Source organism: Streptomyces sp. NPDC058307 (genome assembly GCF_042880295.1).
Lineage (GTDB): Bacteria > Actinomycetota > Actinomycetes > Streptomycetales > Streptomycetaceae > Streptomyces.
In genome coordinates this window covers 45,801-102,927 of record NZ_JBHVYZ010000019.1, presented here as the reverse complement: position 1 = coordinate 102,927, position 57,127 = coordinate 45,801, and the positions used below count along the sequence as shown (strand labels likewise).

At 67.9% G+C, this 57,127-nt stretch carries 52 protein-coding genes and 1 pseudogene (1 of these 53 running past the window's edge); 25 read left to right on the top strand and 28 right to left on the bottom strand.

Annotated features, from left to right (window positions below):
* From gyrB to dnaA, 6 genes are all read right to left on the bottom strand, one after another.
* Positions 1–691, bottom strand: the beginning of a protein-coding gene (gene gyrB / locus ACFVYN_RS16635; protein ID WP_389998504.1) for a DNA topoisomerase (ATP-hydrolyzing) subunit B. It extends 1,358 nt beyond the left edge of the window; 691 of the gene's 2,049 nt are visible here — the first part of the coding sequence; it begins with the start codon at positions 689–691; the stop codon falls past the left edge of the window.
* A 396-nt stretch (positions 692–1,087) separates the two neighbouring features.
* Positions 1,088–1,633 carry a DUF721 domain-containing protein gene (locus tag ACFVYN_RS16630; RefSeq protein WP_389998501.1) on the bottom strand — a complete coding sequence of 182 codons (546 nt, stop codon included), beginning with the start codon at positions 1,631–1,633 and terminating at the stop codon, positions 1,088–1,090.
* Positions 1,630–2,751, bottom strand: coding sequence for a DNA replication/repair protein RecF (recF, locus tag ACFVYN_RS16625; protein WP_389998498.1), 1,122 nt, complete (start codon positions 2,749–2,751; stop codon positions 1,630–1,632). The genes ACFVYN_RS16630 and recF overlap by 4 nt, the downstream gene beginning before the upstream one ends.
* Positions 2,752–2,803: 52 nt before the next feature.
* A complete protein-coding gene (gene gnd / locus ACFVYN_RS16620) occupies positions 2,804–3,679 on the bottom strand; it encodes a phosphogluconate dehydrogenase (NAD(+)-dependent, decarboxylating) (protein WP_389998496.1) in 876 nt (291 codons plus the stop codon).
* Positions 3,680–3,806: 127 nt separating this feature from the next.
* Positions 3,807–4,937 carry a DNA polymerase III subunit beta gene (dnaN, locus tag ACFVYN_RS16615; protein WP_031036280.1) on the bottom strand — a complete coding sequence of 377 codons (1,131 nt, stop codon included), beginning with the start codon at positions 4,935–4,937 and terminating at the stop codon, positions 3,807–3,809.
* Between the two features lie 892 nt (positions 4,938–5,829).
* Positions 5,830–7,788: a chromosomal replication initiator protein DnaA gene (gene dnaA, locus ACFVYN_RS16610; protein WP_389998493.1), complete on the bottom strand. Its 1,959-nt coding sequence runs from the start codon at positions 7,786–7,788 to the stop codon at positions 5,830–5,832.
* A gap of 383 nt (positions 7,789–8,171) precedes the next feature.
* Between dnaA and rpmH the strand changes: the two genes are divergently transcribed.
* The 9 genes from rpmH to ACFVYN_RS16565 all read left to right on the top strand — a co-directional run bounded on the left by rpmH (position 8,172) and on the right by ACFVYN_RS16565 (position 15,082).
* Entirely contained in the window at positions 8,172–8,309 is a 138-nt protein-coding gene (rpmH, locus tag ACFVYN_RS16605; RefSeq protein ID WP_005482975.1) for a 50S ribosomal protein L34, read from the top strand.
* A 21-nt stretch (positions 8,310–8,330) separates the two neighbouring features.
* A complete protein-coding gene (gene rnpA / locus ACFVYN_RS16600; RefSeq protein WP_389998490.1) occupies positions 8,331–8,702 on the top strand; it encodes a ribonuclease P protein component in 372 nt (123 codons plus the stop codon).
* Positions 8,699–9,049 carry a membrane protein insertion efficiency factor YidD gene (gene yidD / locus ACFVYN_RS16595; RefSeq protein ID WP_031036269.1) on the top strand — a complete coding sequence of 117 codons (351 nt, stop codon included), beginning with the start codon at positions 8,699–8,701 and terminating at the stop codon, positions 9,047–9,049. The genes rnpA and yidD overlap by 4 nt, the downstream gene beginning before the upstream one ends.
* Before the next feature lie 3 nt (positions 9,050–9,052).
* A complete protein-coding gene (gene yidC / locus ACFVYN_RS16590) occupies positions 9,053–10,339 on the top strand; it encodes a membrane protein insertase YidC (RefSeq protein WP_389998487.1) in 1,287 nt (428 codons plus the stop codon).
* Between the two features lie 15 nt (positions 10,340–10,354).
* Complete coding sequence (locus tag ACFVYN_RS16585) at positions 10,355–10,867, top strand: protein jag (protein ID WP_389998484.1); 513 nt, start codon at positions 10,355–10,357, stop codon at positions 10,865–10,867.
* Positions 10,868–10,985: 118 nt separating this feature from the next.
* On the top strand, positions 10,986–11,702 hold the full coding sequence (rsmG, locus tag ACFVYN_RS16580; RefSeq protein WP_389998481.1) for a 16S rRNA (guanine(527)-N(7))-methyltransferase RsmG: 717 nt from the start codon (positions 10,986–10,988) through the stop codon (positions 11,700–11,702).
* A gap of 265 nt (positions 11,703–11,967) precedes the next feature.
* A complete protein-coding gene (locus ACFVYN_RS16575; RefSeq protein WP_389998567.1) occupies positions 11,968–13,041 on the top strand; it encodes a ParA family protein in 1,074 nt (357 codons plus the stop codon).
* On the top strand, positions 13,038–14,138 hold the full coding sequence (locus ACFVYN_RS16570; RefSeq protein ID WP_389998478.1) for a ParB/RepB/Spo0J family partition protein: 1,101 nt from the start codon (positions 13,038–13,040) through the stop codon (positions 14,136–14,138). Before ACFVYN_RS16575 ends, ACFVYN_RS16570 begins: the two co-directional genes overlap by 4 nt.
* A 326-nt stretch (positions 14,139–14,464) precedes the next feature.
* The gene (locus ACFVYN_RS16565; protein ID WP_352387191.1) at positions 14,465–15,082 is read left to right on the top strand and encodes a GNAT family N-acetyltransferase; all 618 of its coding nucleotides are present in this window, start codon (positions 14,465–14,467) and stop codon (positions 15,080–15,082) included.
* 55 nt (positions 15,083–15,137) lie between these two features.
* On the opposite strand, the gene trxA is transcribed toward ACFVYN_RS16565, so the two are convergent.
* From trxA to ACFVYN_RS16530, 7 genes are all read right to left on the bottom strand, one after another.
* Complete coding sequence (gene trxA / locus ACFVYN_RS16560; protein ID WP_266829638.1) at positions 15,138–15,470, bottom strand: thioredoxin; 333 nt, start codon at positions 15,468–15,470, stop codon at positions 15,138–15,140.
* Positions 15,471–15,514: 44 nt separating this feature from the next.
* A complete protein-coding gene (gene trxB, locus ACFVYN_RS16555; protein WP_389998474.1) occupies positions 15,515–16,483 on the bottom strand; it encodes a thioredoxin-disulfide reductase in 969 nt (322 codons plus the stop codon).
* 168 nt (positions 16,484–16,651) lie between these two features.
* Positions 16,652–17,548 carry an anti-sigma factor family protein gene (locus ACFVYN_RS16550; protein WP_389998472.1) on the bottom strand — a complete coding sequence of 299 codons (897 nt, stop codon included), beginning with the start codon at positions 17,546–17,548 and terminating at the stop codon, positions 16,652–16,654.
* Positions 17,545–18,270 carry an RNA polymerase sigma factor SigM gene (sigM, locus tag ACFVYN_RS16545; protein WP_389998469.1) on the bottom strand — a complete coding sequence of 242 codons (726 nt, stop codon included), beginning with the start codon at positions 18,268–18,270 and terminating at the stop codon, positions 17,545–17,547. Before sigM ends, ACFVYN_RS16550 begins: the two co-directional genes overlap by 4 nt.
* Positions 18,271–18,288: 18 nt before the next feature.
* Positions 18,289–19,977, bottom strand: coding sequence for a protein kinase family protein (locus tag ACFVYN_RS16540; RefSeq protein WP_389998466.1), 1,689 nt, complete (start codon positions 19,975–19,977; stop codon positions 18,289–18,291).
* A 120-nt stretch (positions 19,978–20,097) separates the two neighbouring features.
* Positions 20,098–22,359, bottom strand: coding sequence for a murein biosynthesis integral membrane protein MurJ (murJ, locus tag ACFVYN_RS16535; RefSeq protein ID WP_389998463.1), 2,262 nt, complete (start codon positions 22,357–22,359; stop codon positions 20,098–20,100).
* A gap of 44 nt (positions 22,360–22,403) precedes the next feature.
* Positions 22,404–24,773 carry a DUF6049 family protein gene (locus tag ACFVYN_RS16530; protein WP_389998461.1) on the bottom strand — a complete coding sequence of 790 codons (2,370 nt, stop codon included), beginning with the start codon at positions 24,771–24,773 and terminating at the stop codon, positions 22,404–22,406.
* A 254-nt stretch (positions 24,774–25,027) separates the two neighbouring features.
* Here ACFVYN_RS16530 and ACFVYN_RS16525 point away from each other — a divergent pair, with 254 nt between their 5' ends.
* Positions 25,028–26,494: a CCA tRNA nucleotidyltransferase gene (locus tag ACFVYN_RS16525; protein ID WP_389998459.1), complete on the top strand. Its 1,467-nt coding sequence runs from the start codon at positions 25,028–25,030 to the stop codon at positions 26,492–26,494.
* Positions 26,495–26,576: 82 nt separating this feature from the next.
* Here ACFVYN_RS16525 and ACFVYN_RS16520 read toward each other — a convergent pair whose 3' ends face one another.
* From ACFVYN_RS16520 to ACFVYN_RS16510, 3 genes are all read right to left on the bottom strand, one after another.
* On the bottom strand, positions 26,577–27,851 hold the full coding sequence (locus tag ACFVYN_RS16520; RefSeq protein WP_389998456.1) for an MFS transporter: 1,275 nt from the start codon (positions 27,849–27,851) through the stop codon (positions 26,577–26,579).
* 88 nt (positions 27,852–27,939) lie between these two features.
* The gene (locus tag ACFVYN_RS16515; RefSeq protein ID WP_389998453.1) at positions 27,940–29,022 is read right to left on the bottom strand and encodes an inositol-3-phosphate synthase; all 1,083 of its coding nucleotides are present in this window, start codon (positions 29,020–29,022) and stop codon (positions 27,940–27,942) included.
* 44 nt (positions 29,023–29,066) lie between these two features.
* Entirely contained in the window at positions 29,067–29,747 is a 681-nt protein-coding gene (locus ACFVYN_RS16510) for a PadR family transcriptional regulator (RefSeq protein WP_389998450.1), read from the bottom strand.
* 351 nt (positions 29,748–30,098) lie between these two features.
* Between ACFVYN_RS16510 and ACFVYN_RS16505 the strand changes: the two genes are divergently transcribed.
* Together ACFVYN_RS16505 and ACFVYN_RS16500 are read left to right on the top strand one after the other, a co-directional pair.
* Complete coding sequence (locus ACFVYN_RS16505) at positions 30,099–32,786, top strand: transglycosylase domain-containing protein (protein ID WP_389998447.1); 2,688 nt, start codon at positions 30,099–30,101, stop codon at positions 32,784–32,786.
* A gap of 116 nt (positions 32,787–32,902) precedes the next feature.
* On the top strand, positions 32,903–34,411 hold the full coding sequence (locus ACFVYN_RS16500) for a glycosyltransferase family 87 protein (protein ID WP_389998444.1): 1,509 nt from the start codon (positions 32,903–32,905) through the stop codon (positions 34,409–34,411).
* 102 nt (positions 34,412–34,513) lie between these two features.
* Here the strand turns inward: ACFVYN_RS16500 and ACFVYN_RS16495 are convergent, their stop codons facing one another.
* The 3 genes from ACFVYN_RS16495 to ACFVYN_RS16485 form a co-directional block, all read right to left on the bottom strand.
* Positions 34,514–35,545 (bottom strand): alanine racemase, encoded by a 1,032-nt coding sequence (locus tag ACFVYN_RS16495; protein ID WP_389998441.1) that lies wholly within the window; start codon positions 35,543–35,545, stop codon positions 34,514–34,516.
* Positions 35,546–35,619: 74 nt separating this feature from the next.
* Entirely contained in the window at positions 35,620–36,741 is a 1,122-nt protein-coding gene (gene femX, locus ACFVYN_RS16490; RefSeq protein WP_389998439.1) for a peptidoglycan bridge formation glycyltransferase FemX, read from the bottom strand.
* A gap of 180 nt (positions 36,742–36,921) precedes the next feature.
* Positions 36,922–37,236 carry a hypothetical protein gene (locus ACFVYN_RS16485; RefSeq protein ID WP_352387166.1) on the bottom strand — a complete coding sequence of 105 codons (315 nt, stop codon included), beginning with the start codon at positions 37,234–37,236 and terminating at the stop codon, positions 36,922–36,924.
* Between the two features lie 264 nt (positions 37,237–37,500).
* On the opposite strand from ACFVYN_RS16485, the gene rpsF reads away from it, so the two are divergent.
* The 4 genes from rpsF to rplI all read left to right on the top strand — a co-directional run bounded on the left by rpsF (position 37,501) and on the right by rplI (position 39,231).
* Positions 37,501–37,791, top strand: a complete 291-nt coding sequence (gene rpsF, locus ACFVYN_RS16480; protein WP_007383258.1) for a 30S ribosomal protein S6 — start codon at positions 37,501–37,503, stop codon at positions 37,789–37,791.
* A 75-nt stretch (positions 37,792–37,866) separates the two neighbouring features.
* Positions 37,867–38,472: a single-stranded DNA-binding protein gene (locus ACFVYN_RS16475; protein ID WP_389998436.1), complete on the top strand. Its 606-nt coding sequence runs from the start codon at positions 37,867–37,869 to the stop codon at positions 38,470–38,472.
* Between the two features lie 57 nt (positions 38,473–38,529).
* Positions 38,530–38,766 (top strand): 30S ribosomal protein S18, encoded by a 237-nt coding sequence (rpsR, locus tag ACFVYN_RS16470; RefSeq protein WP_003949403.1) that lies wholly within the window; start codon positions 38,530–38,532, stop codon positions 38,764–38,766.
* Between the two features lie 18 nt (positions 38,767–38,784).
* Entirely contained in the window at positions 38,785–39,231 is a 447-nt protein-coding gene (rplI, locus tag ACFVYN_RS16465) for a 50S ribosomal protein L9 (RefSeq protein ID WP_020134131.1), read from the top strand.
* A gap of 138 nt (positions 39,232–39,369) precedes the next feature.
* On the opposite strand, the gene ACFVYN_RS16460 is transcribed toward rplI, so the two are convergent.
* Entirely contained in the window at positions 39,370–40,707 is a 1,338-nt protein-coding gene (locus ACFVYN_RS16460; protein ID WP_389998434.1) for an MATE family efflux transporter, read from the bottom strand.
* Between the two features lie 460 nt (positions 40,708–41,167).
* Here ACFVYN_RS16460 and dnaB point away from each other — a divergent pair, with 460 nt between their 5' ends.
* Both dnaB and ACFVYN_RS16450 read left to right on the top strand, forming a co-directional pair.
* Positions 41,168–42,646: a replicative DNA helicase gene (gene dnaB, locus ACFVYN_RS16455; protein WP_037707244.1), complete on the top strand. Its 1,479-nt coding sequence runs from the start codon at positions 41,168–41,170 to the stop codon at positions 42,644–42,646.
* Between the two features lie 341 nt (positions 42,647–42,987).
* A complete protein-coding gene (locus ACFVYN_RS16450) occupies positions 42,988–44,373 on the top strand; it encodes a serine hydrolase domain-containing protein (RefSeq protein ID WP_389998431.1) in 1,386 nt (461 codons plus the stop codon).
* 89 nt (positions 44,374–44,462) lie between these two features.
* Here the strand turns inward: ACFVYN_RS16450 and ACFVYN_RS16445 are convergent, their stop codons facing one another.
* Positions 44,463–44,915 carry a GNAT family N-acetyltransferase gene (locus ACFVYN_RS16445; RefSeq protein ID WP_389998428.1) on the bottom strand — a complete coding sequence of 151 codons (453 nt, stop codon included), beginning with the start codon at positions 44,913–44,915 and terminating at the stop codon, positions 44,463–44,465.
* 81 nt (positions 44,916–44,996) lie between these two features.
* Positions 44,997–45,139, bottom strand: a pseudogene (locus tag ACFVYN_RS16440) (MarR family transcriptional regulator); the annotation flags it as partial.
* A 145-nt stretch (positions 45,140–45,284) separates the two neighbouring features.
* Here ACFVYN_RS16440 and ACFVYN_RS16435 point away from each other — a divergent pair.
* Positions 45,285–46,493, top strand: coding sequence for an MFS transporter (locus ACFVYN_RS16435; RefSeq protein WP_389998425.1), 1,209 nt, complete (start codon positions 45,285–45,287; stop codon positions 46,491–46,493).
* An 82-nt stretch (positions 46,494–46,575) separates the two neighbouring features.
* Here ACFVYN_RS16435 and ACFVYN_RS16430 read toward each other — a convergent pair whose 3' ends face one another.
* Positions 46,576–47,442, bottom strand: coding sequence for a GNAT family N-acetyltransferase (locus ACFVYN_RS16430; RefSeq protein ID WP_389998422.1), 867 nt, complete (start codon positions 47,440–47,442; stop codon positions 46,576–46,578).
* Between the two features lie 208 nt (positions 47,443–47,650).
* On the opposite strand from ACFVYN_RS16430, the gene ACFVYN_RS16425 reads away from it, so the two are divergent.
* Both ACFVYN_RS16425 and ACFVYN_RS16420 read left to right on the top strand, forming a co-directional pair.
* A complete protein-coding gene (locus ACFVYN_RS16425; RefSeq protein WP_389998419.1) occupies positions 47,651–48,283 on the top strand; it encodes an HAD family hydrolase in 633 nt (210 codons plus the stop codon).
* A 216-nt stretch (positions 48,284–48,499) separates the two neighbouring features.
* Entirely contained in the window at positions 48,500–49,954 is a 1,455-nt protein-coding gene (locus ACFVYN_RS16420; RefSeq protein WP_389998416.1) for a globin domain-containing protein, read from the top strand.
* Between the two features lie 12 nt (positions 49,955–49,966).
* On the opposite strand, the gene ACFVYN_RS16415 is transcribed toward ACFVYN_RS16420, so the two are convergent.
* The 5 genes from ACFVYN_RS16415 to ACFVYN_RS16395 all read right to left on the bottom strand — a co-directional run bounded on the left by ACFVYN_RS16415 (position 49,967) and on the right by ACFVYN_RS16395 (position 53,707).
* Entirely contained in the window at positions 49,967–50,449 is a 483-nt protein-coding gene (locus ACFVYN_RS16415) for an NUDIX domain-containing protein (RefSeq protein WP_389998413.1), read from the bottom strand.
* A gap of 88 nt (positions 50,450–50,537) precedes the next feature.
* Positions 50,538–51,458 (bottom strand): LysR family transcriptional regulator, encoded by a 921-nt coding sequence (locus tag ACFVYN_RS16410; RefSeq protein WP_389998410.1) that lies wholly within the window; start codon positions 51,456–51,458, stop codon positions 50,538–50,540.
* 237 nt (positions 51,459–51,695) lie between these two features.
* Positions 51,696–52,835, bottom strand: a complete 1,140-nt coding sequence (locus ACFVYN_RS16405) for a cystathionine gamma-lyase (protein ID WP_389998407.1) — start codon at positions 52,833–52,835, stop codon at positions 51,696–51,698.
* Positions 52,832–53,323 carry a low molecular weight protein-tyrosine-phosphatase gene (locus ACFVYN_RS16400; protein WP_389998404.1) on the bottom strand — a complete coding sequence of 164 codons (492 nt, stop codon included), beginning with the start codon at positions 53,321–53,323 and terminating at the stop codon, positions 52,832–52,834. Before ACFVYN_RS16400 ends, ACFVYN_RS16405 begins: the two co-directional genes overlap by 4 nt.
* Positions 53,324–53,329: 6 nt before the next feature.
* Positions 53,330–53,707: a phage holin family protein gene (locus ACFVYN_RS16395; RefSeq protein WP_389998401.1), complete on the bottom strand. Its 378-nt coding sequence runs from the start codon at positions 53,705–53,707 to the stop codon at positions 53,330–53,332.
* A 57-nt stretch (positions 53,708–53,764) separates the two neighbouring features.
* Between ACFVYN_RS16395 and ACFVYN_RS16390 the strand changes: the two genes are divergently transcribed.
* The 4 genes from ACFVYN_RS16390 (at position 53,765) to ACFVYN_RS16375 (ending at position 56,272) form a co-directional block, all read left to right on the top strand.
* On the top strand, positions 53,765–54,082 hold the full coding sequence (locus ACFVYN_RS16390; protein ID WP_389998398.1) for a cupin domain-containing protein: 318 nt from the start codon (positions 53,765–53,767) through the stop codon (positions 54,080–54,082).
* Between the two features lie 158 nt (positions 54,083–54,240).
* A complete protein-coding gene (locus ACFVYN_RS16385) occupies positions 54,241–54,453 on the top strand; it encodes a DUF5326 family protein (protein ID WP_389998395.1) in 213 nt (70 codons plus the stop codon).
* A gap of 546 nt (positions 54,454–54,999) precedes the next feature.
* A complete protein-coding gene (locus tag ACFVYN_RS16380; RefSeq protein ID WP_389998565.1) occupies positions 55,000–55,737 on the top strand; it encodes an IclR family transcriptional regulator in 738 nt (245 codons plus the stop codon).
* 97 nt (positions 55,738–55,834) lie between these two features.
* Positions 55,835–56,272, top strand: a complete 438-nt coding sequence (locus ACFVYN_RS16375; RefSeq protein ID WP_389998392.1) for an SsgA family sporulation/cell division regulator — start codon at positions 55,835–55,837, stop codon at positions 56,270–56,272.
* Positions 56,273–57,127: the final 855 nt, after the last annotated feature.

The window sequence follows — 57,127 nt, the reverse complement described above, 5'->3', positions numbered from 1 at the left end:
GCTCGTCGGTGAGGTTGATCCGCAGGCCCTTGTTGAGGAACGCCATCTCCTGGAAGCGCCGCGAGAGCGTCTCGAAGGAGTACTCGGTGGTCTCGAAGATGTCCGGGTCGGCCCAGAAGGTGACCGTGGTGCCGTGCTCGTCCGTGGCCTCGTGCTGGGCCAGCGGAGCCGTCGGGACACCCAGCTTGTAGTCCTGCGTCCAGCGGTAGCCGTCTGTCTTGATCTCGACGGACACCTTGGTCGACAGGGCGTTCACGACGGAGACACCCACGCCGTGCAGACCACCGGAGACCGCGTAGCCGCCGCCACCGAACTTGCCGCCCGCGTGCAGCACGGTCAGCACGACCTCGACGGCCGGTTTGCCCTCGGAGGCGACGATGCCCACCGGGATACCGCGGCCGTTGTCGACGACGCGTACACCGCCGTCGGCGAGGATCGTCACGTCGATGGTGTCCGCGTGGCCGGCCAGCGCCTCGTCGACGGAGTTGTCGACGACCTCCTGCACCAGGTGGTGCAGGCCGCGCTCGCCGGTCGAGCCGATGTACATACCGGGTCGCTTGCGGACCGCGTCCAGACCCTCGAGGACGGTGATGGCGCTGGCGTCGTACGAGGCGGTTACCTCGCCGTTCGACGAGGTCGCCTCGGCGTCGGTGGACGGAATGTTCTCGTTGGGGTTGCCGGAATCGGCCACGAAGCGCCCTTTCTGGCACAGCACGAGCCGGGCTCGTCGGCGGGTTGCCGGAGCGGCTACGGCATGTTGCGTTGGTAAGCCTTGATCAGCGTTGCTCAGCTTCTCCCGGGCGGTCCCCACGTTCGGGGCGGGATCGGCTTCCAGTCTACCGGTAGCGCCGACAGTGATGAGGGTTTGCCGGTACCTGAGTCCGCATGTGCCGCCCTGAACCGGCGTCTTCCGGGTCCCCATATACGGAGCGGGGCTCCAAGAGGCTCACGGAGGCACTCAGCGCTTCGGGCCGTCAACCCTCGGCTACTTGGGAGTCAGGTCGGAATTCGCAACCGCGCGCAGTGCTACGACAAAGGCGTCGGCGGCACCTTGAAGGCACCGCCGACGCCCTTGATGTGATGTCTGTCACCCGTAGGTGTCCCCGGGTCCCGTGCTGCCGGGAGCGCGCAGCGGGCCGTAGCGACGGGGTGGCCCACCGGGGCCGTTCACCTTGATCAGGTTCACGGCGCCGTGCCCGAGATCCTCGTTGAGACGGGCCACCAGCTGCGGGGCGAGCAGCCGCAGGTTCGTCGCCCAGGCCGTCGAGTCGCAGCGCACCACCAGGACCCGCTCGTCCTCGTCGTACTTCTCCGGCACACAGTGCTTGGCCAGGTCCTCGCCCACGATCTGCGGCCAGCGCCCCATCACCCCGCCCACCGCGGCCGGCGTCTCCCAGCCGCGCTCGGTGATCAAGCGGTTGATGGCGGCGCCGAAGGCCATGGGGTCGCGTCCGTCGGCGCGCGCGCCGGAGCGCAGACCGCCCCCGCGCCGCACCTGCCGCTTCTGCTGCGCCGCGTCCCCACGCGCGCGTGCCTGTTCCTTCGCGGCCCGCAGCGCCACCCGCGCGAGGTCGACGCCGGAGGGCTCGGCACCCGGCTCGGGCTTCTCGGCAGGGAGTTGTTTGTCGGTCATGCGCGCTCCACCGTCCCCTCGGACACGGTGTACCGCGTCCCCGTCAGCACATGCGGCACGTCGTCGTCGACCGCCGCCGTCACCAGGACCTGCTCACCGGGCGCGACCAGCTCGGCCAGACGCTCACGGCGACGGGTGTCCAGCTCGGCGAACACGTCGTCGAGGATCAGCACGGGCTCGTTTCCCTCGGCCCTGAGCAGGTCGTACGACGCGAGGCGCAGCGCCAGCGCGAACGACCAGGACTCGCCGTGCGAGGCGTACCCCTTGGCGGGCAGCTGCCCCAGCTTGAGATTCACATCGTCCCGATGCGGCCCCACGAGGGTCACACCCCGCTCGATCTCCTGCTTGCGCACCTCGGCGAGCGCCGCCATGAGCTGCTCGTGAAGAGCCTCACGCGTGTGTGCCTCGCCCGGCGCGGACGGCTTGTACTCCAGGGCGACCGGGCCGCCACCGGGTGCCAGTTGCTCGTACGCCTTGTCTGCCAGCGGCTGCAGCGCGGCGATCAGGTCGAGGCGCTGGGCCAGCAACTCGGCGCCCACGCGCGCGAGGTGCTGGTCCCACACGTCGAGGGTGGACAGGTCCATCGAGCGGCCGCCGTGCCGCCTCGCGAGCGCGGCCGACTTCAGCAGGGTGTTGCGCTGCTTGAGGACCCGCTCGTAGTCGGAGCGGACGCCGGCCATGCGCGGGGAGCGCGCGGTGATCAGCTCGTCCAGGAAGCGGCGCCGCTCGCCCGGGTCGCCCTTCACCAGCGCGAGATCCTCCGGCGCGAACAGCACCGTGCGCACGATCCCGAGCACATCACGCGGCCTGACCTGCGAGGACCTGTTGATGCGGGCCCGGTTCGCCTTGCCGGGGTTCAGCTCCAGCTCGACCAGCTGCTGCCGCTCGCCCTGCCGGACCTGCGCCCGGACGATCGCACGGTCGGCGCCCATGCGGACCAGGGGGGCGTCGGAGGCGACCCGGTGACTGCCGAGGGTGGCGAGGTAGCCGATCGCCTCGACCAGGTTCGTCTTGCCCTGCCCGTTGGGGCCCACGAACGCGGTGACGCCCGGGTCGAGCGGAACTTCGACCCGGGCGTACGAGCGGAAGTCGGCCAGCGACAGATGCGTGACGTGCATGGTCGGTCGCCGACCTCCCCCAGCTTGTGGACTGTGTGAACAGCCCTGTGGACTACTTCGTCTCGACCGCGTGGCCGCCGAACTGGTTGCGCAGCGCCGCGATCATCTTCATCTGCGGCGAGTCGTCCTGGCGGGACGCGAACCGCGCGAACAGGGACGCGGTGATCGCCGGCAGCGGCACCGCGTGGTCGATGGCCGCCTCCACGGTCCAGCGGCCCTCACCGGAGTCCTGCGCGTAGCCCTTGAGCTTGTCCAGGTGCTCGTCGTCGTCGAGGGCGTTGACCGCGAGGTCCAGCAGCCAGGAACGGATGACCGTGCCCTCCTGCCAGGAGCGGAAGACCTCCCGGACGTCGGTCACGGAATCGACCTTCTCCAGGAGCTCCCAGCCCTCGGCGTAGGCCTGCATCATCGCGTACTCGATGCCGTTGTGGACCATCTTCGCGAAGTGGCCGGCGCCCACCTTGCCCGCGTGCACCGCACCGGCGTCGCCCTCGGGCTTGAGGGCGTCGAAGACCGGCTGCACCTTGGCGACGTTCTCCGCGTCGCCGCCGTACATCAGCGCATAGCCGTTCTCCAGGCCCCACACACCGCCCGAGACGCCGCAGTCGACGAAGCCGATGCCCTTGGCGGCCAGCTCCCCGGCGTGCTTCTCGTCGTCCGTCCAGCGGGAGTTCCCGCCGTCCACCACGACGTCACCGGGCTCCAGGAGCTCGGCCAGCTCGTCGACGGTCGCCTGGGTCGGCGCACCGGCCGGGACCATCACCCACACGACCCTCGGGCCCTGCAACGCGTCCACAAGCTCCTTCAAGCTGTGGACATCGGCGAGGTCCGCGTTGCGGTCGTATCCGATCACGGTGTGGCCTGCGCGGCGTATCCGCTCGCGCATGTTGCCGCCCATCTTGCCGAGGCCGACGAGACCGAGCTCCATCAGTTGTTCCTTAGGTTGCTGTGGCGTGTGGGGCACTTTCGTACCCACGTACGAGCCTAAACCCGCACGCTCACGCACACCTGTGGGCATACGCGCTCAAACGTATGCCCTCACCTGCGGCTTTGACTCAGCCGCTCAACCGCACCGGCATGATCAGGTACTTGTAGGCCTCGTCCGCCTCGGCGTCCAGGGCCGGCTTGCCGCTCAGCAGCGCCGGCTTGGTGGACGTCGTGAACGAGAGCTGGGCCACCGGGGAGTCGATGGCGCTCAGGCCGTCCAGCAGGAAGGTCGGGTTGAAGGCGATCGAGACGTCGTCGCCCTCCAGCTGTGCGTCCACCCTTTCCACAGCCTGTGCGTCGTCGCTGGAGCCGGCCTCCAGGATCAGCACGCCCTGCTCGAAGCTCAGCCGCACGGGGGTGTTGCGCTCGGCGACCAGGGCCACACGCTTGACGGCCTCCACGAAGGGGGCCGTTTCGATCACGGCGATGGAGTTGAACTCCGTCGGGAACAGCGAGCGGTACTTCGGCAGGTCGCCCTCGAGCAGCCGCGTGGTCGTACGGCGGCCCGCACCCTCGAAACCGATCAGCCCCTCGCCCGCGCCCGAACCGGACAGCGCCAGGATGACGCTGTCGCCGCTCGTGAGCGCCTTGGCGGTGTCCAGGAGCGTCTTGGCGGGCACCAGGGCGACCGCGGACGCCTCCGGGTTCTCCGGCTTCCACAGGAACTCACGGACCGCGAAGCGGTAGCGGTCGGTGGACGCCAGCGTGACGGTGTCGCCCTCGATCTCGATGCGCACACCGGTCAGCACGGGAAGCGTGTCGTCACGGCCGGCTGCGATGGCCACCTGGGCCGCGGCGGACGCGAAGACCTCACCGGGGACGGTGCCCGTGGCGCTCGGCATCTGCGGCAGCGCCGGGTACTCCTCCACAGGCAGGGTGTGGAGTGTGAACCGCGAGGAGCCGCAGACCACCGTGGCCCGTACACCGTCTGTGGAAATCTCCACCGGACGGTTGGGCAGGGCACGGCAGATGTCGGCGAGCAGGCGCCCGGAGACCAGCACCGTGCCCTCCTCCTCGACCTCGGCCTCCACGGAGACCCGCGCGGAGACCTCGTAGTCGAAGCTGGACAGGCTCAGCTGGCCTTCCTCGGCCTTCAGGAGAAGGCCGGCGAGGACAGGCGCCGGCGGACGGGCCGGGAGGCTGCGCGCCGCCCAGGCCACTGCCTCCGCGAGTACGTCGCGTTCCACCCGGATCTTCACTGTTGCCGCCTCCTGCTGTTGCCGGCGCTGCTAGGCCTGCCTGGCTTCGTCGTCTGTCTCGGTGTCGTCGGCCCCTGTGACGGGAAGGACACCGGGGAACAGTCTGACGCACCCCACTGACAGTAGGTGCCTCTCGGGGTCAAGTCGTGACGAGGGGCAGTCGGGCACCGGACAGCGAGTTGTGCACAGGCCCCACTTCGAAACGGATTCCCAGCTCTCTCTAGTTGGGAGTAGTAGTAGGGGCTGTGGATACCGTGGATAACCCTGTTTTCCCAGCTCAGAGCAGGAATTTTGTCCACCGCCCCTGTGGGCGACACCGGTGGACAACTCTGCCTGTCTGTGGAGAACAGAAAGTTCTGCACACTCCGTGCACAGGTTGGGGCGAGTTCTCCCCAGCACCGTCCCCAGCTTTGGTCACCTTTCCCACAGGCCAGCTTGGCAGCTTCGTGTGACGCCTTTCACTCGACCCGGTGATCAGGCGCGTCGGGTTGCCGAACAGTGGACAGGCATGTGGAGAAGCCGACAATCGCTGGGGACAACCGACCCCAGCCTGTGGGCGGCCGGTGGACAACTCGGTGCACAGCCTGTGGATCATTGCGCTGTCCACAGTCTGTGGAGATCGTTCGTCCACGAATCCACAACCACCTGACCTGGTGTGATGGTCTTTCAGCAGCTGGCCTGTGGACCGCGATCTGGACAACTTCGCGGTCCCCAGGATGTGGACGGAAAAAAGTCACCGGATCTGTGGAGAGAGGCCGTAACCCGGCGGGGAATCGAACAGCCGGCAACGGCGGCGTGACCTCAGGCATGACGAAGGGCGCCCCGGGACCTCGTCCCCAGGGCGCCCCTCGGCGTCGGAACCGCTGTGACTGCGCTTCTGCCCGCGCTTGTGTCAGCCGTTCTTGATGCGGTTCGTCAGCTCGGTCACCTGGTTGTAGATGGAGCGTCGCTCGGCCATCAGATTGCGGATCTTGCGGTCCGCGTGCATCACGGTCGTGTGGTCGCGGCCGCCGAACAGCGCGCCGATCTTCGGCAGCGAGAGGTCCGTCAGCTCTCGGCACAGGTACATGGCGATCTGGCGGGCCGTGACGAGCGCCCGCCCGCGCGAGGTGCCGCACAGGTCCTCGACGGTCAGACCGAAGTAGTCGGCGGTCGCGCTCATGATGGCCGTCGACGTGATCTCGGGGGCCGAGTCCTCGCCGCCGGGAATCAGGTCCTTCAGCACGATCTCCGTCAGGCCCAGGTCCACCGGCTGCCGGTTGAGCGACGCGAACGCCGTCACCCGGATCAGCGCGCCCTCCAGCTCGCGGATGTTGCGCGAGATGCGGGAGGCGATGAACTCCAGTACCTCCGGCGGGGCGTTGAGCTGCTCCTGGACCGCCTTCTTGCGAAGGATGGCGATACGGGTCTCCAGCTCGGGCGGCTGGACGTCGGTGATCAGGCCCCACTCGAAACGGTTCCGCAGTCGGTCCTCCAGCGTGACCAGCTGCTTGGGCGGCCGGTCGCTGGAGAGCACGATCTGCTTGTTGGCGTTGTGGAGCGTGTTGAAGGTGTGGAAGAACTCCTCCTGCGTCGACTCCTTGTCCGCGAGGAACTGGATGTCGTCGACGAGCAGGATGTCCATCTCGCGGTAGCGCTTGCGGAAGCTGTCGCCCTTGCCGTCGCGGATGGAGTTGATGAACTCGTTGGTGAACTCCTCCGAGCTCACGTACCGCACGCGCGTGCCGGGATACAGGCTTCGCGCGTAGTGCCCGATCGCGTGCAGCAGGTGGGTCTTGCCGAGTCCCGACTCCCCGTAGATGAAGAGGGGGTTGTAGGCCTTGGCCGGCGCCTCGGCGACCGCCACCGCGGCCGCGTGTGCGAAGCGGTTGGAGGCGCCGATGACGAACGTGTCGAAGAGGTACTTCGGGTTCAGCCGCGCGGTGGGTTCACCGGGTCCGGTCGCCGGCGCGGGCTGCGCGGCCAGCGGGCCGGGGGCGCCGGTGGTGGGCAGGTTGGAGCCGACCGGGCCGCCGCGGTGGACCCGCCCGGAGCCGGGCGGCGGATCGGGCAGCTCGCGGCGGGTGTCGCGCTGGTCGTAGTCGGAGCGGGGCTTGTCGTAGTCCGGCCGCTGGTCGTAGTCGGAGCGCTGGCTGTCGTAGGAGGAGCGCTCCATCGGCTGCGGGCGGTAGTCCTGTGACGGAGGGCCGTAGGAGTCCTGTGGGTACGGCTCCTGCGGATAGTGCTCCTGTGACGGCGACGCGTACGGGTCGCGCTCCGGGAAGCCGAGCCGCTGCTGCTGCCAGCTGTACTGGTCCTGCGGCGGCCGGGGCCAGCCGCCGGGCTCGGGACGCTGGTACTCCGAGGGGTAGGCGGGGCGCGCGGTCGGGAGCTGGTCCTGGCGGGAGTCGCGGTCGCCCTGGTGTCCGGGGCGCTGTTCGCCGCGACCCGGGTGGGAGTCGTCCGCGCGGTGGCGGCCGTAGCCCTCGTACTGGTTGTCGTACGAGCCGTCGTACTGGTTGGAGGGGAGCTCGGGCTCCTCGTAGCGCGACTGGGGGCGGGGGGCCGGAGGCGCGGGCGGGGTCTGGGGTTCGCCCGCGGAGTCGTCGACGGTGATCGCGATGCGGATGGGGCGGCCGCACTCGCGGCTCAGTGTCTCACTGACGGCCGGGGCCAGTCGGCCCTCCAGCACGCCTTTCGCAAATTCGTTCGGTACGGCGAGCAGGGCGGTGTCGGCGACCAGCGCGAGCGGCTGGCAGCGCCGGATCCAGTGCTCGTCCTTCGCCTCCACGCCCTGGACGCGGCCCTCACCGAGAAGTTGCTCGAGTACGCGTGGCCACACTGCGGCAAGATCGGCAGGTACGTCAGCCACAGGGCACGCTCTCTCACGGGTCCCACGAACGTGTGGTTGTGGGACGAGTTGGGATTCAAATGGGGTGGAGCCGAAATGCGGGGGTCAAGGGAACGAATCGGAGTTCAGCCACGGTAGTCAGGGCGACGGGTGCGGTTCAAGTTGTTGTCCCCAGCCTGTGGATAGTGTCTCCCGGTGACCACTGGTTTGACCGGATGGCGTAGCCGCGCGTACCGTAACCAGGTCGAGTTGTCGATGGCTGCTGCCGCCTGCCTCCGATGGGCACAGATCGCTTCGGGTGATCGGGAAGCGGTGCACACGGGCGTAACTGCGAGCTACTCGTGGGCGCACGGTGACAGCCAGGACGGCACCCGCCACCACCGATTGATTTCTGGAGCCCCCGAGTGAGCAAGCGCACCTTCCAGCCGAACAACCGTCGTCGCGCCAAGACCCACGGCTTCCGTCTTCGGATGCGTACCCGTGCCGGCCGCGCGATTCTGGCGAACCGCCGCAGCAAGGGTCGCGCCAGCCTGTCCGCCTGATACCGGTCAGGTCATGCCGTCGTGCTGCCCACCGAGAACCGGCTGAGGCGGCGCGAGGACTTCGCGACCGCGGTACGACGAGGGCGCCGGGCCGGCCGCCCGTCCCTCGTCGTCCACCTTCGTAGCGGTGCCACGGACCCGCACGCGCCTGGGGAGAGCGCTCCCCCGACGCGTGCGGGTTTCGTCGTGAGCAAGGCCGTGGGCGGTGCTGTGGTGCGCAACAAGGTGAAGCGCAGGCTTCGCCATCTGATGCGCGACAGGATCGCCCTGTTTCCCCCCGGTAGCCTGGTAGTCGTACGAGCGCTGCCCGAGGCGGGCGACGCCGATCATGAACAGCTGGCCCGAGACCTGGACGCCGCCGTTCAGCGGCTGCTGGGAGGGGGCGCACGATGAAGTACCCGCTGCTGGCGCTGATCAAGCTGTACCAGTGGACCATCAGCCCGCTGCTGGGGCCGGTGTGCAAGTACTACCCGTCGTGCTCCCACTACGGCTACCAGGCCATCGACCGGCACGGTGCGATCAAGGGAACGGCACTCACCGCCTGGCGCATCCTGCGGTGCAATCCGTGGTCGCTGGGCGGTGTGGACCATGTCCCGCCGCGCAAGCGTCCGCGGTGGCACGAAATGCTGCGTAACGCCTGGCGTGCACGTAGGGGCGGGCCCTCCGCCGCCTCGGCCACCGAGGGACAGAATCCTTCGAGCCCGGCCGCAGAGACTCCGTCCCATGCCCAAGGAGCATGATTAGTGGACACGATTGCCAGTCTTTTCAGCTTCATCACGACACCCGTCTCCTGGGTCATCGTTCAGTTCCACACGGTGTACGGCAAGATCTTCGGCCCTGACACCGGGTGGGCCTGGGGCCTGTCGATCGTGTCCCTCGTGATCCTGATCCGTATCTGCCTGATCCCGCTCTTCGTGAAGCAGATCAAGTCGACGCGGGCCATGCAGACGCTCCAGCCCGAGATGAAGAAGATCCAGGAGCGCTACAAGAACGACAAGCAGCGTCAGTCCGAAGAGATGATGAAGCTGTACAAGGAGACGGGCACCAACCCGCTCTCCTCGTGCCTTCCCATCCTGGCGCAGTCCCCGTTCTTCTTCGCCCTGTACCACGTGCTCAACGGCATCGCGACGGGCGACACCATCGGTGTCATCAACGACTCGCTGCTGGCCAGCGCTCGTAAGGCCCACATCTTCGGTGCCCCGCTCGCCGCGAAGTTCAAGGACGGCTCCGCCACCGTCCACGCTCTGGGCGCCACGGTCACCGATGTGCGGGTCGTCACCGCGGTCATGATCGTGATGATGTCGGCGTCGCAGTTCTACACGCAGCGCCAGCTGATGACGAAGAACGTCGACACCACGGTCAAGACGCCGTTCATGCAGCAGCAGAAGATGCTGATGTACGTCTTCCCGGTCATGTTCGCCGTCTTCGGCATCAACTTCCCGGTCGGTGTCCTCGTCTACTGGCTGACCACCAACGTGTGGACCATGGGCCAGCAGATGTACGTCATCCGCAACAACCCGACGCCGGGTTCCAAGGCCCAGGCCGCCTACCTGGAGCGCCTCACCCACCACGTCACGAACCACGGCAAGGCCCGCAAGCGCAGCGAGCGCACCATCATCAAGGCGATCGTCGCCAAGGGCCGGGACCGCAACGAGTTCGAGCGCAAGTTCATCAACGCTCTGAACAAGGCGGGCCTCGCGGCCCAGGCCGACGGCTCGGTCGTCCAGAGCGAGTCCCAGGCCGCGGTGCAGACCGAGGACGGTTCTACGGTGAGCGCGGCGGCTCCCAAGCGTCAGCAGCCCAAGCGGCAGAGCAAGTCCCAGCGTCAGTCGGGTGCGGTTTCGGCCGGCTCGAAGGCAGCCGAGGACAGCCAGTCCTCGGAGTCGATCTCGCTGAGCAAGTCCGACGAGCCCGAGGACGCCAAGCCCGCCGTTCCCGCCAAGAAGCAGCCCGGCGGCGGTACCCGCAGCAAGGCCCAGTCCGGACAGCGCAAGGGTCCGCAGCGGCCCAAGTCCCCGTCCAAGAAGTAAGAAGGAGTCCATCCCGTGACGGAAGGCACCACCTCCGCCGCTGCCGAGGGTGCAGACACCCTGACCCGCCTCGAGCAGGAGGGCGAGATCGCGGCGGACTACCTCGAGGGTCTGCTGGACATCGCCGATCTCGACGGCGACATCGACATGGACGTCGAAGCCGACCGCGCCGCTGTTTCGATCATCAGCGACGTGGCCAGCCGCGACCTGCAGAAGCTGGTCGGTCGTGAGGGCGAGGTGCTGGAAGCCCTTCAGGAGCTCACCCGCCTTGCCGTGCACCGGGAGACCGGGGACCGCAGTCGGCTGATGCTGGACATCGGTGGTTACCGGGCCAAGAAGCGCGCCGAGCTCTCCGAGCTTGGTGCCAAGGCCGCCGCCGAGGTGAAGAGCACAGGCGAGTCCGTGAAGCTCAAGCCGATGACGCCGTTCGAGCGCAAGGTCGTGCACGACGCGATCAAGGCCGCCGGGCTGCGCAGTGAGTCCGAGGGCGAGGAACCGCAGCGGTTCGTCGTCGTGCTTCCCGCCTGATCGGTCCGTACGTTCCTCCGGCCCCGTCTGTAGAGCAGGCGGGGCCGAACTTTGTCAGCCTGATAGTTCTGATGATCAGCGCCCGGTGCGCTGATGCGGTACGGAAGGACGGTTCCCCGTGACGGAGGCAGCGGAGCTTCCCCCCGCGCCCGAGCAGGCGCGCGAGGTGTTCGGCGATCGCTTCGAGGATGCGGTGCGCTACGCCGAGCTGCTCGCCGAGGCGGGTGTGCAGCGCGGTCTCATCGGCCCCCGCGAAGTGCCCCGGCTGTGGGAGCGGCATCTGCTGAACTGCGCGGTGCTCTCGGAGGTTGTTCCTGAGGGCGTGACGGTGTGCGACGTCGGCTCCGGTGCCGGTCTGCCCGGCATTCCTCTGGCTCTCGTCCGCGAGGATCTGAAGATCACGTTGCTGGAGCCGTTGCTGAGGCGCACGACTTTCCTGACGGAGGTCGTGGAGCTGCTGGGCCTGGACCATGTGACCGTCGTGCGGGGCCGTGCCGAGGAGGTCATGGGCAAGCTGACCCCTGTGCATGTGGTGACAGCGCGGGCCGTGGCCCCGCTGGACCGGCTGGCGACGTGGGGTGTTCCGCTGCTGCGTCCCTACGGCGAGATGCTCGCGCTCAAGGGCGACACCGCGGAGGAGGAACTCAAGGCGGCAGGTACGGCCCTGAGCAAGCTCGGCGCCGTGGAGACCTCCATCCTGCATGTGGGTGAGGGCGTGGTCGATCCGTTGTCCACGGTGGTGAGGGTCGAGGTCGGGGAAAGTCCCGGTGGTGTGCGGTTCGCGGCCAAGCGTGCCAAGGCGGCCCGTACCGGTCGCACTCGTCGACGTCGCTGATCCGTCCTGACGACGAGACTTACTCCACACAAGCTGTCAAACCTATGCATCCCGGAGTGTCGCGGCAGAACGGGCACCCCTGCCCTGCATCGTGTTTCACGTGAAACGTCGCTCACTGCTGCACGGCATCATCAGCCGGGGCCGCGCTGCGGCCGAACCCCGTGACCGAAAGCCTCTCGGGTCACTCGGAGAGGTAACGGAGTTGTCCACAGAGGTGGATTTCTCCACAGAACAACAGGCCTCACTGGTTCACACCCCCGAAGACATGGGAGGCTCTGTTCATTGCGAGCCTGAAGTCGAGGAGAGTGAATCCTTGCGGTCCGACGCCAACATCGCGGGACCGATGACCGATCCGGTCCCCGGTCCCCGAACCGAGTCGATGGGGGAGGATGTTTCACGTGAAACACCGCCCCCGATGGACGACACTCCGATCGGTCGTGCTGCCCAACTGGCGGTAGAGGCTCTTGGCCGTGCCGGCGAGGGCCTGCCACGGCCCGAGCAGACCCGGATCATGGTCGTTGCCAACCAGAAGGGCGGGGTGGGCAAGACGACGACGACCGTCAATCTTGCTGCTTCGCTGGCTCTGCACGGCGGCCGTGTCCTGGTCGTCGACCTTGACCCTCAGGGCAACGCGTCCACGGCTCTGGGTATAGACCATCACGCGGACGTGCCGTCCATCTATGACGTCCTGGTCGAGAGCAGGCCGCTGGCCGAGGTGGTCCAGCCGGTCCCCGATGTCGAAGGTCTCTTCTGTGCCCCGGCCACCATCGATCTCGCCGGTGCGGAGATCGAGTTGGTGTCCCTGGTGGCACGTGAGAGCCGACTGCAGCGGGCGATCCAGGCGTACGAGCAGCCCCTGGACTACATCCTCATCGACTGTCCGCCCTCGCTCGGCCTGCTGACGGTCAATGCGCTGGTGGCAGGTGCGGAGGTCCTCATCCCGATCCAGTGCGAGTACTACGCGCTGGAGGGTCTGGGACAGTTGCTGCGCAACGTCGATCTGGTCCGGGGTCACCTCAACCCCACCTTGCACGTATCGACCATCCTGCTCACCATGTACGACGGCCGGACGCGCCTCGCGTCCCAGGTCGCGGACGAGGTGCGCACTCACTTCGGCGACGAGGTACTACGGACGAGCATTCCCCGCTCGGTCCGTATCTCCGAGGCGCCGAGTTATGGACAGACGGTGCTGACCTACGATCCAGGATCGAGTGGGGCCCTGTCCTACCTTGAAGCAGCACGAGAGATCGCGCTGAAGGGCGTCGGTGTCAGCTACGACCCGGCGCAGGCGCACATCGGCGCACAGAGCAATCCGAGCATGGTGGAGGGGATCCAGTGAGCGAGCGACGGAGGGGTTTGGGTCGTGGTCTCGGCGCACTGATCCCCGCTGCCCCGACGGAGAAGACGCCGACCCCGGCGGCGATGGGAGGCGCTGGCTCGGCGTCTCCGACGTCCGTCCCGGTGCTGACGACCGACCGTGGGGTGGCCGCGGCGAAGGTGGCCACGCTGCCGCCTGTTTCACATGAAACCGAGATGCCGTCGGTCAACGGCTACTCGGAGACGCCCCCGCCTCCCATCGGAGCCTACTTCGCGGAGCTCCCGCTCGACTCCATCACGCCGAACCCCCGCCAGCCGCGTGAGGTCTTCGACGATGACGCGCTCCAGGAACTGGTCACGTCCATCAGGGAAGTCGGCCTTCTCCAGCCGGTCGTCGTACGGCAGGCCGGCCCCGCCCGCTATGAGCTCATCATGGGCGAGCGGCGCTGGCGGGCCAGCCGTGAGGCCGGCCTGGAGGCGATCCCCGCGATCGTGCGGGCCACGGATGACGACAAGCTTCTCCTGGACGCCCTCCTGGAGAACCTGCACCGCGCTCAGCTGAACCCGCTGGAAGAGGCAGCCGCCTACGACCAGTTGCTGAGGGACTTCAACTGCACGCACGACCAGCTGGCGGACCGCATCGGCCGGTCCCGCCCGCAGGTCTCCAACACCCTGCGTCTGCTGAAGCTCTCGTCGGCGGTGCAGCGCCGGGTGGCGGCCGGAGTGCTGTCCGCCGGACACGCCCGTGCCCTGCTTTCCGTGGAGGACTCGGAGGAGCAGGACCGGCTGGCCCACCGGATCGTGGCCGAGGGACTGTCGGTGCGTGCGGTCGAGGAGATCGTGACCCTCATGGGGTCGCGGCCGCAGACCGCTCAGCGTTCCAAGGGGCCGCGTGCCGGCGCCCGGGTCTCTCCGGCTCTGACCGACCTAGCGACTCGTCTCTCGGACCGTTTCGAGACGCGGGTGAAGGTCGACCTGGGGCAGAAGAAGGGCAAGATCACCGTCGAGTTCGCCTCGATGGAGGACCTCGAACGCATCCTCAGCTCCCTCGCCCCCGGTGAGGGGCCGGTTCTGCAGAAGAGCCTGGTGGACGACGACGCCGAGGAGACGGAAGGCTGAGCCGGGCGCGCCGGGGTGACGCCGCCCAGGCGAAGCACGAAGAGCGGGTCGTGTCCGGTGTGTCCCGGAACACGGCCCGCTCTTTGCTTTCAGCCGGTATCGATGGAATCTCTGGATGGATACGATGCGATTGGGTGCGGCACATCCACCCGGCAGTACCTCTGAGGGGAGACAGGGGCCATGCGAACGATGAGCCGAAGCGGACTGGTGAGCGCGGGCCTGGGACTGGGGGCGGTCGGCGGATTCGTCGGCAGCCTGCTCAGGGAACGCAGTGCTCTGACGGCTGCCCGCGACGCGGCGGGCGAAGGAAGCGAGGATCAGCCTTCATGGGGCGTCGGCTCGTACCGCTCACGCTGGACAACCTTCCGGACCTACCCCAGCGCTGCCGCTCGTGCGTCTTCTGGGAGTTGGACCCCGTCAGCGGAGAAGCCGCGGTAAAGGCCGGAACAGCCGCTCTGGAGAAAGAGGCCTGGATCTCCGCCGTACTGCTGGACTGGGGATCGTGCGGCCGGGTCGTCTACGTCGACGACGTACCGGTCGGCTATGTCCTCTACGCTCCTCCCGCGTATGTTCCTCGCTCGACGGCGTTTCCCACGAGCCCTGTCTCTCCGGACGCCGTCCAGTTGATGACGTCGTTCATCATGCCGGGCTATCAGGGGCAGGGGCTCGGCCGTGTGATGGTGCAGACGGTCGCCAAGGACCTGCTGCGGCGGGGCTTCAAGGCCATCGAGGCATTCGGCGACGCCCGGTGGAAAGAGCCCGCCTGCCTGCTTCCCGCAGATCATCTCCTTGCCGTGGGCTTCAAGACGGTCAGGCCCCATCCGACCTATCCGAGGCTGAGGCTGGAGCTGCGCACCACCCTCTCCTGGAAGGAAGACGTGGAGATGGCACTGGACCGGCTTCTGGGGGCGGTCCAGAAGGAACCGGCGCTGCGTCCCCTGTAACGCGAGGGGGGCCGGGCCCTTTCGGGCCGGCCCCCCTCGTGTTTCACGTGAAACATCACTCAGCGATGAAGTCCTCAAGGTCGCGGACGATCGCGGCCTTCGGCTTGGCACCGACGATGGTCTTGGCGACCTCGCCGCCCTGGTAGACGTTCAGCGTCGGGATGGACATGACGCCGTACTTGGCGGCGATGCCCGGGTTCTCGTCGATGTTCAGCTTGACGACCTCGATCTTGTCGCCGTACTCGGCGGCGATCGCCTCAAGAGACGGCGCGATCTGACGGCACGGCCCGCACCAGGCGGCCCAGAAGTCCACCAGGACGGGCTTGTCGCTCTTCAGGACGTCCTGCTCGAAGGAATCGTCGGTCACGTTCTTGAGGGTGCCGGCCACGGCGGGCTCCTTAACTGGGTTGGTGCGGTGGGGCGGGATGGGGGTCAGACAGCGGTCTTCTCGGGCTCGGCCTTCTCTTCGTCCGCGAGGGCGGCGAGGAAGCGCTCGGCGTCGAGAGCAGCGGCACAGCCGGTGCCGGCCGCGGTGATCGCCTGGCGGTAGGTGTGGTCGACCACGTCACCGGCGCCGAAGACACCGGTCAGGTTGGTGCGGGTCGAAGGCGCTTCCACCTTCAGATAGCCCTCACCGTCCAGTTCGAGCTGGCCCTTGAAGAGCTCGGTGCGGGGGTCGTGGCCGATCGCGATGAACAGGCCGGTGACCGCCAGGTCCGAGAGTTCGCCGGTCTTGAGGTTGCGCAGCTTAAGGCCCGAGAGCTTCGGGTCGCCCTGGATCTCGGCGACCTCGCTGTCCCACACGAACTTGATCTTCGGGTCGGCGAAGGCGCGCTCCTGCATCGCCTTGGAGGCGCGCAGAGTGTCACGACGGTGGACGATCGTCACGGACTTGGCGAAGCGGGAGAGGAAGGTGGCCTCCTCCATCGCTGTGTCACCGCCGCCGATCACGGCGATGTCCTGGTCCTTGAAGAAGAAGCCGTCACAGGTGGCGCACCACGAGACACCGCGACCGGAGAGGGCGTCCTCGTTCGGCAGTCCGAGCTTGCGGTGCTGCGAACCGGTGGTGACGATCACGGCCTTCGCCCGGTGGACCGTGCCCGAGGTGTCGGTGACGGTTTTGATCTCGCCGGTCAGGTCGACACTGACGACGTCGTCCGGAATGAGCTCAGCACCGAAACGCTCCGCCTGGGCGCGCATGTTGTCCATGAGCTCGGGACCCATGATGCCGTCCTGGAAGCCGGGGAAGTTCTCCACCTCGGTGGTGTTCATCAGCGCGCCACCGGCGGTGACGGCGCCCTCGAACACCAGCGGCTTCAGCGACGCGCGCGCGGTGTAGAGCGCCGCCGTGTAGCCGGCGGGCCCGGAGCCGATGATGATCACGTTTCGGACGTCGCTCACGGCTTGGTTCCTCGTCTCTGGACTGCGTCGTCGGACCGGTGGAGCCCCTCGCAGAACTCTCACCCCACCCAACGGATCCTAAGGGGCGCGCATTCCCGGTGTGTCCGGGCACACGGAGAGGCCACACCGTACGGATTACCACGCAGGGCGAAGACGAAGCGTGACCACTCAGGGACGCGCGTAGGACCGTTCCAGTAGAACCTTCGCAGTGCCCTTCGGGGCGACCTTCACGCACGACGCATCCACGAGGTAGGCGGTGACCCGGGTGCTGTCGGAGGGATCACGCAGCACGACGAGAAGCGCGTCCATGCCCTTGTAGAAGCCGGCCTCGGTCGCGAGCGGCGAGTCACTGCGGTTGATGCCGTTCTGGATGCACGGGGGAACCTCGGGCGTCATGAAGGGGCGGGGATCCTCGGAGCCGGGAATGCTTGCCGCGCCCATGCTGGTGTGCGGAGCCCGAGACCCGCCGGTCGCACTCTTCTTCTCGGTGAGAAGTGCCGAGACCTGCTTCCTCAGGCCGCTCGCGGAGAAGGTGTCGGCGGAGGTGGTCGCCCGTCCGTGTGCCGAGTCGGTCGGCTTGCCGTCATCCAACGACGACAGCAGAACGGAGCCGAATCCCAGGGCGGCGACGGTGAAGACGGCTCCGAGGACGGCAACCTTGCGACGTCCGTCCCGCCTGCGGTCCTTGCGGCCTGGTCCGGTGGTGGCAGTACGGGCATGTCCCGTGGGGCGGTCGGGGGTAGGCGATGTTTCACGTGAAACATGCGCACTCTCGACCGGCGCCGGTGCGTTCATGGCCCCGGGAGCAGTTGCCTGCAGGAGAGCCTCTGCGGCGAGGGCGGCGTCGATCCTGCCGGCGACGTCGGCGGGCATGCGAGGCGGCCCCGGCAGCGTGCCGAGCAGGCCGCGGATCTCCTCCAGCGAAGCGTGAACGTCCGCGCAGAGTTCGCACTCGTCCAGATGCCGACGTAGGTCCGCAGTCCTGGAAGGGGACAGGATGCCTTCGGTGAGGTCGGAGATCTCCGCGACATCCGGGTGCCCGGCTGTGTCTGTCGTGGAAGTCACGCTCGCCCACCTCCGCCCTTCACTGCAGCTGAATCGCTTGATCCCGGATCTGGCGGGCCTCCCGACGGAGGTCCCGCTGCGGGTGGGACGGATGTCCCCTGCGCCCGGTTCCGTCCTGCGCCCGCTTCTCTGCCGTCTCCGGTGTTTTCCGGCCGCAGATGGGTGAGAAGCGGGAGCAGTCTGGCTCTGCCTCGGGCGCAACGGCTCTTTACCGTCCCCGTCGGCACGTCGAGCACGCGGGCGGCCTCGGCGACGGGGTAGCCCTGCATGTCCACCAGAACGAGGGCGGCGCGCTGGTCGGGCGGGAGAGTGCCGAGGGCTTCCACGAGTTGGCGGTGGAGGTCGTTGCGCTCCGCGGGCGCCGAGGCGGACTCGTGCGGCTCCAGGAGCTGCTCAAGGCGCTCGGTGTCGTCCACGGGGGACGTCTTGCGGGAGGCTGCCTTTCTGGCCCGGTCCAGGCAGGCGTTCACCGTGATCCGGTGCAGCCAGGTGGTGACCGCCGACTGCCCCCGGAAGGTGTGCGCGGCCCGGTAGGCGGACACCAGCGCGTCCTGAACGGCGTCAGCGGCTTCCTCACGGTCCCCGAGCGTGCGGAGGGCGACGGCCCAGAGTCGATCCCGGTGCCGCCGCACGAGCTCGGCGAAGGCGTCGGGGTCGCCCTCTACATGACGGGCCAGGAGGTCCTGATCGCTGGTGTCGCCATACGCGGTGTCATCTGCCATCGGACCCCCTCCTCAGCCTTAACTGGTGACCTTGATGTCCGCCACCCGGCCGCGGTAGGTGCCTTGCTCTGTCAGGGGCAACTTGGTCAGCCACACCAGAAGGTAGCGGGACTTCACCGTCTTGTCCGGCTTGAGGGGGACACCCGTACCGGAGCCCTCGGCGACCTTGGTGTAGGCGTCGAAGCTGGTCGGCCGGGAACTCGCGTCGCTTGAGGCGGCACGCAGTTCGACAGAGGTGTCGCCCATGAACGTGACGGTGACCTTGCCGATGTCCTGGACCTTGCCGAGGTCGAGAATGATCCCGAGGCCCGGCTTGAGGTTCCCGAAGTCGGCGCCCTCGTAGAACTTCGTCTCCCAGTACGACGAGGTGTCGTTGTCGTAGGCCTTCTTTATGTCGTTCGGCTTCTCGGATCCGTCGCCGAACGGGTCGAAGTCGTATCCCTTGGCGATGGTGATCGGAGTGCTGGCCGCCTTCGTCGGGCTCTTGTCGCCGTCATCGGTCGTCTGGGTCTGGTTCTCGTCCGACGTGCCGCCCCGGTCCATCAGCGCGTCCGCGAGCTGCCAACTTCCGAGGCCCAGCGCGGCGATGAGGAGGGCGGAGACCGCCCACTTCAGGGCCCGGCCCGTGCGGCTCTGCAGCGGCGGTGGCGGGGACGGTACGGGCTGGGTGACACCGGGATGCGGTGCCGGGCGGCCGTATGTGCCCTGTTGGTACGTCGTGTGCTGGTACTCGGGCGGGGCCGTGAACGCCGGCTCCGGCGGGCGGATGCGGGGCATCTCACCGATCGCCTTGACCAGTTCCTCGGGCGTGGTGCACGCCGACTCGTGCCGTGAGGCGGTCGCACCGTCGTTGGCGAGCGCCCGCATGGACAGCTCGGACAGCCCGCGGTGGACACCCGCCCGCACCTGGTCGGGTGCGATGAGGCCGACGTCCTTGGGCAGACCGGCCAGACCGTAGGCATCGTTCTCGTACGGCCACCGCTGGGTGAGCGCCGCGTACAGGAGCGCGCCGATCGCCTCCGTGTCCGTACGCTGCGGGGAGTCCGAACTGACGCCTCTCAGCGCGGCGTTCACGGCGAGGCCGCGGATGCGCCACTGCCCGCTCGATGTACGCAGGACCGCGTTCGGATTCAGCCGCAGATGCGCGAGCCCCTCACGGTGGGCCGCAGCCATGGCGGACGCCACCTGACTGACCATCTGGTAGGCGTCGTACACCTCCAGCGGGCCCGGGGTGAGCAGGGTGGTCAGCTCGGTGGCGTCGGGCAGCCATTCGTGGACGACGTAGACGAGGTCGTTCTCCTCGACGGCGTCCAGGACCTGGACGAAGCGCGGGTCGCCCAATAGCGCGGAGGAACGGGCCGCGGCCAGGACGGTGCGCGCCCGCGCATGGTCGGCGGGCAGGAGGTGCACGCCGACGGCCCGACGGAGTTTCTCGTCGACGGCACGCCAACTGCTGAAGCCGTCCAGACGGGTGAGGCACTCCTCGAGACGGTAGCGTCTGGCCAGTTTGTGGCCGCTGTGCAACTCCGGCGGTGACGCCTTGCCAAGACTCTCGGTCCCGCCACTCCCCTGTGCCTCGACGTCTTCCGTGTCCCGCTCCCGGTTCTTGGCCACGCCGTCGGCCGTGGACTGGTCCGCCTTGGCGGTCAGCGGTGTGTCACCGCTGGTGTCTGCCACGTCGACGGCAGCCGTGCTCCGTTCCGCCACCGTCGTTCCCTGCCTCCCCAATTCATTGCGCGCCGTGCGACGCAGAATCCAATTGTGCCCACAGTCCGCCGCTATGCACGACACACGGTGGCGGACGATGGTTGTGCGCGTACCCCTGCCTCAGCGCCCCAGACGCCCCCGGACCATGCCGACCAGTGAGTTCAGCTCCTCGATCCGCATCTTGCGCGCGGCGACGAAGAAGGTCCCGAGCAGAACCGCTCCGCCCGCGATCAGAGCGGCGAACGAACCGACGACTCCCTGACCGAGCGAGTGACCGATGCCGTAACAGGCTGCTCCGCTCAGGACTGTCGCCGGCACCGAGGCGATGCACAGCCGGGCGTAGGTCCGCAGGACACGGTTGCCGTCCAGGTCGCCGCCGAGGCGCTTGCGCAGCCGGTTCCAGGCGACGCCGACACCGATCGCGTAGGCGAGACCGTAGGAGGCGGCCATGCCGACCACGGCCCAGCGGGGCGGCAGCAGGGCGTAACAGGCGGCGGAGGCGGCGGCGTTGACGGCCGCCACGATGACGGTGTTGTAGAAGGGCGTCCGGGTGTCCTCGTAGGCGTAGAAGGCCCGCAGGACGACGTACTGGACCGAATAGGGGATCAGGCCGAGGCCGAAGGCCATCAGCATGTACCCCATGTTCGTGGCGGCGCCGGTGCTGGAGGCACCGAAGATCAGCGTGCACATGGGGATGCCGAGGGCGAGGAAGCCGAAGGCGATGGGAACGATGGCGACCGCGGTGGTGCGCAGGCCCTGCGAGATGTCGTCGCGGACCGCGCCGGCGTCGTCCTCCGCGGCCGAGCGGGAGATGCGCGGCAGCAGGGCGGCCATCAGCGAGACGGTGATGATGGCCTGTGGGAGGCCCCAGATGAGCTGGGCGTTGGCGTAGGCGCTGAAGCCGGTGCCGGGGATGTTGGTGTCGGCGACGGCCGCGGTGGCGAGCTGGGTGACGACCAGGGCGCCCGCCTGGTTGGCGAGGACGAACAGGATGGTCCACTTCGCGAGCATCGCGGCCTTGCCGAGGCCGTGGCCCTTCCAGTCGAAGCGCAGGCGAGGCCGGAATCCCGTCTCCCGCAGATACGGGATCATCGCGAGGGCCTGCACCACCAGGCCGAGCAGGATGCCCACGCCGAGCAGCCGCTGCCCCTCCGGCGGGATGTTCGTGACGGTCATGCCGGAGTGCCTGGCGGTGCCGTACACCCACAGGAACATCGCGAGCGTCACGATGATGACGATGTTGTTGAGGACCGGAGTCCACATCATCGCGCCGAACTTGCCGCGCGCGTTGAGGACCTGCCCCATCACCACGTGGATGCCCATGAAGAAGATGGAGGGCAGGAAGTAGCGGGTGAAGGTGATGGCGACGTCGTTGGCCGCGGGGTTGGCCGCCACGGAGTTCGACAGGGCACGCACCAGGAGCGGCGCCGCGAACATCGTGAGCGCGGTGAGCGCGGCGAGAGCCACCATGACGAGCGTCAGGAGCCTGTTCGCGAAGGCCTCACCGCCGTCGTCGTCCTCCTTCATGGCGCGTACGAGCTGCGGCACGAAGACGGAGTTCAGGCCGCCACCGACGGTGAGGATGTAGATCATGGTCGGCAGCTGGTAGGCCACCTGGAAGGAGTCGCCCAGGACGGCGGTGCCGAGCGCCGACACGATCAGCGCCGAGCGGACGAAGCCGGTGAGCCGGGAGACCATCGTGCCGGCCGCCATCACGGCGCTCGACTTCAGCAAACCGCCTGCCTTGCCGCCCTGCTTCGCGGGGGCGGCGGAGGCCGCCTCCGCCACAGCCGACGCGGTACCGAGATTCATCGTCTCGTCGGCCGAGGGCGCGGGCGCCGCCGCGGCCTGGAACTGCGGCGTCGGTGACGGCCCGCCCGGCGCCGGCACCGACGGGGGATCCGTCGGGCGGCCGCCACGCTGCTGCTGGTCGCGGAAGAGATGCGCGAACGCGTCCGGCTCGTGGCGTTCCTCGCCGGCCTGGCTCACCAGGTCGTCGACTCCCACGAACTGGGTGGTGCGAGGGTCGTCACCGTACGGCAGATACTGCGTCGGGCCCTCCGGCTCGGGCGCCGGCGTCTGCGCCCAGACGTTCGGGTCCGGGGCGTAAGGAGACTGGGGAGGCTGGGAGTACAACGGCTGCTGCGGCTGATGGGTGCCGGGGGGCGGCGGGGGGTGTGCGGCACGGTCGTAGAGGGCCTCGGCGACCGGATCCTGGGCATGGAGGTCCTGTGCCCGGTAGGGGTCCTGGTCGTAGGCGTCCTGGAGGTACATGTCCGCGGGAGCCTGCGGCGGCACCTGGCCATGCTCGGGCGGCGGCCCCTCGGGGTGACCCGAGCTGTCCGCGCCCTGACCGCGATCACCGTCGTACGGCGCGTTCATGGTTACCCCACCTCATCGTCCCGGGCCCACCGGCCACGACATCCTCAACGGTCCACTCTCTCACCCGTGCCGGACGGGTCGGCGCTTTCCGCTGCGGTGTCCGCCGTCAGGTCACTCGGCTGCTCGGGGCCGTCGGCCCCGGACCCGGTGCCGGCCTCCTCCTTGAGACGGTCCTGTGGGCCTTCGGGGTTCTCCGGGCCGTCCACCGCTTCGCCCGCCTCGTCGTCCGGGCCGTTCTGATCGGCCTCACGGGCCGCCGCGCGCTTGCGCTGGGTGTACATCCGGAATCCTGCCAGCACCAGCAGCAGTACTCCGCCGCCGATGACCAGCATGACCGTGGCCGTGAACTCGGTGACCTTCACGTCGAACCTGACGGCCTTGCCGTAGCGCTGACCGTCCTCCGTGTACAGCTGGGCGATCACCGAGGCCTTGCCGTTGGCGTTGGCCGTCGTGGTGAACTTCACCGTCTGGCTGTGGCCGCCCGAGACCTCGACCGGCTGTTCGTAGTACGAGGAGCCGCCGATCTCGAGCCGGTTCGGGCTCAGCGAGGTCAGCCGCAGCCTCAGATGCCCCACGCCCTGCACCAGGTTGTTCTGGACCGTCACCGGGATCGTGGCGCTGCGGCCGGAGAGCTTGGTCTCCGACTTGTCGATCAGGCTCACCTGGGAGACCAGTTTGTCGAGGTAGGCCTCGACGTCTCGGCGGAAGCCGGCCGCCTCGGTGGACCGGCCCCGCCACGATGTGGACATCTCACGGTTCAGGGCCAGTCCGAAGGGGGTCACGACACGGGACTGGTAGGAGAGGATCACCTTGAAGTTGCCGAGCTTGTTCTGTGTGTTCGCGATCTGCTGGAACGCCCACTTCGGCAGCTCCTGCCTGCGCAGCGAGGAGGGGTAGGCGGACGCGGCGGGCACCTTGGTGGTGGCCTCGGGGTCGGGCTTGGCCGCGGCCGCCGCCGTGAGCTTCTGGGTCTGCGACCAGTTCCCGGCCTGCAGCGCGGTGATCGCTTCGGCCATGGCGTCGGCCTGGCTCGCCGTGGGCATGCGCTGCGGGGCGACGACGATGCTGCGCTGCTTGTCCGTCTGGAGGTCGAGGGTGAGGCTCTGGGCGAGGAACCGCTGGACGGCGAGTGTGGTGGAGGATGCCTTCGTCAGATCGCCCTGGAACGCGGTGGACAGCCGCGCGTCCGCGACGACCGCCGTGGTACCGCCGCCGATGGGGCGGGCCGCGGACGGCGTGTACGACAGTCCGGCGGTCTCCTGGAGGCTGTCGCTGCGGGCGATCACCTTGTCGGCTCCGGCGGAGGTGGCGACCTTGACGATCGACGGGTCCACCGCGCCGTTCACGGGCCAGGCGAAGTCGGTGCTCGGCGTCACGTGGAGCACGGTCCTCACCGTGGTGGCCGCGACGTCGGTGGCCTCGTCGAGATGACTGAGCGAGCCGGTGACGCTCGTGCCTTTGTGGGCCAGGGAGGCGAGGTCGGGATCGGCGAACGGAAGCGCGACGACTTCCTTGTCTTCCACCGCCTTCTGCAGCCTGGCCAACCACTGTTTGGCGAGGGCCTGGTGGGTGCCTGCGATGGTGGTGTCGCCCTCGCCCTGGATCCGGTAGCTGTGGGTCATCGCGTCGACGGACGCCAGCAGGTCGGGGTCGATCACCCAGGTGACGTCCAGGTTCTCGCCCAGGGACAGCATCTGGTCCAGTCGGCCGCCCGCCGAGATCTCCTCGGCGAGGTCGTCGTCGAGGAAGACCGGCGTCTGCTGTGCGTTCGATCCGGTCTCCGCCGTCATGTGCACGGTGGAGATCAGCGGCCACAGGAACGTCGTCCTCGTCTTCGTGTCCGCCTCGTCGGGCTGCCAGGGCAGGAACGTCCGCTGGATGCCGAGCAGGTGGTCCCACGGTTGTGCGGAGGTCTCGCCCGAGAGGGAGACGGCGAACTGGTAGGCGCCGGGGTCACCGAGATCCAACTCGTCGACCGGTACGGAGATGGAGAAGGGCTCGGCCACCCCGGGGGTCAGCTTCGCGAACTTCGCCACGTACTTGCCGCCGACCTCGGACCCCGTGGTGCCTTGGAGTGAGTCCTCGTTCTCGGTGACGGCGTCGATCGACGAGCGGGTGTTCAGCTCCGGGCCCACTTGCAGTCCCACATGGGCGGTCGTGACGGCCTGCTTGCCGTTGTTGGTCACCGTCCCCGACACGGTGACCGTGTCACCGTCCGTAGGCACGGTGGGGCTGAGTGTGTCGATCGCGACGGACACCGATCCGGAGGCGGCGGCTGCCTGAGCGGGCACCGCGGCGGAAAACTGGCACAGGCCGGCCAGCAGAGGGGCCCCCGCGAGCAGGGCCCCGGTACGCCGCAGCCAGCGGCGGGCAGGTGAGGGACTCGTCCCCTGGAAGTCTGCCGCCTCGGCCACGCGCTCGCCCGTCCCTCGTCGTCAGTGGTCGTCGGAATGTGCGTCCACGCATGGTAACGATGCGCGCTGAGGGGAAGTGCCGCGGACTGGTCCACAAGATCGGGGGACACTGCCGCACTGTCCCGAATGTGCGGATATGAAGTGGAGCGCGGTCGTGAGTCTCCGGAGCAGACCTTGTGCAGGTCCGGATGGCGAGTCTGTGCACGTTTAATGGAGGCGCCCGGTAACGCCCGGGCCACGTACCCTCTTCTGTTGTGCCGAACGCCAACGAAGACAACCTCAGTGCCCCCAGTCAGGTGCAGGACCGCGCGGTGAGCGAACTGCTTGAGCTCGCACCTGTCGCCGACGACCTCGCCCGCCGCTTCCAGGAGGCCGGGTTCTCACTCGCCCTGGTCGGCGGTTCGGTCCGGGACGCACTGCTCGGCCGGCTCGGCAACGACCTGGACTTCACCACCGACGCCCGTCCTCAGGACGTTCTGAAGATCATTCGTCCGTGGGCGGACGCCGTGTGGGAGGTCGGAATCGCCTTCGGCACCGTGGGGGCGCAGAAGGATGCCCGTGTCGGAGACGCTGTCAAGAGCTTTCAGATCGAGGTGACCACCTACCGGTCCGAGGCGTACGACCGCACCTCACGTAAGCCCGAGGTGTCGTACGGCGACTCCATCGAGGAGGACCTGGTCCGGCGGGACTTCACCGTGAACGCGATGGCCGTCGCTCTGCCGGAGAAGAAGTTCATCGACCCGCACGGCGGTCTCGACGATCTCGCGGCGCGTGTGCTGCGGACGCCGGGAACTCCGGAGGCGTCGTTCTCGGACGACCCGTTGCGGATGATGCGGGCCGCGCGCTTCGCGGCGCAGCTCGACTTCGAGGTGGCGCCCGAGGTGGTCACCGCGATGACGGAGATGTCCCGGCGCCTGGAGATCGTCTCCGCCGAGCGGATCAGGGACGAGCTGAACAAGCTCATGCTGTCCGACCAGCCGCGCAAGGGGCTGACGCTGCTGGTCGACACGGGCCTCGCCGAGCATGTGCTGCCGGAGCTTCCGGCCCTGCGGCTGGAGAGCGATGAACACCACCGGCACAAGGATGTCTACGAGCACACGCTGATCGTCCTGGAGCAGGCCATCGCGCTGGAGAAGGAAGGGCCCGACCTGACCCTCCGCCTGTCCGCGCTGCTCCACGACATCGGCAAGCCGCGCACCCGCCGCTTCGAGAAGGACGGCGGGGTCTCGTTCCACCACCACGAAGTGGTCGGAGCGAAGATGACCAAGAAACGGATGACGGCGCTCAAGTACCCCAACGAGCTGGTGAAGGACGTCTCGCGGCTCGTTGAACTCCATCTGCGTTTCCACGGATACGGCACCGGGGAGTGGACGGACTCGGCGGTTCGACGCTATGTGCGAGACGCGGGTCCGCTGCTCGACCGGCTCCACAAGCTGACCCGCTCGGACTGCACGACCAGGAACAAGCGCAAGGCGGCCGCGTTGTCGCGTGCCTACGACGGCCTTGAGGAGCGGATCTCCCAGCTTCAGGAGCAGGAGGAGCTGGACTCGATCCGGCCCGACCTCGACGGCAACCAGATCATGGAGATCCTCGGCGTGCCACCCGGCCCTGCGGTGGGTCGGGCCTACAAGCACATGCTGGAGCTTCGTCTGGAGAACGGGCCGATGAAGCACGACGAAGCAGTGGCCGCGCTCAAGGAGTGGTGGGCCGTGCAGGACTGAGGCCGTGAATCGTGGTCATGTTTCACGTGAAACATGACCACGGTGCAGCGAGGGGCGGTGTTTCACGTGAAACATCGCCCCTTCATCGTTCCGCCGCCATCTCTCGTTCTTTCGTCATCGCCACGGCGATCGCTGCGTAGAGGACGGCGACCGTGGTCACCAGGGTCGCCGAGCGGCCGTCTGGCGGCAGGATCAGGGCGGCGACGGCCGCGGCGCCCACGAAGGCGATGTTGAAAAGGACGTCGTAGACGGAGAAGATCCGGCCCCGGAACCCGTCGTCGACGCAGGACTGCACGATGGTGTCCGTGGCGATCTTCGCGCCCTGGGTGATCAGGCCCAGTACGAACGCGGCGATGAGCATGGGGGCGGTGGCGAAGGAGAGTCCGAGGGCGGGCTCCAGTACCGCGGCGGTCGCCGCGCACACGACGATCCAGCGCTCCGGCCCGAGCTTGCCGGCGGCCCACGGGGTGATGATCGCGGCAACGAAGAAGCCGGTGCCGGAGATTCCCAGTGCCAGCCCCAGCAGGGCGAGTCCGTCGTCCGGGTCGGATGTCAGGGCGTACCGGCAGAGCATCAGCACCATCACGAGCAGAGCGCCGTAACAGAACCGCATGACCGACATCGCGCCGAGCGCCCGAGCGGCCGACCGACGTGTGGGTGCGGCCAGGTGCCGTACTCCGGCGGCCAGGTCGCGGGCCGTTCCGGCGAGGGCGGCGCCGAGCCGGGGCTGGGTCGACTCACGGTCGGGGCCCAGCAGTTCCGGTGGCATGCGCAGTGCGGCGAGCGCACCGCACAGGTACAGCCCCGCTCCCAGCAGCACCACGGCCGCGTCGGAGTCGGCGACCAGCAGGCGTACGGCGAAAGCGAGGCCGCCGCCCGCGGTCGCGGCGAGCGTTCCGGCCGTCGGGGAAAAGGAGTTGGCGATCACCAGCCGTTCTTCGTCCACGACACGGGGCAGTGCGGCGGACAGGCCGGACAGGACGAAGCGGTTGACGGCGGTGACGCACAGGGCGGAGACATAGAAGAGCCGGTCCGGAACCTGGGCGAGCATCAGGACGGCCGTCGCCGATGCCAGCAGGGCGCGCACGAGATTGCCGTAGAGGAAGACCTGGCGGCGGCGCCAGCGGTCCAGGAGGACGCCGGCGAAGGGGCCCACCAAGGAGTAGGGGAGCAGAAGGACCGCCATCGCGGAGGCGATCGCGGTGGCGGAGGTCTGCTTCTCCGGGGAGAACACGACGTAGGCGGCGAGCGCGATCTGGTAGACGCCGTCAGCGCCCTGGGAGAGCAGGCGCACCAAGAGCAGACGCCGGAAGTCCCGGAGGCGGAGAAGGACACGCAGATCGCGGACGACGGACATGGGGCACAGCCTCACATACGGCGAGGGTCCCCGGGCGATACAGCCCGGAGACCCTCTGTAGCCCTGGCAGGAGCGTTTTGAGTGAGCCTTAGCGCTCGACTTCACCCTTGATGAACTTCTCCACGTTCTCGCGGGCCTCGTCGTCGAAGTACTGGACCGGCGGAGACTTCATGAAGTAGCTGGAGGCCGACAGGATCGGGCCGCCGATGCCGCGGTCCTTGGCGATCTTCGCGGCGCGCACGGCGTCGATGATGACACCGGCGGAGTTCGGGGAGTCCCAGACCTCGAGCTTGTACTCCAGGTTCAGCGGGACGTCACCGAAGGCACGGCCCTCGAGACGGACGTACGCCCACTTGCGGTCGTCGAGCCAGGCGACGTAGTCGGACGGGCCGATGTGGACGTTCTTCGCGCCCATGTCCCGGTCGGGGATCTGCGAGGTGACGGCCTGCGTCTTCGAGATCTTCTTGGACTCCAGGCGCTCACGCTCGAGCATGTTCTTGAAGTCCATGTTGCCGCCGACGTTCAGCTGCATCGTGCGGTCCAGGACGACGCCGCGGTCCTCGAACAGCTTCGCCATGACGCGGTGCGTGATGGTGGCGCCGACCTGGGACTTGATGTCGTCACCGACGATCGGGACGCCCGCCTCGGTGAACTTGTCGGCCCACTCCTTGGTCCCGGCGATGAAGACCGGGAGAGCGTTGACGAAGGCGACCTTGGCGTCGATGGCGCACTGGGCGTAGAACTTCGCCGCGGCCTCGGAGCCGACGGGCAGGTAGCAGACGAGGACGTCGACCTGCTTGTCCTTGAGGACCTGGACGATGTCGACCGGGGCCTCGGCGGACTCCTCGATGGTCTCGCGGTAGTACTTGCCGAGGCCGTCGAGCGTGTGGCCGCGCTGAACGGTCACGCCGGTGTTCGGCACGTCGCAGATCTTGATGGTGTTGTTCTCGGAGGCGCCGATGGCGTCGGCGAGGTCGAGACCGACCTTCTTCGCGTCGACGTCGAACGCCGCGACGAATTCGACGTCACGAACGTGATAGTCGCCGAACTGGACATGCATCAGCCCGGGGACCCTGGCCGCCGGGTCGGCGTCCTTGTAGTACTCGACTCCCTGAACCAGCGACGCGGCGCAGTTGCCCACACCGACGACGGCTACGCGAACCGAACCCATTCCGGTTGCTCCCTGTGTGTACGAGTGAGGCCCTGGCAGGGACCTCACGTGGCGGTGTCGCCGGGCGTATCCGGACCGGGGGTGTCCCCGGTCCGGGGCAGGACGCCCGGCGCTCCCTCTGTGGTGTTACGAGTGGGCTCTTCATGGCCGGGACCCTTCTGGTCCCGGCCGGCCCGCTCGCTCTCGATGAGCTCGTTCAGCCAGCGCACTTCGCGCTCCACGGACTCCATCCCGTGGCGCTGGAGCTCAAGCGTGTAGTCGTCGAGGCGCTCCCGGGTGCGTGCCAGCGAGGCACTCATCTTCTCCAGGCGCTCCTCCAGCCGGCTGCGGCGGCCTTCGAGGACCCGCATGCGGACGTCGCGCGAGGTCTGCCCGAAAAAGGCGAAACGAGCTGCGAAGTGCTCGTCCTCGTACGCGTCGGGACCCGTCTGCGAGAGCAGCTCCTCGAAGTGCTCCTTACCTTCCGCCGTCAACCGGTAGACGATCTTTGCGCGACGCCCTGCGAGTGGTGCGGCGAGGGCGTCCTCGGTGGTGTGCCCCGGCTCCTCGATCAACCAGCCGTTGGCGACCAGCGTCTTGAGGCAGGGGTAGAGCGTGCCGTAGCTGAAGGCACGGAACACGCCCAGTGACGTATTGAGACGTTTGCGCAGCTCATAGCCGTGCATCGGGGACTCGCGGAGCAGGCCGAGTACGGCGAATTCGAGGATCCCGGAACGCCGGCTCATCGTCGCCTCCTCGTCTGTATCTCGCACCGATGTATCGACTCGATACATCAAGACGATAGAACGCCCTTCCGGAAGGGACAAGTGGGGGGACGGTGAACGGGATCACATCAATGATTCATGCGACCCAAGTTGCCTGGTTTGGGGTGAACTTCGGAGCTCGGCGGGTTTTGACGGTGCGTAGTCTGTGCGGCATGCACACCACCGGGAACCGAGTGGCGCCTGGGGGGCGTCGCTGTCCCGGTGCGGTACGGATGAATGCGGGACCGACCACATCCGTACTTCGGGGGGACCGGAAACCAGCCGCCGTTTCCAGGCGCGCAAAGGTGCGCCTGCCCGAGGAGTAGTCGTTCGATGAGCGAGCACCGTCGCAAACCGCCGCAGCCGCAGGGAGGCGGACGTGCCGCGGCCCGACGCGGCCAGTCCAGCTCGTCCTCCGGCCGCCGCGCGGCTCCGCGTGGCGCCACCGGGTCTCTTGCCGACTCCTATGGGACGAGCTCCCAGGAGTCGGCGTCTTACGATCCGGGAGGCGAGGAACGTCCGTACGGCAGCCGTGCCGAGGCCCGCCGTGCCGCCCAGAGAAGCACGGGCGGTGGTCGCCGCAGAGGGGCGGAGCCGGGCCCCGGGGGCCGGCGCGGGGCGTCGGCGGGCCGGGGACGCGCGTCCGGTCCGGGCAGGAAGCGCCTCATCGACTACCCGCGCGCGGGCAAGTACGGCGTGGCGCGCTGGGTGCCGTCCTGGAAGCTGGTGACGGGGCTGTTCATCGGCTTCATCGGAAGCCTGGTCGCGGTCGCCGGCGTCGGTTACGCGCTCGTGAGCGTTCCGATCGTCGACAAGACCGCGACGGCGCAGAACAACGTCTACTACTGGTCCGACGACACCGAGATGGTCTCCACCGGTGGTGAGACCAACCGTCAGATCGTCAACCTCGCGCAGATCCCGAAGGCGATGCAGTACGCCGTCGTCTCGCAGGAGAACAAGACCTTCTACTCCGACAGCGGCATCGACCCCAAGGGCATCGCCCGCGCCGTGTTCAACATGGCCCGGGGCGGTGACACACAGGGTGGTTCCACCATCACCCAGCAGTACGTCAAGAACGCGCTCCTGAACGACCAGTCCCAGACCGTCACGCGCAAGTTCAAGGAGATCTTCATCTCCATCAAGGTGGGCGCCACGGTCAACAAGGACCAGATCATGGCGGAGTACCTGAACTCCGCGTACTACGGACGCAACGCCTACGGCATCCAGGCAGCCGCGCGCGCGTATTTCAACAAGGAAGCCAAGGACCTGAACCCGGGCGAATGCGCCTTCCTTTCCGCCATGCTCAAGGGCGCCACGTACTACGACCCGGCGGGCGCGACCTCCATCGATCCGGCCAATGCCAAGCCCGAGGCCAACCAGCGGCGGGCCCTGCGGCAGATGCAGGACACCCTCGACAAGATGGTCGAGTACGGCCACCTCGACGCGACGGAGCGGGCCAGGTACACCACGCTCCCCGAGTGGCAGAACCCCCGGTCCAACACCCAGCTCAAGGGACAGATCGGCTACCTGGTCGACCTCGCCAAGGCCTATCTGATCAACAACAAGATCATCAGCGCCGACCAGCTTCAGCAGGGCGGCTACTCGATCTACACGACCTTCGACAAGAAGAAGGTCGGTGAGCTCGAGGCAGCGGTCAAGAAGGTCCGCAAGGAGAACATCAACCCGAAGAAGCGCCCGGACAAGGACACCTACGTCCAGTTCGGCGGGGCATCGGTGGAGCCGGCCACCGGAGCGATCCGGGCCTGCTACGGAGGCGAGGACGCGACAACCCACTTCACCAACAACTGCGACTCGACCGGTGCCCAGGTCGGTTCGACGTTCAAGGCGTTCGTGCTCGCGGCAGCGATGAAGTGGGGAGTGCGCGATCCGGATCTGGGTGAGAGCCAGGCGCAGGACGAGCGCACGGTCGTCAACGCCAAGAGTCTGTTCAGCGGCCAGAACAGACTCAAGATCCGGAACTACGACCATTCCATCTGGAAGAACGAGAAGGGCGAGGAATGGAACCAGGAGAACGACGGCAAGCAGTCCTACGGCTCTCCGCCCAAGTACCAGATCGACCTGCGTGAGGCGATGCGGGAGTCGGTGAACTCCGCCTTCGTGCAACTCGGCATGGACGTGGGCCTGGACAAGGTGAAGGAGGCGGCCATGGACGCGGGTCTCAAGGAGAACAGCCTGGCCGGTACCAGCTTCCCGTCCTTCTCCATCGGTATCTCCGACCCCAGCGCGATCCGCATGGCCGGCGCGTACGCCACCTTCGCGGCCAGCGGCAAGCAGAACGAGCCGTACTCCGTCGAGAGGGTGACGAGCAAGGACGGCGAAGTCTTCAGGCACAAGGCGAACCCCCAGCAGGCCTTCGAGAAGAAGGTCGCCGACAACGTCACCGATGTCCTCAAGACCGTGGTCGAGGACGGCACGGGTACCAACGCCCAACTGCCCGGCCGTGAGGTGGCGGGCAAGACCGGGACCACTGACAAGAACAAGTCCGCCTTGTTCGTGGGATACACCCCACAGCTGTCCACGTCGATCATCATGTTCCGGCTGGACGACGACGAGACGAAGAAGAACCGCACGTTCCTGGAGATGTACGGAACAGGTGGCCAGGAGAAGATCCACGGTGCGTCGTTCCCGTCCGAGATCTGGCACGACTACATGGAGCAGGCACTGAAGAACGAGAAGGCGATCCCCTTCCCGACGCCGGAACCCATCGGTGAGGTCCTCAACGAGGAGCCGAGCCCGACGCCCACTCCCACGCCCAGTGAGACCGAGTCGGCCACTACTCCGACTCCGACCCCGACGCCCACCCCGACGCTCACCACCCCGACGCCCACAGCGACCGAGACCTGCCGGTTCGACTGGCAGTGCGGCAACTCGGGCGGTACGGACAACGGTGGCACCGACGGAGGTGTGACCCCGACACCAACGGCCACATCGACGGAGGGGAACGGCGGCAACACCAACGGCAATGGCAATGGCAATGGGGGTCTCTTCGGCGGTGGCTGAGGCGGCTAGTCACCAAATGCCCGGTCGAGGGTGTTTCACGTGAAACATGGGCCGTCGTACCTGCCAGGTGCGGCGGCCCTCGGCGTACTCCTGGCCTCGTACGGCAGGATGGCCGCATGCCCAGTGCTGAATCGACGCCAGCGAGCGTGCGTGAGTCGGACCCAGTGCGTCCGACCAAGGACGATGAGGTCTCCAGGAACGGCAGCGAGTTCATCGGCGGCCCGCTCGGGCGGCGCGCCCTGCTGGGGACCTCCTGGTGGACGCCCGTCCGGGTCATCGCTCTCGTGGCCATCGGCGTGTTCGCGCTGGGCCTGGTCCAGAAGGCGCCCTGCTACAACGGCGGCTGGTTCTTCGGTGCCAGCACCCAGTACACCCACGCGTGCTACTCCGACATCCCGCATCTCTATCAGGGACGCGGTTTCGCCGACGGACTCGTCCCGTACTTCGACAAGCTCCCCGGTGACATGCAGTACCTCGAATACCCGGTGCTCACCGGTGTGTTCATGGAGGTCGCCGCATGGCTCACCCCCGGCAGCGGCAGCATCCAGCACCAGGAGCAGTGGTACTGGATGGTCAACGCGGGAATGCTGATGGTCTGCGCGGCCGTCATCGTCGTCTCTGTGAGCCGTACCCACGCCCGCCGCCCCTGGGACGGTCTGCTGGTCGCCCTGGCACCCGCCTTCGCGTTGACCGCCACCATCAACTGGGACCTGCTGGCGGTCGCTCTGACGGCCTCCGCGATGCTGATGTGGGCGCGGGGACGCTCGCTCGCCTTCGGTGTCCTCCTGGGGCTCGCCACGGCCGCCAAGCTCTACCCGGTCTTCCTGCTCTGGGCGCTGTTCGTGCTGTGCTGGCGGGCGGGCAAGTGGCGGGACTTCGGCAAGGCCCTGGGCGGCGCGACCGTCTCCTGGCTCGTGGTGAACCTGCCGGTGATGTACTTCGCCTTCGACGGCTGGTCGAAGTTCTACACGTTCAGCCAGGAACGCGGAGTGGACTTCGGCTCCTTCTGGCTGATCTTGGCCCAGCATTCGACCGACCCGCTGAGCAAGGAGATCGTCAACATCTTCGCCACGTTGCTGGTGCTGCTCTGCTGCGCGGGCATCGCGGTGCTCGCCCTGACCGCCCCGCGCCGGCCGCGTTTCGCCCAGCTCGCGTTCCTGATCGTCGCCGCGTTCATCCTCACCAACAAGGTGTACTCGCCGCAGTACGTCCTGTGGATGGTGCCGCTGGCCGTGCTGGCCCGGCCGAAGTGGCGGGACTTCCTGATCTGGCAGGCGTGCGAGGTGGCGTACTTCCTGGGCATCTGGATGTACCTCGCGTACACGACAAGCGGCGACGCCCACAAGGGTCTGCCGACCGTCGGTTACCAATGGGCCATCGGATTGCATCTGCTGGGCACGGCCTACCTGTGTGTGATGGTCGTGCGTGACATCCTCATGCCGGAACGGGACGTGGTGCGCCGGGCCGGCGACGACGATCCCTCGGGCGGTGTGCTCGACGGAGCGGAGGATGTCTTCGTGCTGGGCCCCGCCGCCCATCCACCGCGGCACGCGGCCCACTTCAACGGGCCGGTGGAGTGGGGCGGCGACCGCAGCGACAGGGGGACCACCGACGGTTCGCTCTGAGCGAACAGCACCTGTGTGGCGTACGCCGGTTGAGCCACTCACGTGAAAGGCCGTACACGGAAGCCTCCGTGTACGGCCTTTTCGCAAGCAGTTCTCAAGCGTTCAGCGATCGACGATCCGGTCGAACTGGGTGGTGGTGTGCCGCAGATGGGCCACCAGCTCCTCGCCGACCTTCGGCTCCGGGGCGTCCGAGGGCACGAACAGGATGGAGACCTGCATGTGCGGCGGTTCGGCGAACCAGCGTTGCTTGCCGCCCCAGACGAACGGAGAAAGGTTCCGGTTGACCGTGGCCAGGCCGGCCCGGGCGACGCCCTTGGCGCGTGGCATGACGCCATGCAGGGCCTTCGGGGCCTCCAGGCCCACGCCATGCGAGGTACCGCCCGCCACAACGACCAGGAAGCCGTCGGAGGCCGCCTTCTGCTGCCGGTAGCCGAACCGGTCCCCCTTGGAGACGCGGGTGACGTCCAGGACGGCGCCGCGGTACTCGGTGGCCTCGTGGTCCCCGAGCCACAGCCGCGTGCCGATGCGGGCGCGGAAGCGGGTCTGCGGGAACTGCTGCTGCAGCCGGGCGAGGTCCTCGGCCTTGAGGTGGCTGACGAACAGGGTGTGCAGCGGCAGCCGGGCCGCGCGCAGCCGGTCCATCCAGCCGATGACCTCCTCGACGGCGTCCGAGCCGTCGGTGCGGTCAAGCGGCAGGTGGAGCGCGAAACCCTCGAGGCGGACGTTCTCTATGGCGGCGTGGAGTTGCGGCAGGTCCTGCTCGCTGATGCCGTGCCGTTTCATCGAGGACATCACCTCGATGACGACGCGGGCGCCCACAAGGCCGTAGACACCGTCGATCGACGACACCGAGCGGATGACGCGGTCGGGCAGCGGAACGGGTTCCTCGCCGCGCCGGTACGGCGTCAGCACCAGCAGGTCACCGCCGAACCAGTCCTTGATCCGCGCGGCCTCGTAGGTCGTGCCGACGGCCAGGACGTCCGACCCGAGCCGGGTGGCCTCCTCCGCCAGCCGCTCGTGTCCGAAGCCGTAGCCGTTGCCCTTGCAGACCGGGACGAGCCCAGGGAACTGCTCCTGCACGTGCTTGTGGTGCGCCCGCCAGCGCGCGGTGTCGACGTAGAGCGTGAGCGCCATGGCCGGACCCGGAACCTTTCTAGTGGCTGCGGTGTATCAGAGGTATGCGAACTATTGAAGCGAAGAGCGAGACATCAGCGGCGCGACATGTAGATGTCGAGAGCCTTGTGGAGCAGCTTGTTGAGTGGGAAGTCCCACTCACCGAGGTACTCGGCGGCCTCACCGCCTGTGCCCACCTTGAACTGGATCAGACCGAAGAGGTGATCGGTCTCGTCCAGCGAGTCGGAGATGCCGCGCAGGTCGTAGACGGTCGCGCCGAGCGCGTAGGCGTCACGCAGCATCCGCCACTGCATCGCGTTCGAGGGCCGGACCTCGCGGCCGATGTTGTCGGATGCACCGTAGGAGTACCAGACGTGGCCGCCGACGATCAGCATGGTCGCCGCCGACAGGTTCACACCCTCGTGCCGGGCGAAGTACAGCCGCATCCGGTTGGGGTCCTCGCTGTTGAGGGCCGTCCACATGCGCTGGAAGTACGACAGCGGGCGGGGCCGGAAGTGGTCGCGCACCGCCGTGATCTCGTACAGCCGCTGCCATTCCTCGAGGTCGTGGTAACCGCCCTGGACGACCTCGACGCCGGCTTTCTCGGCCTTCTTGATGTTGCGGCGCCACAGCTGGTTGAAGTTCTTGTGGACCTCTTCCAGGGAGCGGTTCGCGAGCGGCACCTGGAAGACATAGCGGGGCTGCACGTCACCGAAGCCGGCTCCCCCGTCCTCGCCCTGCTGCCAGCCCATCCGCCGCAGCTTGTCGGCGACCTCGAAGGCGCGTGGCTCGATGAAGTCGGCCTCGATGTCACGCAGGCGCTTCACGTCCGGGTTCTGGATGCCGGCCTTGATGGAGGTGGCCTCCCAGCGCCGGATGATCACCGGCGGACCCATCTTCACCGAGAAGGCGCCCTGGTGCTTGAGGTGCGCGAGCATCGGTTCCAGCCACTCGGTCAGATTCGGCGCGAACCAGTTGATGACGGGGCCCTCGGGCAGATAGGCCAGGTAGCGCTTGATCTTGGGCAGCTGACGGTAGAGGACCAGACCCGCGCCGACCAGCTCGCCGGTCTTCTCGTCGAACCAGCCGAGGCTCTCGGAGCGCCACTCCGCCTTGACGTCTGCCCAGGCCGGAACCTGCATGTGGCTCGCCGAGGGCAGGCTCTGGATGTACGCCAGATGCTGCTCGCGACTGATCGTCCTCAGGGTCAGGCTCATTGTGGGGCGCTCCTCGGGCTGGTGTGTCCCCATGGGTACAGGGGCTCCGGCTCTCGCGCCGAAGCCTACTGCGCCCCGCGAGCGCCCAGACTGGGCGTACGGAACCTGCGCCCCGGCTCATGGGCCGCTGAGGCGTTCCGCGGTGCTTTGGGTGGTGTTGAGGGGACGGTGCCCGTGGCGTCAGTTGATGACCCCGCCGAAGAGGCCGCCGTGCGCCATGCCGAGGAAGAATCCGACCGCGGCCGCGCCGAGGCCCAGGATCAGCCCGAAGCGCTCCCGGGTCGTCTCCGACACCCACTGGCCGTAGGCACCGGTGAGGATGCCCACCAGGCCGGTCCAGGAGCTGAGCAGGTGCAGGTTGTGGAACATCGCCGAGACGAACGCCGTGATGCCCAGCACCAGGGTCACCGCGAGCAGCGTGTCCTGGAGGGGATGGGACTTTCCGTCCGTGGCGAAAAGGCCGCCGGCGGTGTTGGGTCGCATTGCCTGTGCCATAGGGCACCTCCTGCGGAAGACGGCGCATGGTAGCGCCATACACACCCGATGTTGTACAGAGTGACCGTCCTGGGGGCCGGATTTCAACCGGAAGCCGGTGTGCGGGTAGTCTGTACCGTCTGCAGGGTGTCTGCCCATGTCACGACCGGAGCTACCGCGAGGAAGCCCCGATTGTCAGTGGCGGCCGATACCGTTGCGTACGCATCACAACCCTCCTGCCACGGAACGACCGTGGCCGTTGAGTCCAAAGGAGGTGGGTTCCACATGCGTCACTACGAAGTGATGGTCATCCTCGACCCCGATCTGGAGGAGCGCGCTGTCGCCCCCCTGATCGAGAACTTCCTCTCCGTCGTCCGTGAGGGCAACGGCAAGGTGGAGAAGGTCGACACCTGGGGCCGTCGTCGGCTCTCGTACGAGATCAAGAAGAAGCCCGAGGGCATCTACTCGGTCATCGACCTGCAGGCCGAGCCTGCGGTCGTCAAGGAGCTCGACCGCCAGCTGAACCTGAACGAGTCGGTCCTCCGGACCAAGGTCCTCCGCCCCGAGACCCACTGAGCTTCCGCTCAGCTGATCCCGGGATTCGAGTAGCAGCAACCAAGCAGCCAGAGCAAACCCGCCGAGAGGTTCCCCATGGCAGGCGAGACCGTCATCACGGTCGTCGGCAATCTTGTCGATGACCCCGAGCTGCGCTTCACCCCTTCCGGTGCGGCGGTCGCGAAGTTCCGTGTCGCGTCCACCCCCCGCACCTTCGACCGTCAGACGAACGAGTGGAAGGACGGCGAGAGCCTGTTCCTGACCTGCTCGGTCTGGCGTCAGGCGGCGGAGAACGTCGCCGAGTCGCTCCAGCGAGGCATGCGCGTCATCGTGCAGGGCCGGCTGAAGCAGCGGTCCTACGAGGACCGTGAGGGCGTCAAGCGCACGGTCTACGAGCTGGACGTCGAGGAAGTCGGCGCCAGCCTGCGCAGTGCCACGGCCAAGGTCACCAAGACGGCCGGCGGTGCCGGTCGTGGTGGTCAGGGCGGTTTCAACGGCGGTGGCGCCGGTGGCCAGGCTGGCGGCGGCTGGGGCGGTGGCCCCGGCGGCGGTCAGCAGGGTGGCAGCGCTCCCGCTGACGACCCCTGGGCGACCGGCACCCCCGCCGGTGGGAACGCGGGCGGCGGCAGCGGCGGCGGCTGGGGTGGAAACTCCGGCGGCAGCGGCGGTGGCGGCGGCTACTCGGACGAGCCCCCCTTCTAGGCCTCGGGCCGAGGGGTGGGTCGTACCCACACTTCTTGATCACACAGGAGAAACACCATGGCGAAGCCGCCTGTGCGCAAGCCTAAGAAGAAGGTCTGCGCTTTCTGCAAGGACAAGGTCACGTACGTGGACTACAAGGACACGAACATGCTGCGGAAGTTCATTTCCGACCGCGGCAAGATCCGTGCCCGCCGCGTGACCGGCAACTGCACGCAGCACCAGCGTGACGTCGCCACGGCCGTCAAGAACAGCCGTGAGATGGCGCTGCTGCCCTACACCTCCACCGCGCGATAAGGGAAGGGTGACCGACTAATGAAGATCATCCTCACCCACGAGGTCTCCGGCCTCGGTGCCGCGGGCGACGTCGTCGACGTCAAGGACGGTTACGCTCGCAACTACCTGATCCCGCGGAACTTTGCGATCCGCTGGACCAAGGGCGGCGAGAAGGACGTCGAGCAGATTCGTCGTGCTCGCAAGATCCACGAGATCCAGACCATCGAGCAGGCCAACCAGGTGAAGGCCCAGCTCGAAGGCGTCAAGGTCCGCCTGGCCGTTCGCTCCGGCGACGCCGGTCGTCTCTTCGGTTCCGTCACCCCGGCCGACATCGCTTCCGCGATCAAGGCTTCCGGTGGCCCCGAGGTCGACAAGCGCCGCATCGAGCTGGGCTCGCCGATCAAGACCCTGGGCGCCCACGAGACGTCCGTGCGTCTGCACCCCGAGGTTGCCGCCAAGGTCAACATCGAGGTCGTCGCGGCCTGACGGCTGCGGTTGTCTTGAGCAGTGGTGAGAGGGGCCGTGCCCATGGGGTACGGCCCCTCTTGCATGCCAGGAGCCCTGGTGGAGCGGGTGGTGTTTCACGTGAAACGTGACGGGCCCACGATGTTTCACGTGAAACGGTCAGCGGGTCGCGCCGGTGACGATCCAGCGGCCTGAGCGGGTTCGCAGCCAGAGTGTCAGCATGCGGATCACCATCATCAGTGTCATCGCTGCCCACAGTGCGGTGAGTCCGCCACCCAGTACGGGCACGAGCAGTGCTACCGGGGCGAAGACGGCCAGCGTGATCACCATGGCCCAGGCGAGGTACGGCCCATCGCCCGCTCCCATCAGTACGCCGTCCAGGACGAAGACAACTCCACAGACCAGCTGGGAGAGAGCCACGATCACCAGAGCGGGCAGAGCGATGTCCTTGACCGTCGGGTCGCTGGTGAACAGCGGAAGGAAAAGCGGTCGGGAGAGTACGACCATCACGCCGAGAACGACCCCCACTGCGATGCCCCACTCGACCATCCGACGGCATGCCTGGCGAGCGCCTTCGGTGTCGTCGGCGCCCAGGTAGCGCCCGATGATGGCCTGGCCGGCGATCGCGATGGCGTCCAGCGCGAAGGCGAGCAGGCTCCACAGGGACAGGATGATCTGGTGGGCGGCGATGTCGGCATCCCCCAGACGGGCTGCGACGGCTGTGGCGATCATCAGGATCGCCCTCAAGGAAAGCGTGCGAACCAGCAGAGGGACCCCGGCTTGGGCGGAGGCCCTGATCCCGGCGGCGTCAGGGCGCAAAGAGGCGCCGTGCCTGCGCGCTCCGCGGACGACGACCACGAGATAGGTGGTGGCCATGCCGCACTGGGCGATGACTGTGCCCCAGGCGGACCCCGCGATGCCGAGGTCGGCGCCGTAGACGAGCCCTACGTTCAGAGCGCCGTTGGCTACGAACCCGGCGATGGCGACATAGAGCGGAGTCCTGGTGTCCTGCAGCCCGCGGAGTACGCCGGTCGAAGCGAGCACCACCAGCATGGCAGGGATACCGAGGGCCGAGATCCGCAGATAGGTGGTGGCGTAGGGAGCAGCGGTGTCAGAGGCACCGAAGAGCGCGACGATCGACGGGGCGGCGGGCAGGACGGCGGCGATGACGGCGGCACCGAGCAGCAGCGCCAGCCAGATGCCATCCATGCCCTGGCGGATGGCCGCCTGGAGATCGCCGGCTCCCACACGCCGGGCGACGGCGGCCGTGGTGGCGTAGGCGAGGAAGACGAAGACGCTGACGGCCGTCGTGAGGAGGGCCGAGGCAATGCCGAGACCGGCGAGTTGGGCGGTGCCCAGATGACCGACGATCGCGCTGTCGGCCATGACGAAGAGGGGCTCGGCGACGAGCGCGCCGAAGGCCGGAACGGCGAGTGCGACGATCTCGCGGTCGTGCAGTCTCCGGGTGGCCTTGGGGATCGCGGACGCCTGTGTCATGTGCACCAATCTAATCGTCCACAGGTAAGAGATGCAATGTAGATTAGACCCTTACTCGTGTTCGGAGGGTGCGCGCCGCTGTGTACAGTTCGAACTGATCTTGAGCCGACCGGGAAAGTTTTTCTCCTGCACAGCCGGTGGACGACGAAGATGCAGGTCAGGGCAGGTTTATAAGAAGGGTGCGGAGCTTGTTCACAGGGTTGTCCACCGGGTCGTGCACAGGTTTTGCGGAGTTCTCCACAGCATCCGGGCCGTCGTCCACATGGCCTGTGGATAACCAGATTGGCTGACGGTGCCCGCGGGCCTACCGTGGACCGGCGCCCACTCCGTCCGTCGGCCTGGAAACCATCACAAAACCGACGCGCCAGAACCGGAGTTGGGCGTCTCATTTGTCAGTGCCGTGCCGTAGAACTGAGAAGCACGGCGAGGGTCCGCTCGGCGGACGGGAGGAGGTGGCTCGGTGAGTATTTCCGAGCCCTTGGACGACCCCTGGGCCGACAGCGGTCCCAGTGATCGTCTGCCTTCCTCGCGTCGCCGCGGCGACGGAGGCCGGGGGCGTGACGAACAGCACGACCGCGGCAGGGACACCGGCGAGTGGGACGGCGGAGGCACCGCCTTCGAGCGGGTCCCGCCCCAGGACCTGGACGCGGAGCAGTCCGTCCTCGGCGGCATGCTCCTGTCCAAGGACGCCATCGCGGACGTGGTCGAGGTCATCAAGGGCCACGACTTCTACAAGCCCGCCCACGAGACGATCTTCCAGGCGATCCTGGACGTCTACGCCAAGGGCGAGCCGGCCGACCCCATCACGATCGCCGCCGAGCTCACCAAGCGCGGCGAGATCAACAAGGTCGGCGGCGCATCGTATCTGCACACTCTCGTCCAGACCGTGCCGACGGCCGCGAACGCCGAGTACTACGCGGAGATCGTCCACGAGCGTGCGGTCCTGCGGCGCCTGGTCGAGGCGGGGACGCGCATCACCCAGATGGGGTACGCGGCAGACGACGACGTCGACGAGATCGTGAATCGCGCCCAGGCCGAGATCTACGCGGTCACCGAACAGCGCACCAGTGAGGACTACCTGCCGCTCGGCGACATCATGGAGGGCGCGCTCGACGAGATCGAGGCGATCGGCTCGCGCAGCGGCGAGATGACCGGGGTGCCGACCGGCTTCACCGACCTCGATTCGCTCACCAACGGCCTGCACCCGGGCCAGATGATCGTCATCGCGGCCCGTCCCGCCATGGGCAAGTCCACCCTCGCGCTGGACTTCGCCCGTGCGGCCTCGATCAAGCACAACCTGGCCAGCGTCATCTTCTCCCTCGAGATGGGGCGCAACGAGATCGCGATGCGTCTCCTGTCGGCCGAGGCGCGGGTGGCCCTCCACCACATGCGCTCGGGCACCATGACGGACGAGGACTGGACCCGGCTGGCGCGCCGGATGCCCGAGGTGTCCTCCGCGCCGCTCTACATCGACGACTCCCCGAACCTGTCGATGATGGAGATCCGGGCGAAGTGCCGCCGCCTGAAGCAGCGCAACGACATCAAGCTGGTGATCATCGACTATCTGCAGCTCATGCAGGCCGGCGGTTCCAAGCGCTCGGAGAGCCGTCAGCAGGAGGTCTCGGACATGTCCCGTAACCTCAAGCTCCTCGCCAAGGAGCTGGAGGTCCCGGTCATCGCGCTTTCGCAGCTCAACCGTGGTCCCGAGCAGCGCACGGACAAGAAGCCCATGGTGTCCGACCTGCGTGAGTCCGGCTCCATCGAGCAGGACGCCGACATGGTGATCCTGCTGCACCGCGAGGACGCCTACGAGAAGGAGTCGCCACGCGCCGGCGAGGCGGACATCATCGTGGGCAAGCACCGTAACGGCCCGACGGCGACGATCACCGTTGCCTTCCAGGGCCACTACTCTCGCTTTGTGGACATGGCGCAGACCTGATGTCGGTCCGCCGTCGCATCCTGTCGCTCACTGCTTGTGTGCGTTGGAGGAGGCCGTTCGTCGCTACGTCGAGCGGGCGTCCACCACGCACGGGGGCCATGTGGTCCGCTAGCTCACGCCGGAGGTGCTCACCCACTACGGTCGGCCGCTCGGCTACGGCCCTGTCATCACCGTGGACACCACGCGCTCGAAAATCGCGCCTGCCATCGCCGCCCAGGTCCGCCGAATGTTCGACCAGGAAATGACACGGCCTTGAGACGGGAGCCGTCGGTCGACCGTCCAGAATCTCTCCAGGGTTAAAGAAGTCGACGCCCGCTCACCCCGCGGGATGGACTGAGGGCATGACGACATCTCAGGAAGAGCTGCTCCCCGGCACGCGCCGGGCGCTGCTGCACCGGATCGCCGTGGCCCAGGCGGAGGGGAGAGCACCCTCACTGGTCGCGGAGGTCGTGCGGGACGGACGGACCGTGTGGCGCGGGGCGCGTACCTCGGTGGACGGGCACGGCCCGGACGAGAACGTGCAGTACCGCATCGGCTCGATCACCAAGACCTTCACTGCCGTCCTCGTCCTGCGACTGCGTGACGAGGGGCTGATCGACCTCGGCGATCCGCTGGAGAAACACGTACCCGGCACGGGAGCGGGGGAGGCCACCGTCGCAGAACTCCTCGCCCACACCGGTGGATTGGCGGCGGAGTCCCCGGCGCCCTGGTGGGAGCGCACCTCAGGGGCGCTGCGTCCCGAACTCGCCGACGTACTGGGCGAGCAGCCCTTCCTGCATCCGGTCGGGCGCCTCTTCCATTATTCGAACCCGGGCTACACGCTGCTGGGAGCACTCGTCGAGAAGCTGCGCGGGGCTCCGTGGGAGGAGGTGCTCCGGCGTGAAGTACTCGTACCTCTGGGTCTCGACCGCACGAGCGGCCGTCCGGAAGCACCGCATGCGGGTGGCTGGGCGGTCCATCCGTGGGCCGATGTGATGCTGCCCGAGCCTTCTGAGGACCTCGGGCTGATGGCTCCTGCCGGGCAACTCTGGTCCACCACAGCGGACTTGGCCCGCTTCGCGGTCTTCCTGGCGAACGGCGACGATCGGGTGCTGTGCGCGGAGACCGTGCGCGAGATGCGCACGCCCGCGGCACCGGCCGGGACGGGGGAACTCGCCGACGGTGCCACGTACGGGCTCGGATTGCAGATCCAGCACCGTGACGGACGGCTGCTCGTGGGCCATTCGGGCTCGCTGCCGGGGTTCCTCGCGAACCTCACGATCAGTGTGGCGGACGATGTCGCCGCGGTCGTGCTGGCCAACTGCACGTCAGGGCCGCTGCTGTCCGTCGTGGGGTCCGATCTGGTACGGATCGTCGCCGAGGCAGAGCCCAGGATCCCCGAGCCCTGGCGCCCGATGCGCGAAGGCGATGCGTCCACGGTGGAGTTGGCGGGCCAGTGGTACTGGGGAACGCATGGATTCGCCCTACGGCTGACGGCGGACGGACTTGTCTCACTGGAGCCGCTTTCGGGAACAGGCCGGCGTTCGCGGTTCCGGGGCAACGGCGACGGCACCTGGACGGGCTTGGAGGGCTACTTCCAGGGGGAGCTCCTGAAGGCCGTACGGCGGCCTGACGGATCCGTGGACCACCTGGACCTCGGTTCGTTCGTGTTCACTCGACAGCCGTACGCGGAGGGGGCTTGCGTGCCGGGTGGAGTGGATCCGGAGGGGTGGCGAGGCATCGGCTAGACGTCCGTGCCCGATCGACTGAGTGGCGCCCTGTTTCACGTGAAACAGGGCGTCTTGTTGTGCAGTGGGGAGAGGACCGTGGAGGACGGTCAAAGGGCCAGCTTGAAGCCCACGTGTGAGGCAGTGAAACCGAGGCGTTCGTAGAAGCGGTGGGCGTCCGTGCGTGTGTTGTCCGACGTCAGCTGCACCAACTGGCAGTTCTGGCGGCGGGATTCGTCGATCGCCCACTCGATGAGCCGGGACCCGAGTCCACTGCCACGCTCGTCGGCGTGGATGCGCACCCCTTCGATGATCGATCGGGTGGCACCGCGTCGGGACAGTCCCGGAACGATGGTGAGCTGAAGCGTGCCGACCACGCGATCCTCCCGCGTCGCGACGACCACATGCTGGTTCGGGTCGGAGGAGAGGCGCTCCAGTGCGGCCAGATAGGGCTGCAGGTCGTCGGGGGACTCCCGCTGGGCACCCAGGGGGTCGTCGGCGAGCATGGCGACGATCGCGGAGACGTCGTCCGTCGTGGCGGGCCGAATATCAAGATCTCCCATGCTCGAACCCTATGCGGGACACTCGTGTGACGGCACCACAGGTATGCGGACAGCCTCCAGGGCGCGGACTTGTTCGAGGAGGGTCTGGCTGACGGCGTCGGCGTCGGCGACTTGCTTCATCTGCAGGTGTCCGCCCTGGCCGCGCCTCGATCCCGTCCACGCAGCAGGGAGAGCGCGCACCAGCTCTGGGAGAGGGCGATCAGCGCGGGGTCTGTGGCAGTCATGGGGCCCTACCGCCACTCCGTCCTGAAGTGGCTCGGCGAGCAGGAACCCAGCGAAATTAGTGGCGTTTGCATATATAGCGCGTATGCAATTATTGTGGTAGAGCGCTACGTGCTCATGCAATCGTCTGGGAAGGTGTCACCCCCCATGCCGCTCGCGCTTCTGGCCCTTGCGATCGGGGCCTTCGGAATCGGAACGACCGAGTTCGTGATCATGGGGTTGCTGCCCGAGGTCGCGGACGACTTCGGAGTCCCCATTCCCACCGCCGGCTTCTTGGTCACGGGCTACGCGCTCGGCGTCGTGTTCGGCGCCCCGCTGATGACCGCCCTCGGTACCAAGATCTCCCGCAAGCGGATGCTGATGCTGCTGATGGGGCTGTTCGTCGTCGGCAACCTGCTCTCCGCCCTCGCCCCGGCCTTCACCGTCATGCTGATCGGACGCGTGGTCGCCTCCCTCGCCCATGGAGCGTTCTTCGGGATCGGTTCGGTCGTCGCCGCCGACCTGGTTGCCCCGGACAAGAAGGCCGGAGCCATCGCGATGATGTTCACCGGCCTGACCGTCGCCAATGTCGTCGGCGTCCCGCTGGGCACACTGATCGGCCAGAGTGCCGGCTGGCGCCTCACGTTCACGATCGTCGCTGCCCTCGGAGTCGTCGGCCTGGTCGGCATCGCCAGGCTCGTCCCCGACATGCCCAGGCCGGAGGGCGTACGCCTGCGTCACGAACTGGCCGCCTTCAAGAACGCCCAGGTGCTGCTCGCCATGGCGATGACCGTCCTCGGCTTCGGGGGTGTCTTCGCTGCCATCACCTACATCGCGCCGATGATGACCCACGTGGCAGGCTTCGCCGACGGCTCGGTGACCTGGCTGCTGGTCCTCTTCGGCCTCGGCATGGTCGGCGGCAACCTCGTCGGCGGCAAGTACGCCGACCGGGCCTTGATGCCCCTGCTGTACGTCTCCCTGGGCGCTCTGGCCGTTGTGCTCGCCCTCTTCACCTTCACCGCACACCACAAGGTCCTGGCCGGCGTCACGATCGCTCTCATCGGTGCCCTGGGCTTCGCCGCCGTGCCGCCGCTCCAGAAGAGGGTCCTCGACCAGGCACACGAGGCCCCGACGCTCGCCTCGGCCGTCAACATCGGTGCCTTCAACCTCGGCAACGCCCTCTCCGCCTGGCTCGGCGGCCTGGTCATCTCGGCCGGCTTCGGCTACACCGCCCCCAACTGGGTGGGAGCCGCCCTGGCCACAGGGGCTCTTCTCCTCGCGTTCCTCTCGGCCGCGCTGGAACGCCGGGACAGCGCTCCCAGCTCAGTGGTCGCAGGGGCGACACCCGCAGAGCAGCGGGCCGCGCTGCACCACTGAAATTGCGTGGCCCACAGCCGGGCACGACGATGGCGCCGGTTCCCCGAGGTTTGGGGCACCGGCGCCGTCGTACAGGCGGGTCTCAGACTGCGGCCACCGTCAGCGGAGCGAACCGCCGAGTCCAGTCGCCCGGCAACTCCGGGATCCCATAGGTCATGACCGAGTTGTAGGTGACCGACGCCAGACCGCGTTCCTTGGCCCACGCTCGTAGCTCTTCGTGCCGTACGTCGATGTCGGTGCGCAGGGGACGGTCGGTACCGGCGGCGAGGGATGTGAGAAGTGCCTGGGCCGTCTCGGTGTCACGGGCGATCAGCGGGCCCACGACATGGGTGCTCATGTTGGGCCAGGCGGCCGCGTATCCGATGAGCCGGCCGTTCTCCTCGGCGACGCGGAACTGGTCGGCGAAGGCAGGCAGCCGGGTGATGAGGTGGGTGCGGTCCGTGCCGAGCACCTCCTCGTCGAGCCGGAGAATCGCGGTGAGGTCCTCGGCGGTGGCCGCACGCGTGTCCACCGTCGGTGCCGGGCCGCCCGGAGTGAAGTGCCCGCGGAGCATCTCCGCCCGGCCGGTGACCTTGAAGCCCAGTTCCTCGTAGAGCGGGCGGCCGTAGGGCGTCGCGTGAAGAGTCAGCGGGGTGGTGCCCATCGCGGACAGAATGTGACGCATGAGCCGACGGCCGATGCCCTGCCGGGCGTGCCGTTCGGCGACCAGCACCATCCCGATCGCTCCCAGATCGGGCTCGCTGTAGGGCCCGTACTCCGTGACCACGCAGGCGGTGACGAGGCCTCCGTCGGGGTCGTCGATGCCGTAGCCCTTTCCGGCCGCGAGGAGGAGGCCCCACTTGTGTTCCTCGCGTGGCCACCCCCGGTCCTCGGACAAGTCCGCGCAGTCGGTGAGATCACGAAGCGTCAGACGACGGATGGGGAGAGCGGCGAGAGAAGGAGTCGGCACGCAGGTCAGGCTGTCCGACGTGTGCCCTCGGCGTCCACCTGTTTCCCGGGGCGCGTACGAGCTTTTGGCCATGTCGTAGCCAAGCGCACAACACGTGATCAGATGCCGGGTGTTTCACGTGAAACATCGGAGAACGACGACCGTCCGATGATCGACCAGAAGCACCCGTGTCGCCTCGCCGATCGCATGGACCACTAACCTCAGGAACATGGCGAGACTTCATCTTTTCGACCTCGACGGCACTTTGCTGCATGGAACCAGCGCACCTGTGCAGATTTCCCGGCAACTCGGGCTTGAGGCCGAGACGGTGGCACTCGATCAGGCGATCGGGGCCGGGCTGATAGGCCCGTCCGAATACGCACAGCAGGTGTACGCGTTGTGGGCTTCCCTGACCGAGGCGCACGTCGTCGCGGCCTTCGAGGGTGCCCCGTGGCTTACCCGCATTCGAGAGGTCTGGGCGGAGATCAGGGGACAGGGTGACTACTGCGCGGTCGTGTCACTCTCACCCTCCTTCTTCGTGGAGCGGCTCATCGGTTGGGGAGCTCATGCCGCGTACGGGTCCCGCTTTCCGGCCGTTCCCTTCACCGAGCCCGTGGATCCTTCGGGAGCCCTCAGCGCCGCCGCCAAAGTCCTGATCGCGGACCGGCTGTGCGGGCAGTTCGGAGTGACAAGGGCCGACTGCGTTGCCTATGGCGACTCATCCTCTGACAAGGATCTGTTCGCCGCGGTGCCGATCTCGGTGGCGGTCAACGCGGACCATCATCTGTCCGATATCTCGACCCACTCCTACAAGGGCATGGACCTGTGGGAAGCCTATGAATTGGTGCGCCACGCTCGGTAATTGATTCCATTCACGGTTCACCTGTGTGCGGAGTGGCGGCCGTGGTAGGGGCAATGCAGCCTACCGGGACGGGGAGATCGAAGGCCCGTATTTGTGGTTATGGGCCAGGGGGTTCGTACGCGGTGGGACGCTGCGGTGAGGGTGCCGCGGCAGCAATGCGTCTGCGGGGGAAAGCGGGCATCTTCCGACCGAGGAAGGCCGCAGACCGACCAAGAGATGTTCGAGGCGAGGCACACCATGGACGCTCCGACCGCCATGTCGGCTGACAACGACACTTCCGGGGGCGCGAGCGGAAGCAGCTGGTTCGCTTCACGTCATCAGCCGGACGCGGACACCTCTCCAGGAGCCCCGACAGCCACTGAACAAGGCTCGCCGGCTCAGGCCACAGCGCCGCCCGGTACGGAGTCCGACCTCGAGAAAGCGACACCCACCGAGGAGAAACCCGCCCTGCCGACACCATGGTCCACTCCGGCACAGGTCCCGACAGTGCCGGCACGCGTCCCTTCCGCGTACCCCCTGGTCCCCGTGCACCGCTCCTTCCCGCACCAGGACATCCTCCAGCCGCCCTCCCCGGACGCCGTCCGTATCCGCCGGACCATGGCCGAGATCGCCCCTGTCGCCGGGAAGGTCACGTCGTACTTCTACGCGTTGCTCTTCGTACGCCACCCCCATCTCCGCCCGCTGTTCCCCGCCGCCATGGAGGCCCAGCGGGACCGCCTGCTCAGGGCACTGCTGACGGCGGCCGAGCACATCGACAACGCACCGGTCCTGGTCGAGTACCTGCAGAGCCTGGGGCGGGGACACCGCAAGTACGGCACTCGCGCCGAGCACTACCCGGCGGTCGGGGAGTGCCTCATCGGCGCGCTGAGCAAGTACGCCTCCGCCAGCTGGGACACGGAGACCGAAGCGGCCTGGGTCCGGGCGTACACGAGGATCTCGCAGGTGATGATCGACGCGGCGGCCACGGACGAACTGCGCGCCCCGGCCTGGTGGTACGCGCAGGTCGTCTCGCACGACCTGAGAACCCCGGACGTCGCCGTCGTCACCGTCCGGCCCGACCAGCCCTATCCGTTCCTCGCCGGCCAGTACACCAGCCTGGAGACGCCGTGGTGGCCGCGCATATGGCGGCACTACTCCTTCGCCTCCGCCCCTCGCTCGGACGGGCTGCTGTCGTTCCACGTGAGGGCCGTTCCCGCGGGCTGGGTATCCAATGCCCTGGTGCGCCGGGCCCGCCCCGGCGACATCATCCGACTCGGTCCGCCCACCGGGTCCATGACCGTGGACCACACCACCGACAGCGGACTGCTCTGCCTGGGCGGCGGTACCGGCATAGCTCCGATCAAGGCGCTGGTCGAGGACCTGGCCGAACACGGTGCACGACGATCGGTCGAGGTCTTCTACGGAGCCCGCACCGACAACGACCTGTACGACATCGACACGATGCTCAGGCTCCAGCAGTCCCACCCCTGGCTGTCGGTCCGCGCCGTCGTCGACCAGCGGGCCCGTCTCCAGCTCCCCGACGCCGTACGCGCATACGGTCCCTGGCACGAGTACGACGCCTACCTCTCGGGGCCGCCCGGCATGATCCGCAGCGGTGTGGACACGCTCAGGTCCCTCGGGATCCCGTCGGAACGCATACGCCACGACTCGGTGGAGGAACTCGTCCAGTGACCTCGCGAGGAGTCAGCCCAGGTCCGGTGCGTGCATGGCCCGTACGCCCTCGATGTTGCCGTCGAGATAGTGCCGCAGGGACAGCGGGACCAGGTGGACGGAGGCGATCCCGACGCGGGTGAACGGCACCCGGACGATCTCGTACTCCCCGATGGGCTCTTCCACTTCGGGTCCGTGCCGCAGGGACGGGTCCATCGACTCCAGATGGCAGACGAAGAAGTGCTGCACCTTCACTCCGGTCGCGCCACCGTCGTCGCCGATGTGCTCGACGGTGTCCACGAAGCAGGGCACCACGTCGGTGATCTTCGCGCCGAGCTCCTCGTACACCTCGCGGTGCAGGGCATCGACGACGGTTGTGTCCGTCGGCTCGACTCCGCCACCGGGAGTCAGCCAGTAAGGATCCATGCCGGGCTTGGTGCGCTTGATCAGGACCAGATCGTCGCCGTCGAGCAGAACGGCGCGGGCGGTGCGCTTGACCACGGGTCGGACGGTCATGGGGGGTATGTGGCCCGGATGGTTCCACGTGAAACATCGCGAGGTGTCACCGGCCGGGCTCGCTGGGTGAGCAGCGCAAAATCCCTGCTCAGCACCAGTCGACAGCCGCCCGCAGCAGCCATTCGTGCGCCCGCGCGATATGCGGCATCGCCAGCGTCCCGGTGCGCACCACCAGGAAGTACGTCCGCAGCGGGGGCACGGGGGGTTCGTGCAGTGCGACGACGTCCCCGCGCTCCAGTGCTGGCGCGCACAGATAGCGGGGCAGCACCGCGAGCCCGGCGCCCGCGACCGCGCAGGCGAGTACGGCGCGCAGATCGGGGACGACGACGGTGCCCGGTGCGGCAGGGCGGGAATCGAAGACGGACGCCCAGTAGCGCGAGACGAAGGGCAGCGACTCGTGCACCTCGATCACGGGCATGTTCTCGAACTCGGGGGCTCGCTTGACCGCGGGCTGCGTCTTGGCCGCCTCCCCTGAGCCGAGCTGGTCGGCCCAGCTCGGGGCAGCGACCAGGACGTGCTCCTCGTCGCAGAGTGTGCTCGCGGTGAGCAGCGCACCCCGTGGACGGGCCGTGCTGATGGCCAGATCATGATGCCCGGCGGCCAGACCCTCCAGAGTCTCCTCGGCGTTCCCGAAGGAGGCCCGAAGAGCGAAGCCCTGGCCGTCCTCGCCGGTCAGCTCGGTGAGGACGGGCAGTGCCCGCTCGGCGGTGAACTCGGGAGGCCCCGCGAGATGCAGCGTGCGCAAGGACGACTCGTCGTCGAGGCCGGTCTCGGTGATCTCCACCAGGGCGTCGAGATGAGGTGCGGCCTTGTGGGCGAGTTCGTCACCGATGGTCGTGGGGGTCACGCCGCGGGCCTGCCTTAGGAACAGGGGGCGTCCCAACTGCCGTTCCAAGGTGCGGATCTGCGAGGTGACGGCCGGCTGGGACAGCCCGAGCAGCGCGGCGGCGCGGGTGAAGGAACCGGAGCGGTGCACTGTCACGAAGGTGCGCAGCAAGGCCAGATCCATGGTGACATCCCCCTCCCCGCCCCTTTCCCGGCCCCGGGGCAGGGGCCCCACTATAAATATGTCGATAGGCCTGTGTCGCTACTGTGATTGGACACTGACACAGAGTCAACTAGCCTTGTTCGCGCGGTTCTTCGCGCGCGGGAACCGGGGTGGTCCGAGCCACGAGGGGGGAGGCTCGGACCGCCCGTTGTGCGTAGCCGGACATGGCCGGACGGCCGTGAAGACCTGCTGAAACGGTCAGTCGGCCGACTTGTCCAACGCACGCAGCACATCCGCCACCAGATCTTCGGGGTCCTCCGCCCCGACCGAGAAGCGGATGAACCCCTCGGGCACGTCATCACCGCCCCAGCGCCGCCGCCGCTCAGCAGTCGAGCGCACCCCGCCGAAGCTCGTCGCGTCGTCCACGAGCCGCAGGGCGTCCAGGAAACGCTCGGCACACGCACGCGTGGGCAGCGTGAAGGAGACCACGCATCCATAGCGCCGCATCTGCTGTGACGCGATCTTGTGCGAGGGGTCGTCGGGCAGTCCCGGGTAGCGCAGCCCGCTCACCTCGGGCCGCTCCCGCAGTGCCTGCGCGAGCACGAGCGCGGTCGCGTTCTGCCGGTCCACTCGCATCTGAAGGGTCGCGATCGACCGATGGGCGAGCCAGGCCTCCATGGGCCCGGCGATCGCTCCGACGATCTTCCGCCAGCGGCGGACGGCGTCCACGGCTTCGCCCTCGCGGCCGGTGACGTACCCCAGGAGGACGTCTCCGTGCCCCGTGAGCTGCTTGGTGCCACTGGCGACGGAGAAGTCCGCACCGAGCTCCAGCGGGCGCTGTCCGAGCGGTGTGGCGAGCGTGTTGTCGACGGCGACCAGTGCTCCACGCGCGTGTGCCGCCTCGACGAGCCGCCGGATGTCGCACACGTCGAGCCCGGGGTTGGACGGGCTCTCGATCCACAGCAGCCGCGCGCCGTCCAGGGCGTCGAGCTGGGCGTCGCCGCCGGTCGGGGCGGTGCGTACCTCGATGCCGTACGCCTCCAGCTGGGCGCGGATCAGCGGAAGCACCTGGTAGCCGTCGCTGGGCAGGACGACCGTGTCCCCGGCGCGCAGCTGCGAGAAGAGCACGGCGGCGATGGCGGCCATGCCCGAGGCGAAGACCAGCGTCTCCACCCCGTCCTGCCCCGGCGCCTCCAGCTCGCCGATGGCACGCTCCAGCAGGCTCCAGCTCGGATTCGTGTCGCGGCCATAGGTGTACGGGCCGTCGACCTCGCCGGGCAGGTGGAAGTGGGCGGCGAAGGCCGGACCGGGCAGGGTCGGTTCGTTTTTGACCGCCTCGGGCAGTCCGGCCCGCACCGCGCGCGTGCCCTCTCCCGTGTCCGCAGCGCTGTCGCTCATGCCACTCGTCCTTCCGTCTGTTCACGCACCTCGGCGAGCAGACCCTCGCTCGCCGCTTCCACCATCTCAAGGCACTCCTCGAAGCCGTCCAGGCCCCCGTAATACGGGTCCGGAACATCGAGGTCGGCGCCCGCGGCGGGGTCGTACGCACGCAGCAGCCGTACCTTTCCGGCGTCCTCCGGCGTGGGTGCGAGGCGTCGAAGGGCCCTGAGGTGGCCGGCATCGAGGGCGATGACGAGGTCGAGGCGGGAGAACCAGGAGGACCGGAACTGCCGGGCCGTATGGGCGCCGCTGTAGCCGTGCTCCTCCAGGACGGACACGGTGCGCGGGTCCGCGCCGTCGCCCTCGTGCCAGCCGTCCGTACCGGCACTGTCGACCTCGACCAGGGCGTCCAGGCCGGCTTCCGCTATGCGGGCGCGGAAGACCGACTCGGCCATCGGGGAACGGCAGATGTTGCCCGTGCAGACGAAGCAGACGCGGTAGGTCATGCCTCCTCAGTCCTCGTCGGGCAGGACGATGTGCAGGGCCCAGGACACGATCGAGATGATCAGGCCGCCCAGGACGGCGGTCCAGAACCCCTCGACGTGGAAGCTCAGGTCGAGCTTGTCGGCGAGCCACGAGGTCAGCAGCAGCATCAGCGCGTTGACGATCAGCGTGAACAGGCCGAGCGTCAGGATGAACAGCGGGAAGGTCAGGAGCTGCACGATCGGCTTGATCAGGAAGTTCACCAGGCCGAAGACCAGGGCGACGAGGATCAGCGTCCAGACCTTCTTGCCGGTGCTGTCACCGGTCAGGGTGATCTTGTCGAGCAGCCAGACGGCGACCGCCAGGGCGCCCGCGTTGGCGATCGTCTTGACTAGGAAATTCTTCATGTGTCTGATCGTGGCAGAAGAGATCGGTTACGAGTACGACGAGGGCGGACGAAGTCGATGAAGGCATTCCGGTTGGACGAGCTGGAGGCGGAGCGCGCCGCCAACGACGGCGCCTATCTCCAGTTCCTGCGGGAGCGGAACATGTCCGTCGGCCTGTACGCACTCGACGCGGGCGCGCAGGACCCTCAGCAGCCGCACCGCCAGGACGAGGTCTACCTGGTGGTGAGCGGTCGCGCGGCGATCACCGTGGGCATGGAGACCACCCAGGTCGCGCGCGGCAGCGTGGTGTACGTGCCGGCCGGTGTGGCCCACAAGTTCCACCACATCAGCGAGGACCTCAGGGTCATGGTGGTCTTCTCTCCCCCGGAGAGCTGACCGGCCACCTCGGGGTTCCCTAGGGGATCAGTCAGGGGAGGACAAGGGGTGCGAGGCCCCCGCAGCGGCACCTCCCGGCCCTAGCATCGGGTGCAGGACATTGTGGATCCGGTACCAGAGGGGCCGGACAGTGCCGGACTGCAGAGAGGTTGAGTGCGATGGGAGAGATCTTCGCGGGGTTGCCGTGGTGGGTGAAGTGGGTCGCGGTGCCGGTCATCGCCCTGGTCGTGTTCGGCGGGCTGATAGCCACGGTTGTCGGCTTCGTCATCGGCCTGCTCTTCAAGCTGCTGGTCTTCGTGGCCCTGGTCGGTGGACTCGTCTACGTCGTACGGAAGTTCATGTCGAGCTCCTCGTCGCGCAGCGACTGGTGAGCGTCCGGAGCGGGCGGGGCGACCGGTAACAGGAATCCACCGTTCCCTCGGGCGAGGGAAGTTTTCCGTACGGGTCGTATACGTGTGGTGGCGGAGCGTTAAAGTCCGGAAGTCGACGCGGGGACGACCCCGCGAGCGGAGTACACCCCCACCCGTGTTCCCCGCACGGACCGCCCCCTCGCGCTCCGGGAGTGCCCCTTGGCCACGGCTGACACCGCACCCGCACAGATCGACGCCCGCTCGACTACGGCTCCGGCACAGCCGACGGCTTCGGTACGACCGACGGCTTCCGGAGGTCCGGTAGCTCCAGCCCAGCCGGCAGCTCCGGTACGGGCGCCAGCTTCGGTACAGCCATCTGTTCCCGCCCGGCCGACGGCCCCGGTCCAGCCATCCGCTCGTGTCCGGCCGACGGCCCCGGTGCGGGCGCTGGCTCCCGTACAGCCATCCGCTCCCGCCCGGCCGACGGGCCCTGTACGGTCGTCAGCCCCCGTCCAGCGGCACGCGGTGCCCTCCTCCGAAACACCCGAACAGGCCCATTCCGCGACCCTGATCGGGTCCGTGCAGCGCGCGATGCGACTGCTCGAATCCGTCGCGGAGCACGAGCACGGAGCCCCCGCCAAACAGCTGGCCCGCGAGACCGGACTGGCGCTCCCCACGGCGTACCACCTGCTGCGCACCCTCGTGCACGAGGGCTATCTGCGTCGCGACAAGGGCTTGTTCTTCCTCGGGGAGGCAGCCGAGCGGCTGAGCAGCAGCGGAGCCGAGCAGAAACGTCGCAGCACCGTCGTCGAGGCACTTGCGTACTGGCGCGACCTGATCGGCGTGCCGGTGTACTACGCCCAGTACCGGGACGGCGAGATCGAGGTCCTCTGTGTCTCCGACAGTCCCGGAAACCCGGCGGTCGAGGAGTGGGCCGACTTCCGTGAGACGGGGCACGCGCACGCCATCGGGCAGTGTCTGCTCGCCCAACTCGACGACGAGGCCCGGCGCGACCACCTCGACCGGTACCCCGTGCAGTCCATCACGCCGTACACCGTCCGCGACGGCCACAGCCTGCTCCGGCGCCTGGAACGGACCGCGCGGATGAGCCCGGTGATCGAGCGTCAGGAGTACGCGCTGGGGACCGTGTGCTCGGCGCTTCCGATCACTCTGGGTAATGCTGCTGCAACGATGGCCATCTCGCTGCCCGTCCATCAAGCGGACCGGTTGCTGGCCGCCACCCAGCAATTGCAAGAGGAAATCGGTCGTCTGATGGGCTCGCTCGCGATCTCTATCAGTATCTGAAAACTCACTCCTTGTGATCTGTCACTCACTTTCAGCAAGATGCCACCAGTATCAGAGGGATCATTTCGGCCGACGAAGGCAGATGACGGGGTAGGCAATGCGCGAGTCCGTACAGGCAGAGGTCATGATGAGCTTTCTCGTGTCGGAAGAGCTCTCCTTCCGTATTCCGGTGGAGCTGCGCTACGAGGCCTGCGATCCCTACGCCGTCCGGCTGACCTTCCATCTCCCGGGCGATGCCCCGGTGACCTGGGCTTTCGGCCGCGAGTTGCTGATCGACGGGGTCGGGCGGCCCTGCGGGGAGGGCGATGTGCGGGTGGCGCCCGCCGGTTCTGACCTGCTGGGCGATGTCCTGATCAGGCTTCAGGTCGGCGGCGACCAGGCCCTGTTCCGCTCGTCGACGGCACCGATCATCGCGTTCCTCGACCGCACCGACAAGTTGGTGCCGCTGGGCCAGGAGACCGCGCTGGCTGATTTCGACACGCATCTCGACGAGGCGCTGGACCGGATCCTGGCGGAGGAACAGAGCGCGGGCTGACCTCTTACGGCGATGGGGTGGCGGTTTGCTCCGTCGGGGGGTGGGAGGGTGCAGGAACGCTTCTGCCGTCGCGGGGCGGGACGCGGTTCCGACCGAATCAGGATGGGGTGACTGATCGATGCCGGCGAGGGATTGCTGATCAGCAGGGCGGGAGAGGGCGCTGAGCCGGACTGCCGGACACGCGGGGGTGGGTCGGTCTGGCGGAGTCAGGTTGGATCAGCCGGCCTGGTGCTTCCGCCGAGGTAGGGACGCGGCGAGTCTTGACGGCCGCGACCGGCGATCGGACCGTGGGGGCCGCAGAAACGCCGAGGCGGTGGGGGGAGCCGTGCTTGTGGCGAGAGGGCGGCGTGGGAACGGATGCGATGGGGCCCATCGTGCGTGCACACAACTTCTATGGCGAGCGAGTCTCCCTGTAGGAGCCGAGAACGGGGCGCCCGGAAAGTCCGTAACCGGAGTCTGAGGGCCGGGGACTCAGAGCGGAGCCCAGGAGCCGGGGCCGGGAGGCGGGAGCGGGGGCCGGGAGCGGGGGCCGGGAGCAGGGAGCTGGGCCGGAATGGGAAGCCGCCAGGCGAAGGCGGGAGGGGCACCCGGACCGGAAGCGGAATCTGACGGCCGTGGAGCCGTGGAGCCGTGGGGCTGTGGGGCTGTGGGGCCGTGAGCCGGTAGGTGGGAGACGGGAGCTGAGAAACCCGGAATCGGAGCTCGGGAGCCGTGGACTTGGAGCGGAGTCTCGGATCTGGGGCCCACGCCGGGAGGCGGGAACCGGTAACCCGGGCCAAGAACGGCAGTTGGCAGCCGTGAGCCGTGAGCCGTGAGCCGTGAGCCGTGAGCCGTGAGCCGTGAGCCGTGAGCCGT

Bases quoted from the DNA above. Each gene is read 5' to 3' on its own strand.
- ACFVYN_RS16630 (WP_389998501.1), bottom strand. From the start codon at position 1,633: ATGACCGACAAACAACTCCCTGCCGAGAAGCCCGAGCCGGGTGCCGAG.
- recF (WP_389998498.1), bottom strand. From the start codon at position 2,751: ATGCACGTCACGCATCTGTCGCTGGCCGACTTCCGCTCGTACGCCCGG.
- gnd (WP_389998496.1), bottom strand. From the start codon at position 3,679: ATGGAGCTCGGTCTCGTCGGCCTCGGCAAGATGGGCGGCAACATGCGC.
- yidD (WP_031036269.1), top strand. From the start codon at position 8,699: ATGAAGTACCCGCTGCTGGCGCTGATCAAGCTGTACCAGTGGACCATC.
- ACFVYN_RS16575 (WP_389998567.1), top strand. From the start codon at position 11,968: ATGGGAGGCTCTGTTCATTGCGAGCCTGAAGTCGAGGAGAGTGAATCC.
- ACFVYN_RS16565 (WP_352387191.1), top strand. From the start codon at position 14,465: ATGGGGCGTCGGCTCGTACCGCTCACGCTGGACAACCTTCCGGACCTA.
- sigM (WP_389998469.1), bottom strand. From the start codon at position 18,270: ATGGCAGATGACACCGCGTATGGCGACACCAGCGATCAGGACCTCCTG.
- murJ (WP_389998463.1), bottom strand. From the start codon at position 22,359: ATGAACGCGCCGTACGACGGTGATCGCGGTCAGGGCGCGGACAGCTCG.
- ACFVYN_RS16520 (WP_389998456.1), bottom strand. From the start codon at position 27,851: ATGTCCGTCGTCCGCGATCTGCGTGTCCTTCTCCGCCTCCGGGACTTC.
- ACFVYN_RS16515 (WP_389998453.1), bottom strand. From the start codon at position 29,022: ATGGGTTCGGTTCGCGTAGCCGTCGTCGGTGTGGGCAACTGCGCCGCG.
- ACFVYN_RS16510 (WP_389998450.1), bottom strand. From the start codon at position 29,747: ATGAGCCGGCGTTCCGGGATCCTCGAATTCGCCGTACTCGGCCTGCTC.
- ACFVYN_RS16505 (WP_389998447.1), top strand. From the start codon at position 30,099: ATGAGCGAGCACCGTCGCAAACCGCCGCAGCCGCAGGGAGGCGGACGT.
- ACFVYN_RS16500 (WP_389998444.1), top strand. From the start codon at position 32,903: ATGCCCAGTGCTGAATCGACGCCAGCGAGCGTGCGTGAGTCGGACCCA.
- ACFVYN_RS16495 (WP_389998441.1), bottom strand. From the start codon at position 35,545: ATGGCGCTCACGCTCTACGTCGACACCGCGCGCTGGCGGGCGCACCAC.
- femX (WP_389998439.1), bottom strand. From the start codon at position 36,741: ATGAGCCTGACCCTGAGGACGATCAGTCGCGAGCAGCATCTGGCGTAC.
- ACFVYN_RS16485 (WP_352387166.1), bottom strand. From the start codon at position 37,236: ATGGCACAGGCAATGCGACCCAACACCGCCGGCGGCCTTTTCGCCACG.
- rpsF (WP_007383258.1), top strand. From the start codon at position 37,501: ATGCGTCACTACGAAGTGATGGTCATCCTCGACCCCGATCTGGAGGAG.
- ACFVYN_RS16475 (WP_389998436.1), top strand. From the start codon at position 37,867: ATGGCAGGCGAGACCGTCATCACGGTCGTCGGCAATCTTGTCGATGAC.
- rpsR (WP_003949403.1), top strand. From the start codon at position 38,530: ATGGCGAAGCCGCCTGTGCGCAAGCCTAAGAAGAAGGTCTGCGCTTTC.
- rplI (WP_020134131.1), top strand. From the start codon at position 38,785: ATGAAGATCATCCTCACCCACGAGGTCTCCGGCCTCGGTGCCGCGGGC.
- ACFVYN_RS16460 (WP_389998434.1), bottom strand. From the start codon at position 40,707: ATGACACAGGCGTCCGCGATCCCCAAGGCCACCCGGAGACTGCACGAC.
- ACFVYN_RS16450 (WP_389998431.1), top strand. From the start codon at position 42,988: ATGACGACATCTCAGGAAGAGCTGCTCCCCGGCACGCGCCGGGCGCTG.
- ACFVYN_RS16445 (WP_389998428.1), bottom strand. From the start codon at position 44,915: ATGGGAGATCTTGATATTCGGCCCGCCACGACGGACGACGTCTCCGCG.
- ACFVYN_RS16435 (WP_389998425.1), top strand. From the start codon at position 45,285: ATGCCGCTCGCGCTTCTGGCCCTTGCGATCGGGGCCTTCGGAATCGGA.
- ACFVYN_RS16425 (WP_389998419.1), top strand. From the start codon at position 47,651: ATGGCGAGACTTCATCTTTTCGACCTCGACGGCACTTTGCTGCATGGA.
- ACFVYN_RS16420 (WP_389998416.1), top strand. From the start codon at position 48,500: ATGTTCGAGGCGAGGCACACCATGGACGCTCCGACCGCCATGTCGGCT.
- ACFVYN_RS16415 (WP_389998413.1), bottom strand. From the start codon at position 50,449: ATGACCGTCCGACCCGTGGTCAAGCGCACCGCCCGCGCCGTTCTGCTC.
- ACFVYN_RS16410 (WP_389998410.1), bottom strand. From the start codon at position 51,458: ATGGATCTGGCCTTGCTGCGCACCTTCGTGACAGTGCACCGCTCCGGT.
- ACFVYN_RS16405 (WP_389998407.1), bottom strand. From the start codon at position 52,835: ATGAGCGACAGCGCTGCGGACACGGGAGAGGGCACGCGCGCGGTGCGG.
- ACFVYN_RS16400 (WP_389998404.1), bottom strand. From the start codon at position 53,323: ATGACCTACCGCGTCTGCTTCGTCTGCACGGGCAACATCTGCCGTTCC.
- ACFVYN_RS16395 (WP_389998401.1), bottom strand. From the start codon at position 53,707: ATGAAGAATTTCCTAGTCAAGACGATCGCCAACGCGGGCGCCCTGGCG.
- ACFVYN_RS16390 (WP_389998398.1), top strand. From the start codon at position 53,765: ATGAAGGCATTCCGGTTGGACGAGCTGGAGGCGGAGCGCGCCGCCAAC.
- ACFVYN_RS16385 (WP_389998395.1), top strand. From the start codon at position 54,241: ATGGGAGAGATCTTCGCGGGGTTGCCGTGGTGGGTGAAGTGGGTCGCG.
- ACFVYN_RS16375 (WP_389998392.1), top strand. From the start codon at position 55,835: ATGCGCGAGTCCGTACAGGCAGAGGTCATGATGAGCTTTCTCGTGTCG.